This window comes from Pedobacter soli (genome assembly GCF_900101435.1).
Classification (GTDB): domain Bacteria; phylum Bacteroidota; class Bacteroidia; order Sphingobacteriales; family Sphingobacteriaceae; genus Pedobacter; species Pedobacter soli.
In genome coordinates this window covers 66937-124607 of the sequence record NZ_FMZH01000009.1, presented here as the reverse complement: position 1 = coordinate 124607, position 57671 = coordinate 66937, and the positions used below count along the sequence as shown (strand labels likewise).

At 43.2% G+C, this 57671-nt stretch carries 26 protein-coding genes (2 of these 26 only partly in view); 6 read left to right on the top strand and 20 right to left on the bottom strand.

What is annotated here, in order from left to right; translation table 11 throughout:
- The 18 genes from BLR37_RS18550 to BLR37_RS18465 all read right to left on the bottom strand — a co-directional run.
- Window positions 1–1104 carry the 5' portion of a RagB/SusD family nutrient uptake outer membrane protein gene (locus BLR37_RS18550; RefSeq protein ID WP_167356646.1) on the bottom strand. 648 nt of this gene lie to the left of the window's left edge, so 1104 of the gene's 1752 nt are visible here — the first part of the coding sequence; the start codon lies at window positions 1102–1104; its stop codon lies off the left edge, out of view.
- A 24-nt stretch (window positions 1105–1128) separates the two neighbouring features.
- Entirely contained in the window at window positions 1129–4392 is a 3264-nt protein-coding gene (locus BLR37_RS18545) for a SusC/RagA family TonB-linked outer membrane protein (protein WP_090771190.1), read from the bottom strand.
- A 25-nt stretch (window positions 4393–4417) separates the two neighbouring features.
- The gene (locus BLR37_RS18540) at window positions 4418–5842 is read right to left on the bottom strand and encodes a fasciclin domain-containing protein (RefSeq protein WP_090771188.1); all 1425 of its coding nucleotides are present in this window, start codon (window positions 5840–5842) and stop codon (window positions 4418–4420) included.
- Between the two features lie 63 nt (window positions 5843–5905).
- A complete protein-coding gene (locus BLR37_RS18535; RefSeq protein ID WP_090771186.1) occupies window positions 5906–7726 on the bottom strand; it encodes a fasciclin domain-containing protein in 1821 nt (606 codons plus the stop codon).
- Between the two features lie 9 nt (window positions 7727–7735).
- On the bottom strand, window positions 7736–9226 hold the full coding sequence (locus BLR37_RS18530; RefSeq protein WP_090771184.1) for a RagB/SusD family nutrient uptake outer membrane protein: 1491 nt from the start codon (window positions 9224–9226) through the stop codon (window positions 7736–7738).
- 11 nt (window positions 9227–9237) lie between these two features.
- On the bottom strand, window positions 9238–12489 hold the full coding sequence (locus BLR37_RS18525) for a SusC/RagA family TonB-linked outer membrane protein (RefSeq protein ID WP_090771182.1): 3252 nt from the start codon (window positions 12487–12489) through the stop codon (window positions 9238–9240).
- Window positions 12490–12495: 6 nt separating this feature from the next.
- Entirely contained in the window at window positions 12496–14688 is a 2193-nt protein-coding gene (locus BLR37_RS18520; RefSeq protein ID WP_167356645.1) for a fasciclin domain-containing protein, read from the bottom strand.
- Window positions 14689–15419: 731 nt separating this feature from the next.
- Window positions 15420–18188 carry a glycosyl hydrolase gene (locus BLR37_RS18515; RefSeq protein WP_090771179.1) on the bottom strand — a complete coding sequence of 923 codons (2769 nt, stop codon included), beginning with the start codon at window positions 18186–18188 and terminating at the stop codon, window positions 15420–15422.
- A 4-nt stretch (window positions 18189–18192) separates the two neighbouring features.
- A complete protein-coding gene (gene rhaM, locus BLR37_RS18510) occupies window positions 18193–18501 on the bottom strand; it encodes an L-rhamnose mutarotase (protein WP_090771177.1) in 309 nt (102 codons plus the stop codon).
- Window positions 18502–18851: 350 nt separating this feature from the next.
- Window positions 18852–21305 carry a glycoside hydrolase family 31 protein gene (locus BLR37_RS18505; RefSeq protein ID WP_244154695.1) on the bottom strand — a complete coding sequence of 818 codons (2454 nt, stop codon included), beginning with the start codon at window positions 21303–21305 and terminating at the stop codon, window positions 18852–18854.
- Between the two features lie 2 nt (window positions 21306–21307).
- Window positions 21308–23809, bottom strand: coding sequence for a glycosyl hydrolase 115 family protein (locus BLR37_RS18500; RefSeq protein ID WP_090771175.1), 2502 nt, complete (start codon window positions 23807–23809; stop codon window positions 21308–21310).
- Between the two features lie 3 nt (window positions 23810–23812).
- A complete protein-coding gene (locus tag BLR37_RS18495) occupies window positions 23813–24937 on the bottom strand; it encodes a glycoside hydrolase family 88/105 protein (RefSeq protein WP_090771174.1) in 1125 nt (374 codons plus the stop codon).
- 21 nt (window positions 24938–24958) lie between these two features.
- Window positions 24959–27862 carry an exo-beta-1,4-galactosidase gene (locus tag BLR37_RS18490; protein WP_090771378.1) on the bottom strand — a complete coding sequence of 968 codons (2904 nt, stop codon included), beginning with the start codon at window positions 27860–27862 and terminating at the stop codon, window positions 24959–24961.
- 94 nt (window positions 27863–27956) lie between these two features.
- A complete protein-coding gene (locus BLR37_RS18485) occupies window positions 27957–28748 on the bottom strand; it encodes a rhamnogalacturonan acetylesterase (RefSeq protein WP_090771172.1) in 792 nt (263 codons plus the stop codon).
- Between the two features lie 170 nt (window positions 28749–28918).
- Window positions 28919–29686, bottom strand: coding sequence for a rhamnogalacturonan acetylesterase (locus BLR37_RS18480; protein WP_090771170.1), 768 nt, complete (start codon window positions 29684–29686; stop codon window positions 28919–28921).
- 6 nt (window positions 29687–29692) lie between these two features.
- Window positions 29693–31585 (bottom strand): rhamnogalacturonan lyase, encoded by a 1893-nt coding sequence (locus BLR37_RS18475; RefSeq protein WP_208599688.1) that lies wholly within the window; start codon window positions 31583–31585, stop codon window positions 29693–29695.
- Window position 31586: 1 nt separating this feature from the next.
- A complete protein-coding gene (locus BLR37_RS18470; protein ID WP_090771168.1) occupies window positions 31587–33437 on the bottom strand; it encodes a rhamnogalacturonan lyase in 1851 nt (616 codons plus the stop codon).
- A gap of 43 nt (window positions 33438–33480) precedes the next feature.
- A complete protein-coding gene (locus BLR37_RS18465; RefSeq protein WP_090771166.1) occupies window positions 33481–35895 on the bottom strand; it encodes an MG2 domain-containing protein in 2415 nt (804 codons plus the stop codon).
- A 476-nt stretch (window positions 35896–36371) separates the two neighbouring features.
- Between BLR37_RS18465 and BLR37_RS18460 the strand changes: the two genes are divergently transcribed.
- The 4 genes from BLR37_RS18460 to BLR37_RS18445 are packed head-to-tail and all read left to right on the top strand — an operon-like array spanning window position 36372 to window position 42809.
- A complete protein-coding gene (locus tag BLR37_RS18460) occupies window positions 36372–38372 on the top strand; it encodes an alpha-L-arabinofuranosidase C-terminal domain-containing protein (protein ID WP_244154694.1) in 2001 nt (666 codons plus the stop codon).
- A 12-nt stretch (window positions 38373–38384) separates the two neighbouring features.
- The gene (locus BLR37_RS18455) at window positions 38385–39929 is read left to right on the top strand and encodes an alpha-N-arabinofuranosidase (RefSeq protein ID WP_090771164.1); all 1545 of its coding nucleotides are present in this window, start codon (window positions 38385–38387) and stop codon (window positions 39927–39929) included.
- A 5-nt stretch (window positions 39930–39934) separates the two neighbouring features.
- Window positions 39935–41869, top strand: coding sequence for a glycoside hydrolase family 97 protein (locus BLR37_RS18450; RefSeq protein WP_090771162.1), 1935 nt, complete (start codon window positions 39935–39937; stop codon window positions 41867–41869).
- Window positions 41870–41873: 4 nt separating this feature from the next.
- A complete protein-coding gene (locus BLR37_RS18445; RefSeq protein ID WP_090771372.1) occupies window positions 41874–42809 on the top strand; it encodes a glycoside hydrolase family 43 protein in 936 nt (311 codons plus the stop codon).
- Between the two features lie 82 nt (window positions 42810–42891).
- Here BLR37_RS18445 and BLR37_RS18440 read toward each other — a convergent pair whose 3' ends face one another.
- Both BLR37_RS18440 and BLR37_RS18435 read right to left on the bottom strand, forming a co-directional pair.
- On the bottom strand, window positions 42892–45234 hold the full coding sequence (locus tag BLR37_RS18440) for a glycoside hydrolase family 127 protein (protein ID WP_090771160.1): 2343 nt from the start codon (window positions 45232–45234) through the stop codon (window positions 42892–42894).
- A 12-nt stretch (window positions 45235–45246) separates the two neighbouring features.
- Complete coding sequence (locus BLR37_RS18435) at window positions 45247–46575, bottom strand: rhamnogalacturonan acetylesterase (protein ID WP_090771158.1); 1329 nt, start codon at window positions 46573–46575, stop codon at window positions 45247–45249.
- Window positions 46576–47355: 780 nt separating this feature from the next.
- On the opposite strand from BLR37_RS18435, the gene BLR37_RS18430 reads away from it, so the two are divergent.
- A complete protein-coding gene (locus BLR37_RS18430) occupies window positions 47356–54393 on the top strand; it encodes a type I polyketide synthase (RefSeq protein ID WP_090771157.1) in 7038 nt (2345 codons plus the stop codon).
- A gap of 22 nt (window positions 54394–54415) precedes the next feature.
- Window positions 54416–57671, top strand: the 5' portion of a protein-coding gene (locus BLR37_RS18425) for a type I polyketide synthase (RefSeq protein ID WP_090771370.1). The gene runs 980 nt beyond the window's last position; the window shows 3256 of its 4236 coding nt (coding positions 1–3256); the start codon lies at window positions 54416–54418; its stop codon lies off the right edge, out of view.

Genomic DNA, 57671 nt, shown 5'->3' with positions numbered 1-57671 from the left:
ATCATAAGGGATACCGCTGTATTGCCTTTGCGCATTCCAATTATCAATGGCTACCTGAGAAGGTTTAATTAAATATTTACCATATAACGAAGAGCAAACCTCAACCATGGGATTACCCGGTTTATAGCTTGGATTGTATGGAATACCCCAGAAAAACTCCGAGTTCCAGGTTATATTATTGGTGGGCTGTATAAACATATTACGCCATCCACCATCCGTAATTAATGAGCCTTCATCCTGCCCTCTGGCGTAACGCACAGTTAAATCGTTATACGCCGAGCTGAGATAACCCACTACCTTATATACATCAAACTGGATGTTGATATTGGTATTGTTGTTTTCTACATTCATAATTTTGGCGTAGTTTTCGGCTGCCTTTAAATAATTGCCCTTCCACAAATACAAATCGCCCAATACAAAAGGTTTACAGATGAATATTTTCTGGGTATTCTGCCCATCAATACCTACGATAAGCGCGTTTCCGGCAGGATAAGCATACACCTCCTTATAAGGCAGTTTTTCGGTAAAATCAATCAGCCGGGTTAGCAAATCATCGAATGAAATACGGGGATATAAACTTAAATTTTTAACATCTTCTACATTTTCTACCGGATCGGTGATATAAGGAACGCTGCCATACTGTGCACCCAGCTGTAAATAAATCCAGCTGCGTAAAGCGCCTAAATCAGCATAATGTTTATTGTAATCGTCAACACTCATTTTATGGTTGGCCACCATAATATTGAAATTTTTAAGTGCATCGTTAATATTCAATATCACGGCATAATATGGCCTAGGATCTACATACGGGTTATCTTTCGTAGTGGTATGGTTGGATAGCTGCTTTAAATAAGCATCGGCATTACCGGTTACATCTACCAAATCGGCCCGTACTTCATTTTGCAAAATATAGAGCTTTTCTAACCCTAAAAACTGACCATATATACCAATTACCGCGGCATCAGCATCAGAAGTATTCTGATAGGCATTGGTAATATCGAGTTTATCTTCGGGTACCTCATCGGTAATTTTTTTGCACGACCATGAACCTGTTGCAAGCAGGGCTACTGCTAAAAGTGTAATAACTTTTTTATTAAAATCCATCTTCATCTTTTTATACATAATCAATTATAAACCAATTCTAACACCCAATTGAAACGACCTGAACTGTGGTTCGAGCGTGGTATCTACACCTTGTGTAAAAATGCTGCCAGTTGCGCTGAGTTCTGGATCGTAACCCAAATAATTGGTCAGCGTAAATACATTATTGGCTGTTGCATATAGCCTGGCGTATTTAATTGACCTGCCTTTAAGTGGTACATTGTAGGTTAAATTTACAGTGCGCAAACGCAGGTAAGAGCCGTCTTCGATCCAGCGATCAGAGAATTGTGCATTGCCCATCGGATCACCGTAGCTGGCTTTGGGTACATTGGTTACCTGACCTTCGCCACGCCAGCGGTTACGCATAATATCGGTTTGGTTGTAATAGCTGTTTCCCGATTCGAGTACTGAACGGGTATAGTTGTAAATATCGTTACCCGTTACAAAGGTGAATAACACATCCAGACTCCAGTTTTTGTAGCTGAAAGTATTGTTAATGCTACCGTAAAGATCGGGGTTCGGGTTACCGATTACTACGCGGTCTGCATCGTTGATAATTTTATCGCCATTGGTATCAATAAATTTAGTGTCGCCACCGGTAAATGGCACCAATACGCCCGCACTGTTGCGGATTGACAGGCCTGCAGCAGTTGCTTCGGCAGTTGAGGCATATACACCATTGGTACGCTGACCATAAAATAAATTAGCTGTTTGACCAACCCGCGTTAAATAGGTACCGTTGGCATAATTGGTTAAAATATCGGTACCACCAGGTAAGCTGTTTACTTTGTTTTTGTAAGTACCCAGGTTTACGCCGATATCCCATTTAAAGGTTTTATTTAAAATACGGCCGTTTAAGCCAAAATCCAACCCGGAAGTACGCATACCCGCCTGATTATCGATATATGAATTAATACCCCCTATGGCAGGAACGGGTACATAGGCCAGCATTTTGTTGGTGGTATGGATGTAATAATCGAGACTAAAGCTTAAACGCTCATTAAAAAATGAGGCATCAAGCCCGGTATTGAATTTGGCTATACTTTCCCACTGGATACCCGGATTGGCAATGTTTCCCCTAACCACGCCCTGTAGGCCTAAAAGATTCTGAGAAATGTAATATTGCCTGTTGTTGTAATTACCAATATCATCGTTGCCCACAAGGCCATAGCTCATCCTGAATTTCAATAAATCGATGTATTTATAATTGTGCATAAAGCTTTCTGAAGAGATTAACCAGGCACCACTTACAGCAGGCAGAATGGCCGATTTATTACCCAGAATATCTAAGCCGTAACCACCAATGTAACGTACCGAAGAGGAAATATCCCTGCGACCAAACCTCGACGACTGATCTACAGCCGCATTAAGGCTCAGGTAATACTTATCCTTGTAATTGTAATCGGCAGTTAAATAGCTGTTTAAATTGCTCCATTTGCCAATATCACCACCAAAATAGCGTAGTGCGGCATTACTGTTGCCAATACTGATCAGTACATCGGTTGCCGAGTTGTAGCCAATGGCATAATCCTGCTCACTTTTGGCCGAAGTATAGCGCGTGCCCAAAGCTGCATGTAAGGTATGGCCTTTGCCAAACCTGCGGTCGAAACTTAAATGCAGGTCGTCGAAAACACTGAAATAACGGATTACCTGTGTGCCGAGTTTACTGTCGCCGATGGTAGTTGGCAAAACTTCGTTGGTTACCCCTTTTCGCGGGATAAATAAAGTTTCTTGTGTTTTATCGTAAGTTACCCCGGTTAGGTTAGAAAGTTTAAAAGTTTTGTTAAAGGCGTAATCAAAGTTTATGTTACCAAAAAAGCGGTAGGCTTTTTTCTGATTCAGACCTTTTTCAATCAATGCACGAGGGTTACTTACGCCAAGGGTATCGGCATCAGCCAGGTTGGGCGAAACTGCCCCTGCTGAACTGATTTCATTCACGGCGAGAAACGGTGCCTTAACCAGCGAAAGAAATACGGGGTTAGAATTGGGCGATAAACCCTGATCTTTTAACCGTTGCTCGGTGTAGGTAAAGGATAAATTGGTATTACCGGTGAGCTTTTTGGTTAAATTGAGATCACTGTTAAAACGCATTGAATATTTATTGTTGCTGGTAGAATCGATTACCCCCTTATCGGCAGAGTATCCTGCAGAAAGTGCATATTTGGCAATGTTATCACCACCACTAACCTTTAAGAAATAGCTCTGATCGATACTGGTTTTAAAAACCTGATCCTGCCAGTTGGTATTTTGATGGTACATTGGATAGTTGGCGTTGTTTGCCGGGTTTGGATCATCGTTCATGTAAGGTTTTGCAGCAATGGCACTGGCACTTAAGCCCTGACTTTTCAGCACATCAGAAAGGTAGCTTCGAAAATCGTCCACCCCCATTACATTGATGTTTTTAGGCTTTAAATTCACCCCGGTGTAAGCCGAAAAATCAATTAGTGTAGCCAAATCTTTGGCATGGCTGGTGGTAATCAGCATTACCCCGTTTGCAGCCTTAGTGCCATAAACCGCAGCTGCAGAGGCATCTTTAATTAAGGTAATGTTTTCGATATCGCGCACATCGATAAACTGCAAAGGATTATTGCGGTGCCCGGTGGTAAGCGAGGTACCATACGAATTGGCATCGTAAGGCATGCCATCAACCACATATAAAGGCTGGTTGGTAGCATACAGTGAGGTAAAACCGCGCACAAATACATCGGCACCAATGCCTGGCGTGCCCGATCGCCTGATGGCATTAACACCAGCCATGCGGCCCTGCAGGTAACTATCGGGCGTCTCTGAATTCACTGCCCAGCCCCCTTGCGGGTTTAAATAGCTTAAAGCAGCCGATGAGCGTGCCAGGTTCTGGGTACTTGCCGGCAGGGTTACTTCGGTAAACAAAGAATTGTAATTGCTGGGATAAATTTTAATGGTTGCCAGTTTCCCTTTGTGTACCGGTAACAGTTTGGTGTGGTAATTGGTAAAACTAACCAGCAAAGTTGCATTATAATCGGGCACAATAATGGTAAACTTTCCGTTATTATCGGTTAAGGCTCCCGAAAAATCGGTAACCGTAAGCTTAACTCCGTTTATAGGCTTATTGGTATAGCCATCTACCACAACACCTGTTATTTTCTGGCCAACCAGTTTTTTTTGTTTCACCTTAACCGTAGTGGTATCGGTACTGTACTGGGCCGAATCTTTAGTGCTGGTATCGGTTTGCTGTGCAAATGCTACAGTCGACAGCATGAGCCCAAACAATACAAGCGAAATTCCTTTTTTTATGATGGTAAAATTATGCATAGTCTTTTTTTGAATCAGATTACGGTTAAGGAAGAATAGGTTCAAAGCGCAGGTAATCTAAAATGAGTGTATTCTGGTCTTTAGTAGCGGTATTGGCCGACATTAAGCGGAGTTGTAAGGTTCCGAATTGTTGCGGCGTATAATCGCCCAGATACACTTCTGCGTAATTTAACGGGGTAACGGTTTGGGTAGCAAATAAATCGTACACCAAAGTGGTTGGGTTATACATAAAATAACGCTGTGTAAAATTAGCCACCTGGGCATCGCCCTGTGCACCCGATATGGCACGGGCATAAACCTTGTACTTAACCAGCGCTACCGATGCCAGATAATTGATATAATATTCGGCAACACCGTGGTTATACACTTCAATATCTTTATAGGCAATGCCTTTATCATCCAGTTTTAAACGGTACAGGGTATTGCCCGATCTATCAGACCGGAAACCAAAAGGCAGCTCGCCTTCTATTTTAAAGGTTGGCACCTTATCTTTCGTGCGAAAAGGTAAAGCATTCACAACATACACAATCCCGTTACTGGCGCGGTACGATTTTACGATAGCCGATTTGTTAACCGGAATTTTTACGCCGCGGGTTGAAAGCAGTGTATCGGGCAGTTTATCTAAAGTGTATAAGCCTTTAGCTACTAAATCGCGTACCAATACAAAAGAACTACCGTTAGGATAAAAAGGCTCTAAACGGTTGCGTTCGGAAGTATAAGTCGCATCCTGCAACATAAAAAAGGTATACTGCTGGCTTTCTGTCCTTAAATCGGCTACACTGTTCCAGTAAAAGTTTCTGGAAACCATGGGTGGATTGGGTGCAAATATGGGGTTACCTAATGAGTTGTAACCAATAATTGTGGCATTAGCCGTATCGATTACCTGTGTAGATAAATTGGCAATGAAAGTACTTTGAAGTGGTGCATCGGTACTGGCCAGCATAAAATCCCAGACATTTAACTTGGTGGGTACCGGTTTATCGATAACATACAAAGCGCCGTTCTTTACGAAGGCCGGATTGCCTACAACGGCTGCTTCTTCGAAAGTTGGCCCTACCATGGTGGCGTATTTTTTATTTTGAAGCAATACTTTAACGGTATCTGTTACTCTTTTTGGCGCAGGGGTAGCAGTTAAACCAATGTGGTTGGCTACAAAATCTTTCAATTTAACCGGATCGCTTACAATGGCGGCATCGAGTGTAGCCAGGGCATCGTTGGTAGGTGCCCAAACGGTATAGGTTTGCGATGAAGTTAACAGTTTATCGTAGCCTGTACTCCTTACATATTCGGTAAACTTGCTTAAGTTAGCCTGCGCTGCTATTTTCTGAAACAGATCGGTACTAAAATCAACGTTTACAATTTCGTTATGCTCATCCACGGCATTTTTACAACCGTTTAACCCGATAACTGCGGCTAACAGGAACAGGATGTGGAATATATTTTTTTTCATTTAAAAGTTTTTAATGGTAATGACAAATTGTTTTGCCAGGCCTGGTTACCTGGCAAAATTTTGCTAAGGTTTAGGAAACTGATAGCCTTGTGTTGAAAAACGTGGATAGTTTTGATCCGCATCTACGGGGATGAAATGAATCATATCCAGCCAGGTAAAGCTGTTAGAGCCCAAACCGGTGCTAATTACCGTTAACCTGATCCAGTGCCTGTCTGTTGTTCCGATATCAACGGTACCAGCCAGCCTGCCCACATTCAAATCCCAACCGGTGGTGTTAATTTGCAATCCGCCTTTAACGGTTGTACCATTTACCACTACACTTTCTGCAGTAGTGGCCATGTAGCGTTTAAAGCCATTGGTTAACATTAACGGATCAGCAGAAGCCAAAGCTGCGGTACTACTGGTAACACCCGATGACCCCAGTGATTGTCTGAAATCGACGATATTCGGTAAAACCTGTTCTCCTGCCCTGCCCACATCTACACCAACCTGATAGGCACAGGCACTGCTGTTTGAAGCATAACAAATCCACACCTTGTATTTACCTTTAACCAGCATTGGGGTTTTTAATTCAATCCACTGTGCCCTGGCCGTGTTGGTTCCCATTGATAGGTTAAGCATATCGTTGGCATTGTATTTACGGGTGCTGCCCGGCACAATTACATAGTCGTAATTTTCAGGTGTTGTGGTTTTTGATGGATTGTTAAAAATCAATCCGCTTAAAACGCTGGCTCCGTTGGCAATTAAGGGTATTGTTGCAGCTGCAGTACCTCTCCATTTCGGGTTAGCCCTTAATTCAGGCTGATCGCATACATCGAAATAAACCGGAATCTGCAGGCGTACTTTAATGGTAAAAGGCTTTTTTGCTTCATGCAACACGCCATTAGCCGTTGTAACATCGCTGTAAGTCCTGTTAATTTCTACACCGGGTTCTACTACGCCGTTGTACTCATCTTCGTTTAATAAAATTTTCTGACCGGCAAATTTGGTGGTGATAATTTCTTTTGGTGCCAGTGTGTAAATAGCCGGACTGGTAATAATATCTGGCGTATAACTTGGTCCGGTTGAAACGTGATAAGCCATGTACAACCACAAACTATCGGCATGGCTTTTCGGATCGCCCGTTTTGGAATAGCGCGCTTTAAATGCAGCGTAATTGGCATAACCTGCTGCAACCAGGGCCGAATCAGACTCGAGAATAACGGTCTGAAATCTGCGCGTAGTATCTTTAACCGCAGCTTGCGCAACATTTAAAGAATCGTAAAAACCTGTTTCTTTTAAGGCCTGGGTAAAATATTTATAGCGACCACTGGCTTCGATCATGGCGGCGGATGTTAGCGTAACCGGAATAAGCACATGATCAATTACGTGAATAATACCATTACCCACCCTTACATTGGATTGGGTTATTTTGGCCAGCTTATTTACGATATAGTTACTTTCGCCGCCTTCATTTCTAATTCCGGTTTGCAAATACTGACCGTAAAGTGTAATCTGCGCCAGTTTACCATCGGTAAATTTGTTGGTTGCCACAGTATCGGCCAGTAAGTGGATTTTCACAATATCTTTGGCTTCTTCGACTGTTAAATCGGAAACCGAATTTTTACCCCTGGTTTTTAACCAGGCTGTTACCGCATCGTTGGTTGGGGTAAACAGGGTATATTTTCCGTAAGCGCCCAAAAAGCCTGCAGTACCTGATTGCTCCACAATCTGTTTCATCAGTGAGAATTTGGCCGGAAATTTATCCAGATAGCCGGTAATGTTTACATCATCATTAGTTGTTTGTGTATAAGATTCTCTTTTACACGCACCGATAAGCGCAATACTGAAAGCAAAAACAATTGCTCCTACGATGAGACTGCGAACATTGAAATTATTTTTCATGATGCTTAATTATTTAGTGTAAAATGGATTTTGAACTAATTTTGAATCTGCAAAAAGTTCAGTATCGTTTATTGGCAGATAGTGACTGTTAACATCTTTAAATTTGGTCATGGCAGATTGTTGTACCGCTGATGATACTGTTCTGGAAACCATATCCAATAAGATGTTAATCCTTCTGTAATTATCGCGTTTTGACATTCTGAGCACATCGTACCAGCGTTTTCCTTCAAAAGCAAACTCACGTGCACGTTCTTCGAGTATAAAATCGCAAATACCATCAGGATCGCTGGTGTTTAACGAAGGAAGTGTTACGGTACCTACATTGCGTTTGTTAACAATGGCATTTAAAATATCAATCGCTTCCTGCTCTCTACCTGGTGTTAAGGCCATGGCTTCTGCTTCCATCATCAGTACATCGGTAATGCGATAGGCCTGCCAGTTTACATACGAAGGGTTTTCTGTACCATATTTAATGATGTTCGAATCTGAGCCCCTGAAAAAAGTTCCATCGCCACGGATATCGTAATTCCGTGCCGGATCTATCGGATCGGGTACAAAAAGATCGGTTAAAAGATAGGGAGAGGCTACAAAGCGCCTTCTTGACTGAATAAGCAGATTATAAAAAATATTACTTACTGCTCCGGTTGTTTGCTGGTTATTAAATTCGAATATGGTTTCGGTAGAACTGCCATTGTAAAACACGTTGTTGTACCAGCTTGCACCAGCATTTTGCATGGCAAATTTTTGCGAGCTGATTATTTTAGTACATTCGGCAATACAGGCACTGTAATTATCCATCCATAAATACACATCGGCCAGCAAGGCATTAACCCCGAATTTGGTTATCCTGCCTTTATCCGAAACCGTATTGCCATAAGTACTTACAGCACCTGCTTCGGCTTTTTTCAAATCGGCTACAATCTGGTTTAAAATAACGGCTGCCGTTGATTTGGGTAATTCTTCTAAATCGGTATCTTTTGATGAAGAAGTTAGTTTTAAAGGCACATCGCGGTAATTGCGAACCAGGTAAAAATACATCATGCTCCTGAGCGCCAATGCTTCGCTCAGGTAGGCATTTAATTGCACATCAGTAAGCGTAGGATCGGTTTCTTTTACGCCAGGTGCAAAATCCAATACGGTATTACAGTAATTAATGGTGCGGTAAAAGGCATCCCATTTGATGGTGGTATTGCTAGAAACCAGGTTATTATCGAAAATATCTTTTTCTTCAGGGGAGCTCCCCGGCCCTAACGAAATCATATCGGCACGCATTTCGCCATACATAAACAGATACTCTGTTAAGGCCTTATCGTTAACGCCCGGAGGCGGGGCCAGCAAAGAGGTATAGCAACCGGCCACTGCCGCCTGAATATCTTCTTTGGTTTTCCAGAAGCCTTGTCGGGTAATCCCATCTCTGGGTTGTAAATCCAACCACTTTTTACATGAGCTGCTCATGATCAGCATCATAATTATGCCTGTGCTGTATATTATCTTTTTCATTTTATGGCTGATTAAAAATTTGCAGTTAAACCTAAAGTCACCGTTTTAATTGGCGGAGTGGTTGAGTTATCGATTACGGTAGAAAATGCCGTTAATTTTACCGGTACCTCAGGGTCCTGACCGGTATATCTGGTAAAGGTTAACACATTCTCCATCATCAGGTTGGCACTCAGGCTCTTCATACCGATTCTTTTCATGAAATTTTTACTGAAATCGTACTTCAGCGTAATGCTGCGCAAACGCAGGTAAGAACCATCTTCAATGTAGCGGTCAGAACCTAAATAATTGTAACCAACCGAATAAACTGCCCTTGGCATGTCGGTTACATCACCTTCAGCACGCCATCTTCTTAATACAGCTGTGCTTTGGTTACTGAAACCATTCATATTGGTAGTATTGATTTTAGTACCGTTAATAATCTGATATCCGGTGCGGTAACTAAAATTGGCGCCAAAACGAATATTGCCATTAATGGTAATCCCGGTTCCGAAACCTCCGGTTAATTTGGGGTTACCGTTTCCTAAATACACAATATCCTTATAGTCGATATTTCCATCATGGTTAATGTCTTCGTACATGGCATCGCCCGGCTGGAAAACATAATCAATTGAAGGATAAGCAAAACGCATATATACTTTCTGACCATTAGGGCCGATAATCTGATTTCCCTTTTCATCGAGCGCAACAGTCGAATTCAGGTCTTTATAAACGCCTTTAAATTTAAATCCATAAAACGAGCCAAAGGGATTATTTTCTTGAATATAAACCTTATACACATTATTAGAGGTTACTTTACCTTTGTTCTCTCTTGGATAAAGCGGCGAAATTTCGCGGATTATATTCTCATTGTGCGAGATATTGAAACTAAAATCCCATCTGAAATTTTTCTTTTTGATTATGGTACTGTTGATGTTAAACTCCCAACCCTGGTTATCCATGGTACCCACGTTCATATCTACCCCCGAATAACCATTGTAGGTTGGGATGGCAATACCCGGATAAAAAAGATCGCTCGTACGTTTGCGGTAGATGTCAAAATCCATATTGATGGCATTTTTGAACATATTTAAGGTTACCCCCAGGTTAGATTGTGCTACTTTTTCCCATCTCAGATCAGATAATTCGAGATTGCTGGAGTACACACCCGCCATCCCCAGATAACTGAAACCATAATTCTGGTAGGCGTTTAAGTAAGTATAATCGTAACGTGGGGCATTACCTACAATACCATAACTGGCCCTGAAACTCAAATCATCAATGTATTTTTGAGTGCGTTTCATAAAAGGCTCTCCCGATACCCTCCACCTTACCGAAGCAGAAGGGAATACACCATATCGGTTGTTAGGTCCAAATTTAGAGTTACCATCACCTCTTACCCCTGCATTGAGGATATAGCGGTCTAAGAACTTATATTGCGCATTTAACAATAAACCCACCGAACGGCTTTGGGCAAAAGATGAATAAACAGAACCAGCAGCATTGGTACGGCCATCAATAGATGGATCATCGAGATAAGACGAAGCGGTATTGGTGGCAAACATCCCCTGACCTGTTCTGCGGCTGTCGTTGCTGTCAAAACGTGCAAAGGCAATCAAATCATGTTTTTCTCCAAGCTTTGGTGTATAGGCCAGCGTTAAGTTGGTTGCCATGGTAAAGCCATCGCCATCAATATCGCCAGCCGAATTTACTACTGCATCGGTAAATAACCTGCCGGTTGCAATTTGCGGCAAAAAGGTCTTGGTTTTAGAGTTATTGATATCAACCTGGAAATTGGCATTAAGCCTTAAACGCTCGGGAATGATTTGATACTGTAGAGAGAATTTCGGAATTACCCTTTCACCAATTTGGTGGTTACTGGCAGCATTTGCCATAGCCAGTGGATTATAGGTGCCCGGGTATGTACCTTGTGCCGTAGCCACCGGACTAAAATAATTAGACGTTAAATTGCCATACTCATCATACTCGTATACAGCCTGGTTGGGCATTTTCTGGTAAGCAATATCCCTTAAACGGGTACTGTACAGATTCTGGTTATCAACATGGGTATAAACGATATCGGCACTGAACCTGATTTTATTCGATACCTGATAATCGAGGTTTACACGTGCACTTAAGCGGCCTAAGCTGGTTCCACGGGTGGTACCCTGCTGATCGAAATAGTTTACCGAAGCCCTGTATCTGGCTTTTTCGCCACCACCCGATATAGATAGGTTATGATCCTGAAGGTATCCAATTCTGGTAATGGCATTTAGCCAGTCGGTATTGTTGCTGTAGTTAAAAAAGTTGTACGGATCGTTAGGATCGTATTGAAACTCTTTGGCAAACTCTGAAGTAGAAAACTGACGGCCGGCATTGTAAAACTCTTCCAGAATTAAGGTAGAGTATTGGTTACCATTTAACATTGGGATAGCACTTGGTTGTTTAGAGTACGAGCCTTTAAAGTTGTAAGATATGGCCGGCGGTCCCATGGTTCCCCGTTTGGTATTGATTACCAATACTCCGTTTGCAGCCCGCGAACCCCAGATAGCGGTTGCAGCAGCATCTTTTAATACGCTAATATCCTTAATATCGGATGGAGCAATATTTAACAGCTGCCCATAATTATTTTCATCTGACGTGGCAAAGTTGAAATCGGATGGAATGGAAATATCGTAAGGCATACCATCTACCACAATGAGCGGATCTACGGCACCATTGATTGAAGATGTACCACGAATACGGATTTGCATGGGTGCTCCCGGATCGCCACTGCTTGCAGCAATATCCAAACCAGCCAAACGGCCCTGCAAGGCCTGATCGATAGAGGCCGCCTGCATGTCTTCCAGTTCTTTTGCATTAATGGTACCAATAGCCGAAGTCTGATCGCGTTTATCGATAGTCATACCGCTCCCATTATCGGTTTTAGCCTTCGAAACAATTTGAACTTCATCCATCTGGTTATCGGCCGGCTCTAACTGAAAGTTTATGATAGCCTTATCAATAGCAATAGGCGCGGTTGATTTGTATCCGATATAGGAAACTGAAATGCGGTAAGATTTATCGGCTACCGGTAAGGTATAATTTCCATCAATATCTGATGATACACCTTTGATTACCCGGCGGTCTTTATCAACAATTACCACCGAAGCACCAATAATGGGCTGTTTGTCTTTCTTGTCGATAATTTTCCCCTTCACGTAATTAATCTGCTGTGCATTGGCCATAAACGATGCCAGTAAAAAGCATAGCAAAACACTTAAGCCTAATGTATATTTTTTAGTCATATCCGGTTAGAATTGATATTTTAAGTAGTTATTGATCTGATGGATTACCGCCCGGTTAGAGAGCACATTGCTTCGGTCTGTAGCACCCAACAATACATTAACCGTACGGTTGGTTACATCTTTTACCATTAAGCTGGTGGTGGTATTAATGGTTACGGTTACTTTAGCAGCATCGCCACCATCATTTTTCAGCAGTGATTCAAACTCCCCTATTTTCTGTCCATCGCTAACAAAACTGCTTTTGTTAATAATATGGTATTGAATAAACTTGCTCACTTTGGTTACATCAAGTCCGTCGGTTGGGGCAAAATTGGGTACGCCTAATGATGCTGCACCTGTTGAAGGCAATAAACCATCTTTTACAGCTTGTACTATTGCTGCATTTGTGGGGATTAAGAAGGTGTAGAAAACACCATCCGTGATGCCGCTTATGGCACCCGTTGCCGGGGTGTACAATATGCTGCCTTTCAGGTACTGGAAAAAGTTGTAATAAGGATCGGTTGGTAAAGTACCATATTTCTCGATGTGTTTGCTGATGGGTAATACCGTATAAGTAAGGGCTTCTTTGCCGTAAACCGCTGCACCATTAACCGGTGTAGTACCTATCGAATCGACCGGGATGGTTTGTTTGGCCACTACTGTACTGTCCTGTGTACCTGCTGAAAGTAATTTTCCGGCTGCATATTTAACATATTCGCCATTCGAAGCTTCTAAAATGCCCGAACCTGTTGCAAAATTTGGAATGGTACGGTCGCCAAGCGGAATAATATGGGTTTGCAAAATACGTCGCAACGCAACCAAATCACCTCTTATTGGGGCCGATGCATAAAAAGGATCGTAATTAAATCCCATTTTTCTTAGGGTTACATCGGGGATCATAACTACAACATAGCGCAGGCTTGGTGTTTTAAGCGCTGTGGTTAAGCCAAAATAAAGGAGCGCCTGTTTCATTACGCTGTAATCAGGATCGAGGTTAATGTTACCGTAAACGGTAGAGAATACACTCGCATCCTGGGCTTTATTTATACCATATAAAAAGCCATTGCTCAATGCCTGTTTATCAACCACATCAGCAGTTGTGCGGGTAGTCATATCGTTGAGAAAGTTAGGCGTAGTAGAAAATTTACTCGGCCAAACGGTAGTGGTAAAGAGATGTGAATTCACAAAATCCTTAATCACATCAGGTGCTACCACATATAAATCGTTGAGGTTGTTTACTCCTTTTTTCTTCCAGTATTTAAGCAAAACCTTTTGTGCATAGGCGTTAACGGCATCGTTAGTAGGCGCAAATATGCTGTAAGAGCCTTGCTGGGCATCGTTGGCATCAACTTTTAAGTAATTTTCATTATTGGGCGAAAAAGCCAGTAAAGTGCTGTAGGTTTTGGCGTAAACATTAGCTGCTTTACCAGTAAGTACCTCGTAACGGTGAGAGATATCGGTATTTAAAGAATAGGTTACAAACTTATCAAGCAAACCTTTAAAAATGCTGTAATCGGCTTTTTCATTGATGTACTGATCGATACTCTGCGGAGGTGTTAGCACACGGTCGACAATATGAATTACGCCGTTTTCTGCAATGATATTTTGCTGCCCATCTACCAATCTGGCTGCACCAATATTACTGCCATTGTAGCTGCTGTTGGGATAGAAAAAATTGTAATCTGCCGCAGAAAGCGTATTAAACGTCATGTAGGGCGACAAAAAATAAGTGATACTCTTATTATTAAAATCGGTTGAGAGGTACGAACCGTTGCGGTTGGCTGCAATTACTTTAATGGCATTACCGCTATTGTCTTTACCATCGTAAACAAAATCGTAATACACGGTCCTCCTCCTGAATGCATTATTCTTAACGAATCCTTTAACAGAGAAAAAGTCGCTCAGGCGCTCTACCTTCTCGCCATCGTAAATCATCGAATAGCGCACAATTTTTGAAGCAAGGTCAGCGCTGATCTCAGTCAGGTTGTTATCCTTTAAGTAGGTAGCAAAAGCTTCATCGGTTGGTGCAAAAACGGTCCACGAACCAGCTGCACTTAACGTTTCTTTATAACCGGCCTTATCTACACAGTCTAAAAACTTAGTGAAATTACCTTTGGCCTGAAGCTGTTGATAAATCGGATCGCCCAGGTTTTCGGGACGGCCATAAAATTGATCAAATTCCTTTTTCCGGCAACTGCTCAGAAAAAAGATAACTGTCAAAAAGACGATTAAAAATCTGGGTAAAGTGATACGCATAGCAATCTTATTGGATAACGGCCATTAAAAATTCGGGCAATAAAAAGCTAGGTATCTAAATCAATTAGAAGTTGGCAGAAGTGAAAATTGACTAAAAATGATGCGTAGATTTTTATTACATAGAATGGTATTAACGTTCGTTAATTAATTTTTGGTTAAAAGGTTATCTGGTTAGAAAAATTATTTCTTAAATATAAAAACGTGCAGTAAAAATCCCATCCTGTACTATCCTGCCTTTTTATTGTAAAATATTAGCATGAATATAAAACACTCATTTATGATCAACTAAATCGATTAATGATTGCTAAAATTAATTTGTTAAATATTTTTCGACTGATTACGTATACAGATTTTTAACAAAAATTGTGGATATAGATTAATAGCTAATTAGCCCTTCCAGTGCACTGAGATTGCCATCCGATAGCAATCGAATCAAGCTGGCAATGACGGTATGTGCTAAGAGGATTGCAAGTGTGTTTACAAGGTAATTATTGCCGGTGCGCTTCGCCGGCTGAAAAAGCTGGCTATCAATGACAGATCCCAATAGAAATTTGTCCTTGCAAGAAGGAACTACAAAGCCAGCCTGCAGCAAGCAGGTCATCTTACAACATTGATCTATAGCAACCGCTTTAAGATTGCTTCGCCGGCTGAAAAAGCCGCCTCGCAATGACGGTGAAGGCTTAAATCCAGTCCTACTAATGATAAGCCGTAATAGTTACCGGCCCAATTAATCCCGAAGGCATAACCGTCCAGTTTGCGGCATCGAAATCTTTATAGTTGATGTTTACAAAATTAATTTCGTGGTAATTGCGCCATTGAATTTTCTTAATATCCATATCCCGTATGCGGTTAGCCATTAAATTAACCACTTCTATTTTAATGGTATTATTACCCGGCTTAAGGTATTTGCCAATGCGGGACTGAAAAGGAATACTCCATAAAATCCCCACCTCTTGTCCGTTAATCCACACCCTTGCACTTTCATCTACCTGATTAAGGTTAAGCAGATATTCTTTGGCCGTTTTTTCCTTTAAATCGAAGCTCGAACTGTACACACCAGTACCGGAAAAAGCCTGCAGTTTAGGGTCACTTAATGACGTCCACGATACCAGTTGAATGAGCTGCTGATCGGCAGGTATTTCTGGCCCGCCGGCTGTAAAATGTAAATTCCAGGGTTTGGTTATGGCCATTGGATTAGCGGCCTTATTCAGGTAAAGCCAGGGTTTATTTCCGGCAAAATTAGCCGCGAGCTGTAAAAACAGCGCTTCGCCTGATTTGAGCTGTACCCGTACTTTGCCGTTTTCAACGGCTGCTAAACCAACAGCAGTACTTTGCGGATCCAGAATTAATGCTGCACCAGTCTCGTTTAAAGGCACATAGGTATCGATATCATTAGCCGTATGGTTAACCAGGTAATAGTATTTTCCGGTAGTGGTTTTTCTTCTGATGAACTGCAAACCTGTATCGGTTAATGTTTCGCGGTTTACACCAATTGATTGCAATCCTTTTTGTACATCGCTAGCCAGTATAATTTCACCTTTACCGGTTTTAAAGGTTTTAATACCGTTTTTATCAGTAAAAACCAGTTTGGCTAAAATAGATTTAAATTGGCTCCGCCTTGCACTCAGATTATTTAAACCAGGTACATCTTGTGGTAAAGCCTGAAAAATTACCTTTGCACCGTTATTGGCCAGCTGTATAATGTTGTTTAAAGTTTCAATGCTCATCATTTCGCATTGCGGAACCAGCAATACCTGATAAGGAGCTGCAGCATTACTGGTGCGAATTAACTGGCCATTTACTGTCGACTTTTTCAGCAACCTGTCTGATGCAAAATCATAAGCATAACCTGATTTGGAAAGTTCTTTGGCGATTTTATAAAAGGGTGTCGGGTACAACCACTCATCAACATCGTGCACTTTCAGGGCCATATCCAAACCTTTGGCTTTATTCCAAACGTCGTAAATTGGCCAGTAAATTAAAATTTCATTATCAGCTTTCCCAGCTTGAAGAATAGACTGACAGCGCGCAATGTAATTGTTTAATCCCTGTGCTTGTGGCCACAAACTGTTATTCGGGTTCATTTCTACCGAGGCATAAAATAACCAGCCTGGCCAGGGCACATTGGCTGGCGAGTTGGTGGTACCGTGATAAAAAACATGGTTAATGCCCGATAAAAACAGTTGTTCTACCTCTGGCTTGCATTGCGAAAACGAAGTTTTAAAGTGTTCGGTAAGCCAGGTAAATGTCTCTGAAGAAATGAGTTTTTTACCTCCGGTATGACCTGCTGAGGATGCAAATTTCGACATAATCGGATCAGGATCGACATTTCTGACATCACCCGCGTCGCGCCTCAGACCGGCTATTGGAAAATAGCTCGAACCAAAAATTTCTGTCTCGGGAATATCAACTGCTCCATATAAATCGAGCAGGTTACCCGGCGAGCCGTGCGATTGGTTTTTGGTTTTAGCTTGAAGTCCGTGTGCCCAATCAGTCCAGTTTTGGGTAAAATTATGGAACAAAAGTTCATCCATCGTTTCCCGGTAATCAGATTTTAAACGGGCCAGGTTTTCGCCGGTCGAATCTTTGCTGGCTAAATCTTTAAGGTAACCAGCCAGATCATAACCGCGGTTTTTCCTAAATTCCTGAAAAAATGTGGGTGTCCAGGTAGCGCCGTAAACTTCGTAACTATCATTAAAAAACGACCTGATTCCCTGAGGTTTGTTGTTAAAGGCATCTGTAAACCTTTTCAGGTAAACATTAACTGAGTTTTTATCCAGATGATCTAAAGTAAAGCCTTCACCACCCGGGGCGGCACGTTTAACCATTTGCCTGGTTTTACCCGAAAATGCAGCATAAATATTCCAGGTACCACGCTCGGGCGACCAGCTTAATTTCCCATCGGGTTGTACCTTCGAAAACAGATCGCGTACTTCGCCATTTTCGCTGTAAGCAGTTACTGCTTGCAATAATGCAAAATCTTGCTTGGCTTCTTTAATTTTAATGGCTTCGCTTAGCTTTTCGCCTGCTTTTAAGGCATATTGTTGAATAACCAGCTTGGTTGCGGCATTTTCGGGCTTAATCTGCGGACCTCCAAAAGGCCAGCCGGTACCGGTGTTCATATCTACGCCTAAACCTAAAGCATTTGCTTTGTTAACGGTATAATGCAAAGCATTCATCCATTCAGGCGATAAAAACTGCAGGTATTGCTTTTCATAGCTTTTAGCGCCGTAAATGGGGGTAATTTCTACACCGCCTAAACCCGCATCTTTATATTTTTGCAATACAATACTCAGATTCTGTTGGTCAACTGCATTTCCCATCCACCACCAGCGGGTCCAGGGTTTCATTTCTTTTTCAATAACCGGCCAGGTAACTGATTTTTTCAATGTTTTTTGCGCGTTTGCAGTACCTAAAAATAAGGTACATCCTAACAGAACAGTAAAGTATTTATGTATTTGCATGTTTTTAAGCTAAGTGGAAAACCATTTCCAGGGGAAAAGTTTTTGGGGAATTATCTTCATTTGTTTCCATAATATCGGCCATATAAGCCCACCATTTCTGAACAATCTGCGTGCTACCCAAATCCTGAGATGAACTACCACGCTGTTGCTGTACGGCGAACAGGTTGTTGGTTTCTTCATCTAAAAAAATAGAATAATCGCTTATTCCATTCTCTTTTAGCAAGGTAGCTAACTCCGGCCAAATCTCGTCATGGCGTTTCTTATATTCTGCTTCAAAGCCTGGTTTAAGTTTCATTTTGAATGCAATTTTCATATTTAGTTTTATTTTATATTGATTCGTGTTGCCATGAATCTCTTTCACAGTACTACTTTTTTTACCACCAAGGCATGGAGTGCACAAAGTTTTTTCCTATTAAATCAACAACTTACATTTGTCAGTCTGAGCCTGTCGAAGACCTTTCATTAATCGCCATGGTTTGTGCCGCCACGAACCATTTTCCATTCACATTTTCAATCTTTTTACCACAAAGGCGCAAAGCACACCAAGCCATTCTTTTTCTGTTAAGTTAACAACTTCCGTTGTCAGTCTGAGCCTGTCGAAGACTTTTCATTAATCGCCATGGTTTGTGTCTGCACGAACCATACTTTCCTTTCTTGTTAAAATTAATTCACTCCAAAACTCAAATCTGCACCATTATCACCAGCCGATTTAATCCAAAGTAACTTCGCATTTACATCATAATACCAACCACCTGACTGATTAAGCTGAGCGGCATTTTGCAATTGTTTTACTGTCGCACCATTTTCTGTAACGTTTTTCGGCGCCTTCTGCCCCTGCCAGTGCACTTTAGCCAGGTATTGATGTTTAGCCGGCTTAAAACTTCCTGCAGGCCTGTTCACTTTAAGTGTAAACCCTGTTGATTTTAACGAAGCAGCTATCGCGGTTAAAGCAAAATCTCCCTTTTTATAGGCTGCACTTAAATTATCGTCTTCATAAAATTCATATTTCGAATCACCATAAGGAAAAATGTCGAGGGTAATCACATCAACCGGTTTTTCTCCGGCATAAGTCATTTCGGGCTGCATCGGAATAATACTTCCGGCTTTAACAAAAAGCGGAAGGGTATCTAAAGGTGCCACAACATGGTGATAACTTTTACCTTCATATTTTTCTGCTGTCCAGTAGTTAAACCAGGTGCCTTCCGGCAAATAAACAGAGCGCGTGATAGCGCCTTTGGTGGTTACGGGCGCTACCATTAACTGATCGCCAAACATGTATTGATCGGCAATTTCGTAAACATTTTCATCGTCCTGGTGATTCAACACTAATGCCCGCATCATGGGGATACCGTTTTGGTATTGCTGGTGCATGGTGGTGTACAAATACGGGAATAAACGATAGCGCAGCAAATCGTATTTTTTGAAATTCCGAAGCGCATCATCGCCATATCGCCAGGGTTCTTTATAGCCCGGGTCATCCATCCCAAAAACCAGCGCAACCGGACTAAACATGCCAAACTGCACCCAGCGGATATACAATTCTGGATCAGCTGGATGCTCGAAACCGCCCATGCAATGCGCCCAGGAGCCTACGCCAGATAAGCCCACATTTAAACCGGCTTTAATTACCGGCGCGAAATATTGCCACTCACTGGGCCAATCGCCCGCAAAAATATATGGATAACGCTGTATACCGGCATACCCTTCGCGGGTTTGGTTCAGGCCTCTGAAGCCATTTAGTTTTTCAAATTCCAAAAAAGGCGCTTTGGCATAAGCAACGGGAAAAAGGTTATGCAAACGTTCGGCATCTTTACCGGTTGGTCCAACCTTATCACTCTCATTGGCCAGGGCACCAAATGCACTCCCTTCGTCGGTTTTAAGGAATTTGGCTCCAAGCTTAGCCACACGCATTACGCCATTATCCCACCACCATTGTGCTGCCTGATCATCAAAAAAATTAACAAATTCACCGGGTTTTCCATTTTCAGGATAAGTATAACCCTTGGCCTGCGCCTGATCTAAAAGATTCAGTTTTTTAGCATTATCAAAGCGTGGGCGCAGGTGTAAGCCTACCATTTTGTAGTTCAGGGCATAAATACTGTCGAACATGGCTTTTGGATCTTTAAAAGTTTCGCGCCACTCGAAAGAGGTTGCTCCCTTCCCTCCTTTTTCGCCAAACAAACGCCAGGTCGAATCTAACCAAAGCAGATCGACCGGAATACCCAGTTCCCTGTACTTTTTGGCCAGTTCTACTACATAGCGATCGGAAGTTTTTTCTTCATGGCCCCAGGTGCCACCGCTGTAGGTACCTGCATGCAGGCCTAAAGCAAACTGCGGCAACATAGGCGACTTACCAGTGATGTTGGTATAATGGTTTAAAATGGACAGGAAATTTGGTCCGTAAATAAAATAATAATCCAGTTCGCCATCGGCTGCCTTAAAACTGTACTGATCTTTTTTACCTGCCCCCATATCCCATTCGGTAGCAAAGGAGTTGTGCAGGAAAATGCCATAACCTTTTGTGCTCATGAAAAACGGAACCGGGCAATAATTGGCTTCGAGAATGTTATAAGCACCAATAGCATGAGGCAAACCTTTACCGCGACCTACATTTAGCGTCACTTTTTTAAAGCGGCGATCCATAAAATCCATGCGTTCACCAAAGCCAAAAAAATGTTCATCGGCCTGTAGTTTTTTGGTAACACTTACTGCAGTATTTTCTTTGCGCATAGCTTCACCAGATTCGCCGCTCAACAATTTGCCGTTAGCATCAAATACATCCAGCCTGAAAGGGCTTTTGTAAAGTTTAATACTCAGCTTTGAAGTATTGAGCAAAAAAAAGTCTTTCTGGTCCTGTACCTTAACCTGCACATCAGGCCACTGGTAATTAATGACCATCAGGTTTTCGTTTGCTTCGAATTTGCCGTTCCAGCTGGTTCTGATCCTGAAAACTTCAGGACTGCAAAATTCAAACCTCACTTCTCCATTGGTTGTGAGGAAGGAAATGAGGTTACCCGTTTTTTTAAAACCACTTTTATAATTGCCAATACTTTGTGCATGGGCAGCAGCACAGGTCAAAATCAAAACGAAGGCCAAAGCCCAGATTCTTTTCATCATATTTATTTTATTTCCAACTGGTTAATCACCAAACCCGGATCGAGCAGGTAAATTTTAACCGTTGATTTTCCGGTTTTAGTAATCTCATGCCGGGTTAAACCCGTAGCATAACCCTGCAATACATTCTGTTTCCAGATGTTATTTTCTGAAGCAGGAGAAAGGTTTACAACCTGAGGTTTATCATCGTTTATACTGATGGCATATCTTACTTTTACATCCTCATTTACACCCTGCGTGGGCAGACATTTCACTGTAACCAGATGTTGCCCTGTTGCCTTAAAATCGACCTGATATACCGCGTAGGCTGCATTTTGCAATGCGTTGTCTGCAACAGGTTTAAAGGTAAAAGGATAGCAGGAAATACCATCACCACCTATGCCCAGGCCTTTAATGCTTTGCAATGTTAGCCCTTTGGGCGCCGATTTTTCAAGGTACTGGCTGGCGCGAATAATGGTTTTATTTTCGGTCTCCACAGTAGCTTTTGTGGTACCCACAGGAGCTACTGACTCTGCTACCTTAGGCATTTTAAATACTGCCAGATCCCGGGGTTTCCAGCTCATCATGCCGTTCCATTTACCACCGGCAATTTCTTGATTGTATTTTTTGGTAATCAGCTGAATTTCTTCGAACGCTGCTTTAGCTTTTTGGGCGTAATCCAAAGCCGCCTGATCACCGTTTATGGCTAAAGCCAGGCTTTTCTGCGCATATAAAATCTTCTGGTTCATGAGCATGGCACCCTGAACCGGATAAAGGATCAATTCAAAATAAGCATCTTTTAAGCGCGCAGGTATTTTATCGTTTAAAGCGCTGGCTTCTGCATAAATCTTAGCATAAGCAGCTAAGCGTTCCTCAGCTTGTTCGCTGGTAAAATTTACACTGCCCATGTGTTCGGGCTTGGCCTCGTGCCCCAGGCGGTAATAAACAGCCTTAATGTTGGCAATTGGTTTGGCAAATTCAGTTCCGAACGTTTCTGCCGCCCAGCTTTCTGCATATTGCCAGGCTTTTTCGGGTTTCCATTGGTCGATATCCCAGGCCAGATCCATCGCAAACTGGGTTTCCATTTCGGCGGGTTTAATATCGCCTACATTAATTACCCATAAGCGGTTGGCTTTATACTGATATGCTTTAGTTAGCTCATAAGAAATGAGTGATGGCGAAATGGACGAAAGCCACAGGTAATCCTGCGGTGCTCCCCAATACGAAATGTGGTAATATACCCCGCTTCCACCCGGTCTTTTTTGCTCTTCGGGATCAGAGAGCTGGCGGATATAGCCATGATTATCATCAGCCCAAACAATGGTTACATCATCAGGCAATTTTAATCCAGCCTGGTATAAGGACAAAACTTCTTTGTAAGGGCAAAAAATCTGCGGAATGCTACTTATGGGTTGTGTGATGTTTTTACTTAAAATGGTTCTTTGATCGGCAATTACTTCACCGAGTAATTTTACCTTTTCATTTTTATCCTTTGGTCCCGGCATGCTGCCATCGTGAATGCCGCGCATACCAACGGTATAAACCGATTCGTAATTTTTAGCCTGTACTACCCGGTCGGTCCAGTATTTTTCAATTTCATTTTTGTTCAAATCGTACCGCCATTCTCCTGGCTTTTTACCATACTCTTGCTCAAAATTTTCGGCCCATTCAAATACGTTGTTGCGCAACATGGGCTCACAGTGACTTGAACCTAAAACAATAGCATATTTATCGGCCATTACCGGATTATTGGCATAATGGTAAAAGGCTTTGGTAGAGGGGTGCATGCCCGGCCAAATGTAATTGGCCTTTAGCCTGAGTAGCAATTCGAATATTTTGGTATAGGTTTTAGGGCCAATATCTTTTACATCGGCATCCATCATTTTGGCCGCCCAGGGCTGGATTCCCCAGTCTTCGTCATTGATAAATATGCCTCGGTATTTAACCGAAGGCGATTGCACCAGACTTTGACCAGCCTGTAAATAAAGGTTTTTCTTTCTGGCGGGCTTTACATCGGCCCACCAGCATAATGGCGAAACACCAAACCTTCTGGATAGTTCGAAAACGCCAAAGGCTGTGCCACGCCTATCGCTACCGGCAATAACCAAGGCTCTTTTTACACCTTTAACCGGATTTTCGATGACTGAAATGCAGAAAGTTTCCCATTTGCCTCGCAGCACGGATTCATTTATTTTGCCCGCCTTAACCAGCTGATCGATATAAGCTGATTGGCCCAATGTGCCAATAATAATGGGATAGGTACTTAATGATGAACTGTTTTTCAATACTTCAGGGCTCAATCCCGTAAGCAAATTGATATCTCCTTTAAAAGCTTCGGCGGCGATGGCCACCACGTCAGCATCTTTTCCATCTATATAAATTGAAGTAGCTTTACCCGCATCAACAACGGGAAAAGCCAGCTGACTGTTCGTTTCAGTAACAGTGAGGACACTTTTTTGCGCCCAGGTTTGTCCGGAGATCAAAAACAAGATCAATCCAGCTAAAAGAAACAGTTTCGACCACTTCATATGCTATCTTTTGAGCTTGTACACTTCGGTTCCGGCCAGTAAAAAGCAACCTAAACCATAATCTTCGAAATCGGGTACACTGGTATAGCTTACCGGCTGACCATCTTTTGGCTCCTTACCAGTACCTTGCAGATAGCCAATAAAGCCATTCTTCTGAACTGCATCGCTGGTCATGGCATTCCAGGATTTGGCGATAATGGGTAGGTAAGTTGCTTTATCTAAAATACCATGATTTACGCCCCAGGCCATACCATAAACAAACAATGCCGTACCCGAGGTTTCTTTACCTCCAAAATGAGTAGCATCGTGTAAACTCACATTCCAAAAACCATCGGTACGCTGAATGGGTACCAGCGCTTTAATCATTTCGTTAAAGGTTTTTAAATATTCGTCCCGGTGGGCTTCATTTTCGGGGATAGTTTCCAATACCCTGGCCAGGGCAGCGACCACCCAACCATTACCCCTGCTCCAATAGCAATCTTCGCCATTGGGTTCTTTATAAGGCGGTACAAAATCTTTATCGCGCCACCAAAGGCCATCCTTCGCATTGTACAAACCACCGCCTTCGGCATTTTTAGTGTGCATGTACATTTTATACATGTAACCGTAATAAGCAGTATCGTTGTAAAGCTTGCCCAGTTTGGCAAAAACCGGCATCCCCATCTGGATGGCATCAATCCAGGTCCAGTCGTTTACCTTCCCCGATTGCATCACCAGGTCTATCGATGCCTTAATATCTTTGATGCGTTGGGGCTGCTTATCGAGCAGATAAAGATCAATGTAGGTTTGCCCGCAGGCCTGATCGTCGGCATTTTTGGTTGCAATGCCATTTCTTAATCCCCAGTTGTGCTTTTCACCCCATTGTACAGCATAATCGTAATATTCCTTTTTCGCATCAATCTGGTACAAACTCATCAATCCTTCGTAATAAACGGCCCTGGTCCAGATATTACTTGGTCTTTCCTTGTTGGTGATGATCGATTTTCCGGCATCGGGCCACTTGTTCATAAAATAGGCATTGGTTTGCTGCAAAACCTTTAAAACCTTTGCTTTTGAAGGGATTTTTTGTGCGTACAACAAATTGCTTGCGGTTAGGACTAATGCTAAAATAGTGATGCTTCTTCTCATGATCTGTCGGGTGAAATTCGGTTAATTGGTTTTAGATTTTACTTTTAACTCGTCGGGGCTATCCTTGGTAAAGGTTTCGAACTGGAGTTTAGAGGGCGTTTCAAGAATATCCTGCACGGTGCTAAGGGGAACATCGAATTTCGGATTAAACTTATCTGAGCCCATATATTGCTGTAAACTGTAGTACAACTGCTGCGCGGCAGGCATACCCGTTAAACCTGGACCAAGATTGGCACTCGAAACCAACAGCTTTCCTTTGCCAACTTTAGCTTCGAAAACCATGGCCAAACGGCGGTTTAAAAACCAGGTATCTATGGGTTGCACCAGCGGCTTAAAGCCCAAAGGAAAATCTTCTAGATTCATCACCTGCGATTTATTTACAATTTCCCACCACTGCATGTCGCTGTGATCATCAGTCGGGAAGCTGGCAAAAGCAGCCTGTTTAGGATCGCAAAGGATCCCCAAAGTATGTGGCGGGCGCATTTTAAACCAGGAAGTATTCCAGAAAACCGGTAAAAATGTTTGTACTACTTCTTTGCCCTTTACTACCTTGCCTGCAGCGTTAAAAAACACACTTCCACCTGAGGCTAAAACTGCTTTGGCTTTGTCATCCAAACTGGTGCAATAATAAACCTCGTTTTTAACTTCCAGGATTTTGGCCGGGTAAACCCAGATGTTCCAGTCGTTGGCAAATTCAGTACCATTAATGAGCACTTCCAGGTTTAATTTAGTAGCTACCTTAATGGTATTCAATGGCACGTTAAGCTCACCCATAGCAATGCAATTGGTAACGGGCAAGGTTTTAGGAGTGAAATCACCTTTAGCGACTAATGTACCGTTATCCGTTTTTAATGTCCATGAGAGTTTTGCATTTTCAATGGGTGCTTTGCCAAAATGGGCCACTTCTACCGCAGCATTTAAGGTTTCATCATTGGTAAAAACAAATTTCGAAACTTTTAACAAAGGCACTGTGCTATTAGAAAAACGTTTGAATTCTTTAGCACTGATATATCCTTTTTCATCCCAAAAGGCATCTAAAACACCTACCAGGGCAGTTCCCTGACCAGGATAATCATTAAGCGATAATAACTGGTAACCATTGTAGTTTGGCGTTCTTAAGGCCTTTTCGATTTCATTTTTATAACACAAGGCCTGTAATTTACCCGATGCCATTAAGAAAGCATGTGCCTGATCGGCCATGTCGTGGTCTTTTAAATCTTCCTGAAACAGCTCGAAGTTTTTTGCCCGGTACACGCCGGTATATTTTTTAATTTCGTCGAAATTCGGAAACGCGCAGTATTGTCCCATTTCGTGGGCTACAAAAGGCACGTTAAATTGTTCGATCTGTTTAGCATAAGTTGATATACTTTCTGGTTTGCGTCCCCAGTCTAAACCTCTTGCACCTGCACGCACCATAAATTCGTTATTGGGAATAACCGGCCAGCTGCCACCTACCGAAGCCCCGGTGTACAAACGTCTCGAATCTTTAGCTTTCCAGTAATCGTTAAATTTGGTGAGGTATTCTACCTGACGCCCGCGCGGCTCGTTACCATAAGCCATCATGCAAAAAGAAGCATAATTGCCGTAGTTTTTGGCCATGCGGTTGGTTTCATCGTAAATAAACTGATCGATAGGTTTGCCATCGCCGATAGATGAACCATGATTGGCCCAGCTAGGCCCTTCGGGCTGCAGGTAAAACCCAATCTGATCGGCAGCAATAAAGGCTGCCTCGGGCGGGCAAAACGAATGGAAACGCATGTGATTTAAGCCATGAGCCTTCGATATTTTAAAAATCCGTAACCAAGCAGCAACATCCATTGAAGGATAACCGGTTAACGGAAACTCGCAGTTGTTTACCGTTCCGCGTAAAAACACCGGACGGCCATTAATTTCGAAACTTTGGCCAACAGCCTTAAATTCGCGCATCCCAAACTGAACATTTTTTACCTCCTTTTTGCCGTCTTTGGAAATTAAAGTAGCAGTTAAACGATACAGGGCAGGATCAAATTCATCCCAGGTGACAATTTTATCGCCCATGGGCAAATTGATTTCCAAACTGCCTTCACCATTTGTAATTTGATAGGGAACTGTTACCGGCTTAACCTGAAGTATACTTTGGGTATTAAAACTGCTGGCATTGAGCGTAATTTTTCCGGTAGCAGACTGGTTTGCAGCTGCTTTAAGCTGAATTTTAACTTTTGCCGATTTATTTTTAAGGTTAGGATAAACCTGAATATCATCAAAATACACCGGCGAACCCGCTGTAAGCGTCATTTTACCCACCACCCCGTTCCAGTTGCCCTGGGTATGGTCGGTTAAGCTGTGCGAATCTTGTCCAACATTGATGGCTTTAATGCGGTTATCGATCAATAAGGTGATGGTATGTTTACCCGCCTTTAAGTTTGCCGGCAGCTCAAATTGTTGTGCCACCACAAAGGTAAAAGCTGTGCCAATTTCAACATCATCAATCCATACATGGGTTTCGGAATGTGGATATTCGAGCGACAAAACCATACGCTTATCTTTCCAGCTGGCTGGAATTTCTACATCTTTCTGGTACCAGGCAGCACCGGTGTAATGTTTGGCAGGGGTTAGCCAAAAAGGTATTTTAATATTGCCGGGCTTGCGGTATTTCTCCAAACGGGGATGAAAAAAGTAGGAACTATCGTAAATACTGCCTGTCCATTTGGTTTTCAGGGTAATTTCATCACCCTTTAAATTTTCAGCCATTGATCCCGGCAATGAAATCCTATCCGGAAGAACGCTATTGTACCATTTTCCTTTCAGCCCTTCATCTTTGGCATCTGTTTTAAAACGCCACTGTCCGGCAAGCGAAATGCTTTGTGCACGGGTTTGGGCATTGCTCAACACAATAAAAGCAAGGGCAATAAGTACTTTGAATATCCGGCGAAGTTGTATCTGCATAACAATCGGCGGTTGTAACCGCCCGTATTTGGTTAGGGTGTTAAAATAAGACAATAATTGCGGCTAAGCGTCCTGTAGTATCCTGCTTCAAGGCCTATTTCAGGTAATTATTCAGTTTATTCTGCTTTAATTTTTTCAATCCCTCCACTACGGCAGCTGCATTTAATTTTGCACCGGCCTCGTTGGTGTGGGTATGGTCTTTCTCTGTGAAAAAAGTTTTCACCTCAACCGCACTTAACGCAGCATATTTATCTTTAATAATCTGATTTAAAGGGATAAAATCAATTTTTTCGGCTTTGGCTACTTCTTCTGCCCAGTTTGCATAGCTATCGTTAGCCAAAACCACTTTATCGTTGTTTACCGGATTGCGTGGGATGGGCGAACAAATAATGGGTGTTGCACCTTTCGCTTTAACATCATTGATAAATTTACGCATGTACCAGCCATAGGTATAAACGGTTTCCTGCTTTTTCTTTATGGGATTATAAGTGTCTTTACTTTCCATGCCAATTCCTTTTATAGTACCACGGGCGCGGGCGGTATCATCTAAAGGACTGCTGTCATTATGCCCGAACTGCATCATCACAAAATCGCCTTTTTTAATTTTCACCAGAACAGCATCCCACAGGCCATTGGTTTGGAAAGTACGGCTGCTGGTACCACCCAAGGCATCATTTTCGACTGTTATTTTTTCTTCGTCGAATAAATTACCGATGAAACTGCCCCAGCCCCATAATGAACCATCGCCCTTGCCTTTTCCGTTTTTCACGGTCGAATCGCCAATAAGAAACAGCGTCGGTTTGGAAGATTGTTTAAGGATTACGCAGGAAGAAAAGATGAAGAATGCGGTTAAAAGAAGAAGATTCAGGTATTTGGTTAATTTCATATTTGGTTTGTTTAAGTATCAAGTAATGGGTAGCAGGTATCAAGTAGCAAGTAATGAGTATCAAGTAGCAAGTATTAAGTAGCGAGTAACGAGTATTAAGTAGCGAGTATCAATATCAGGAGGTTAGGATGGTGCTTAACTTCTTGTCTTTGGTCTTTCAGCTTTGGTCTTTAGTCTTTTAAATACTTTTTCAAATCACAATCCTTTAGCATTTTAATCCCTTCTACTACCGATTGAGCGTTCACTTTTGCGCCTTCCAGGTTAGTGTGGGTATGATCGCCAGGAAAATATGACTTGACTTTATCAGGCCCTAATGCATCATATTTATCGGCTGTAATTTGATTGAGATCGATAAAACAGGCTTGTTCTTCTTTGGCTACCTCGGCTGCCCATTTGCCAAAATCGTTATTGGCACGCAGTACTTTGCCGTTTTTAAAGATATTTCGCGGAATCATCGATACCACAATTGGCGTAGCACCTTTGGCCTTGGTTTCGCGTACAAATTTGCGGATATACCAGCCATAAGTATGTACGGTTTCCACTTTACCATCAGGCCAGGTGAGCACTTTGGTTTCTTCGCCTGTTCCTTTTAAGACGCCCCTTCGCCCTGCTTTTGTAGTATCAGGAGCGCTTCCATCGTTATGACCAAACTGCATGGTTACAAAATCGCCTGGTTTTAAAGTTTCCAAGACCTTATCCCAGCGGCCTTCCGAAAGGTAAGTGCGGGTACTCCGGCCAGCCATAGCATTGTTTTCGACATGGATTTTTGTCGTATCGAAAAGCTCAGCAATAGGTGTTCCCCAGCCCCAGGTTTCTTTATTGGAATTGCGAACGGTAGAATCGCCGATAGTGTGCAGTGCCGGTTTGTGCGGTGCAACAAAAGCCAGGCCGGCTATGGCAATGATTAGTGCAGTTAAAATATGACTGTATTTTTTCATGATGTTTTACTGAGAATTAGCATGGTATTGAATGGTTTTAATATTGGGTTTAGGCGGCTGGTTCATATCATCGCCTATGTAAAAACTGGTATGTGGGGGCTGGTTGTAACCTACATTTTGCCAGGCAATGCTTAAACGGTACTGCGGATCGTGCATAAAAGTATAAAAGCGGTGTTGGGTTGGAATGGTCGTGGTAAATATCCTCAGTTCACTGGCATCGGCAGTGCGGTAAATCACTTCTTCGCGCCAGTCGCCTAAAATATCGGCACTTAATGCCGGAGTAGATTTGGTGCCATTGTTGGACAAACAATTGTATGCCCTGGCATTGAGCAGGCGAACGGTTTTCGCATTTTCATAATCCCATTTATCAATTGAGGTACCATTTAAAAGCTCGCTCTGGCAGTCGCCATCCCAAAAAATACCGAAGTTAACGCTTGGGGTAACAGCCGAAATCTTATTGCCTTTGGCATCAAACATTCCCGTTATTCCTGCTCCGGCCACCCAGCATTCAGATCCCCGGTATCTGGGGTCAATGTTAATTGCGAGACCCCTTCCCGGTCCTTCTCCATCAGCTCCGGCGCTTACCGAGGCCTTTTTCCACAACACTTCTCCTGTCCTGGCATCCCTGAAGTTTGCCCCGGCATCCGAAAATCTTTCCTGAATATCAAAAACTTCCAACCCAGGGCGGTCAGGATCTAAATCGCCCACATGCAAGGCATCACCATGCCCTAAACCCGTGCTGTAAAGCCCTTTTCCATTATCATCGAGGGTCATGGCACCATAAATAATTTCATCTTTGCCATCACCATCCACATCAGCAATGCTTAAGTTGTGATTTCCTTGCCCTCCATATCGCTTATTGCCAGGTTCAGCGCTATCGAAGCTCCATTTTTGCTGTAATTTCTTTGCCTTAAAATCCCAGGCAGTAATAACGGTACGGGTGTAATATCCTCTGCTCATAATTAAACTGGGATGTTTACCATCCAGGTAAGCAATAGCCGCCAGAAAACGATCCATACGGTTTCCATAGCTGTCGCCCCAGGTCTTTTTTAGTTCTTCGGGTGAGGGATTGAGCTCAGCAGAACGCGCAGGGATAAAATTGGTGGTGGTTATCTCGGCTCCTGTTAGGCCGTCAAAAACCGTCAGAAATTCAGGGCCGGCTAAAATATATCCGTTTTTATTTCTCCAGTCTTTTGTCGAATCGCCAATTACTTTTCCTTTCCCATCAATTGTTCCATCAGCCGTTTTACAAGCGATCTCTGCCCTGCCATCGCCATCCAGATCGTACACCATAAACTGCGTATAATGCGCGCCTTCGCGAATATTTTTGCCCAAATTAATGCGCCACAAGAAGGTGCCATCCAGTTTATAAGCCTCAAGCAATGGCTCGGTGGTAAGGCCGGCATGCGAATTATCATGACTAATACCCGCCTGATGTAATACAATTTCGTAAGTTCCATCGCCATCCAAATCGCCAACAGAAATATCATTAGGGGTATAACCAGGTAAGGTTTTTAAAGGAACTGACAAATAAGGCTGAGCTACCGTATTTTTCTGCAGCGTAAAAGCGGTACTTTCAGCTTGTTCTTTGCCATGCACTACAGGTTTTACCAACCAGGCATTGTCGGTCGTAAAATCTACTTTTTTATCCGTAAAAATGGTTGCGCCGGTAATAGGCGTCTGATTCAATTTTACCGTCTGGTGCTGATTACTTTTGCGGTATAGATTAAATGAAATATCATCCGGATCGGTTCCCAACATCCGCCAACTGATAAAAACACTATCGCCGGGTAGGTGTACTGCTACCACACCCCTATCCAGCGCTTCCATCTGGCGTTGCGCCATTAGCGTTGCAGGTAAAAACAAGCAAAAAAGTAAAGCTATTTTTAAGGTACGCATACTATTTTTTGGGTTCTACAAGTACAATATTGGGTTTAGGGGCTTTTTGCATACCGTAACCGAAATAGAAACCGGTGTGAGGTGGCTGGTTGTAGCCATCATTTTGCCAGGCAATACTTAAACGGTACTGCGGATCGTGCATCAGGGTATAGTTGCGGTATTCGGTTGGAATAACGGTGGTGTAGATGCGCAGGCTCTGGTTATCATAAGCCCTTAAAATCAGTTCCTCGCGCCAATCGCCAAAAATATCGGCACTTAATGCAGGGGTAGATTTGGTCCCATTGTTAGACACGCAGCCTTCGGCAGTAAAAAGCCGGCCGCCGTTGTATTTGTCAATGTGGTTGGCATCTAAAAGCTCGCGCGACAAATCATCGTCCCAATAAATGAGGAAATTAGTAGACCGGGGCTGATTGCCTATGCGGTTACCTTTTATATCATACAAACCGTTTGCTCCCGACCACCACATTTGTGCACCTACTCGTGTAGGATCAATATTATCTGCCACACCCCTGCCTACATCCTCGTCTTCAGAACCTTTCCACAATATTTTACCGGTACGGGCATCATATACTGCTGTTCCCGGACCTTTGGTACCTTCTTCTATTTCATGTACACCAAAAACTTCCAAGCCTGGGTGTTCCAGATCGAGATCCGAAACATGAAGGGCATCGCCATGCCTCAAGCCTGTGCTGTATAATTCTTTCCCATTATCATCTACACACATCGAACCGTAAATAATCTCATCTTTACCGTCGCCATCTACATCAGCAACGGTTAAATTGTGGTTTCCCTGGCCAGAGAATGGGTTTTGGCCATTTTTACTGTCGAACACCCAACGCAGATTTAGCCGGCCATTGCGCCAGTCCCAGGCGGCCAGCACAGTGCGTCCGTAATAGCCCCTGCACATCACCACACTCGGGTGTACCCCATCCAGATAGGCTATGCAGGCATTAAAACGATCGACGCGGTTACCGGTATTGTCGTTTTTACCATTGCCACCAGGCCCACCCCAGGCACCAATATCGCCACGCGCAGGCAGGTAATCGGTAGTGACCAGGGCCTCGCCTGTTCTGCCACTAAAAACCGTTAAAAATTCAGGGCCATCCAATATCTTTCCGTTACTGTTGCGGTAATCTTTTGTGGAATCGCCAATTACTTTCCCCTTGCCGTCAATGGCTCCATCGGCGGTTTTACATACCATTTCGGCAATGCCATCGCCATCCAGATCATAAACCATAAACTGAGTATAATGCGCGCCTTCGCGGATATTTTTACCCAGGTTAATTTCCCACAAAAATGTACCATCGAGCTTATAGGCCTGAAAAATGGGTGGATCAGTTAGTCCGTTGGATGAATTATCGCGACTACGGCCGGTTTGATGCAAAATAATTTCGTATTCGCCGTCTCCGTCCAAATCGCCAACTGAGGCATCATTTGGCGTATAGCCGGCCGGTGTGCGCAAAGGAATGCCTAGATATTGCTGAACAGGTTGTTTGGCTACCAGCGTAAAAGCTGCACTGGCTGCTTGCTCCTGGTTTTTAAGGAGTGGTTTTACAAAGTAGCTGTTCGGCAGATTAAAATCAGCACCTGCATCTATAAAGTTGGTTCCTTTGCTTAACGGTTGGCTGTTGAGTTTTTGTGGTGTTCGGTTTCCGCTTCTGCGGTAAAGGTTAAAACTGATATCATCCGGATCGGTGCCCAGTATACGCCAGCTTACATAAACCGAATCTTTATTCTGGCGCATGGCAATTACCCCACGACCCAGTTTTTCCATCTGGCGTTGGGCATTTACCTGTCTGCTGTTAAATAAACAGGTTAGCAGTAAAATAATGGATATAGATTTAATGTGCATGCTTCGTGTTCAAATAGAGGTCAAGGCTTTTCATCGGTTCTGTTTATTGTACTTTATATCCGGTTTTAGCCACTACGGCTACACCTTTATCTGTAATTCCATCGGCCTTAATGCGAATATTTCCTTTATTATCGCTGTTGTAATAGGTGATGGTAGCCTCTCCGTTTTCGTTTGTTTTTACGGCGGGATTCCAGAATAAGGTTGTCCTTAAATCTTTGCTTTGGGTGGATGGATTGGCGTAATTAGGTGAATAAAACGTACGGGCATTGTAGTATCCATTTAAATTTACGTTAAGCAGGTTTAAATTCGCTCCCCGTAAGGCCTCATCTTTTAAGACCAGACTAATGAGGTACACCTCGTTGTTAGAACGGCCTATTAGATGCTGTACTTTTACCTGACTAATCTGATCCATGGTTAAACTGTAATAATCAAGCCTTTCGGTTAGCAATTCTTCACGGTTATTTACTTTAATCCGTGGTCTCACTTTTTTTCCTTCAACAATAAAGGCAACCCCTTCATTTCCGATACTATCATTGTCATCAACGGGCATCGCACCATTGGCTTTGGTTAATAGAAAATGTTCCAGCCCTTTGTACGAGTAATCTGCTGCTGTGATATTAAAAACCTGTTCGGGGTAACCAAAGCTGGTTAAGGTCTCATCAAAAAGGTTAACCTGTTTGTTCTTTGCCGCTTTAATCTCCACTTCGCTCAGGGTAATTGAATCGCCAAATTTGTAGGTGCGGTTGTAATCCATCCGTTTGCCCAATTCAACATTTAGCGGATTAGGGATACCGGTTTCAGGCATTTTTAACGAAGCCAGACTTAAAGGCCTGATTAAAGTATCAATCTGTAACCAACCACCTTTTCTGTTTTTATCATCTTTGGAAGAAATTTTAACGGCCTGATTGCCATACCATTTTAAACCATCAAAGAAATAACGCCCCTCCTGATCGGTTTTGGTGGTAAAAAGTTTATCGCCCGTAAAATTAGCGCCAAACAAAGTAATGTTCATATTGGCAAGCGGTTTATTGGCCAGTTTTTCCCTTACCGTACCCTTTATGGTAAGGCCAGGTTCAGGCATGTAGCTGATTTTAATACTCGAATCGGCGAGTTTTTTCCAGAGGTAATCGCGCCAACCCTGGGTAAGCAACAGCAAATCGAGCTGTTTCAATCGCGATGGGTTGCCTGCATCAAAATATTGAGCGGCATTTTTAACTTCTCCCCTTATTTCTGATTGCAATAGCAAATAAGCAAGGATATTTTGTCCATCATCAGGCACCATTTCATCAACCGCAGCCAGCGAAAGTGAAGTTTTAACCGGCTGCCCCTGTGTATTGCTGGCTTTTACCTTTAATGTTACTTTCTCGCGCGATTTATAAATGGCCTTATCTGCTGTAATGGCCAGATTAATGTTTTCATCCCCCTGAATATAGACCAGCCTTTCGCAATTTGGCCTGCCCTGATCATCGAGCAGTGTAAGTGCCGAAATCCCTCTGGCAAAACCTTTGGTTGGAATAGTAACCGAAACGGTAGGCTTACTGAGTTTAATGGCACCCGAATAAATCACATCACCTGCGTGTTTAATCAGGATGGAAATATTTTTATCTTTTATTCCTTCAAAAATGGGCGCATTTGCGCTGATTACGGTTTTGATATTGGCCGAATCGGTAGTAACATGCAGCGAGAAACCTTTGCCTAATATAGCGGGTAAGGTAGCCGAAAACTGCTCCTCCCCGTAACGCCCGGTAACACGGTATTTTTCGCCCGGTTGAGGCGTAAAGGCAAAAATACCCATCCCTGCCGCAGTGCTGGTAAAGGTAGCTACCGTATCGCCTTTTGAGGAAATTACGCTTCCGGTTGCTTTTAAGCCGTTGCCCTGTTCATCATTGGTTTTAAAAGCGACTATACTCGTTAAGCCCTCTACCAGCGAACCTCCTTCGGGAAAAAAGGCAATAGATTTTGCTTTGGGAGATGCAACTGTTTCGTTCTTTTTTGCTGCATTGCGGGTAAAATAAGAAGCATTTTCTACTATATTGTTGCTTACATATATCCTTTTCTGGAAAACGAAATCATTGCCAAAATTCCGCATCCAATTGGTGTAGGCCCTGATATTATACCAGCCCGATGGAATTGAGTCTTTTAATTCGAAATCGCCTTTACCCAAACCACCATCCATCCGGATCGTTTTACTATCGAGCAGCACTGACTGGGAAGAAACCAGCTCGACATATAAATTATTACTGGTACCCGTTAAACTGGTACTTTTACCATTAACCAGGTAAGCACTGAACCAAACTGTTTCGCCCGTGCTGTAATAAGTCCGGTCTGTTTGCAGATAAGCCTTTTCGAAAAAGAGCTTAATTGTTTTCGGATCGTTGGCAGCATTGCTTTTTTGTTGCGACCAGGCCAGCAAACCAAACGTGTTTAATAAAATGAGTAGCAAATATTTTTTGAGCATCGTGTTCTATATTAATCTTTTGAAAAGACATTTATCAGCGTACCGGGTTTAATAACCTTTGGGAAATAAATAACCTCATACAGAAAAAACCGTATGGCTGTAAACCAATATTAAAATGGAACCTCATAAAGTTGAAATTTGGTTAGTGTAGCCCGACAAAGCCGCCCGGCTCTGCTAATGCTACATCCGAATGTAGAAAGTATATTTTTAACCTGCATCCTGTGGTATCCTGCCTTTTTGCTGTGATAATATGTTACAGTAATAATTTCGATGTATTTCGTATTAATTATTTCTGATTATCAGCTAAAAAGTTACCAAAATCAGCGATTTAGCCCTTCCTGATCCTGCTAAGTCTGATAATACCTGAATGTTAACATTGTAGAATTTTATAAATCAAAAAAAATAATCGTACAAATAACGTTTATTATTTTAAATATTATACTTTTACGATCAGAATCTTCCAAATATTAAACCGTATGAAATTAAATTCTCCGCTAAAGGGTGCAGTATGTGCATGCGTGATGTATAGCTTAACCAGCTTTGGCTTAGCCAATAACACATTTGCCCAAACGCCCAAAATCATTAAAGTAAGCACCGACCAATCTATTGCTAAGGTGCAACCCAATATGTGGGGTGTATTTTTCGAAGACATTAATTTTGGTGCAGATGGTGGTATTTACGCCGAATTAATCAAAAACCGTTCATTCGAGTTTGCCAAACCTTTAATGGGCTGGAGTATTCAGCGGCAAAAACCGAGAGAAGGCGAAATACTGGTTGTAAACCGCAAAGAGGTTAATACGGCCAATCCACGATATTTACAGGTAAAAAAAGAAACCGACGATTTTGAACTGGTTAACGAGGGTTTTAAAGGCATTGGTGTTAAAAAAGGATTGCGATACGATTTCTCAGTCATGTACCGCCAGGCTGCTAAAGGCGTTAAACTGGTATTATTATTAAAAGATGCCAACAATAAAATTATTGGTCAGGGCAGCTTAAATCCGGAACAAACCGGCGAAGGCTGGAACAAACAATCGGCCAGTTTTGTGGCCACCGAAACAGATCCGAAAGCCAAATTCTCACTGCTTTTTCAGGGGCAGGGAAATATAGACCTGGATATGATTTCATTATTCCCGGGCGATACCTGGAAAAACCGTCCGCAGGGATTGAGGGCCGATATGGTGCAGTGGCTGGCCGATATGAAACCTGGTTTTATCCGTTTCCCGGGCGGGTGTATTGTTGAAGGCACAGACCTGGCCAACCGTTACCAATGGAAAAAAACCATTGGCCCGATAGAAAACAGGCAACTGATTATGAACCGCTGGAATACTGAATTTGCCCACAGGGCGGCACCTGATTATTACCAGAGTTTCGGTTTGGGCTTTTTCGAATATTTCCAGCTGGCCGAAGATATCGGCTCTGAAGCTTTACCTATCCTGAACTGCGGTATGGCTTGTCAGTTTAATTCTGCCGAAGTAGCTGCGCTCGATGAACTCGATCCTTATGTGCAGGATGCCTTAGACCTGATTGAATTTGCCAATGGCGATGTTACGACCAAGTGGGGCAAAATGAGGGCCGATTTGGGTCACCCGAAACCTTTCAACCTTAAAATGATGGGCGTAGGAAACGAAAACTGGGGACCGCAATATTTGGAAAGAGTAGCCATTTTTACCAAAGCCATTAAAGACAAATATCCGGATTTTAAACTCATCAACAGCTCAGGTACTGACCCGGAAGGCGACCGTTTTAACCTGCTAAATACAACATTAAGGGGCAATAATGCCGATTTTATAGATGAACATTACTATCGCCCGGCCGATTGGTTCCTAAAAAATGCTGGCCGATATGATAACTATCCACGCAATGGCTCGAAGGTTTTTGTGGGTGAATATGCCGTACATGCGGCAGGCAATATTACCGGCAGCAATAAAAACAACTGGCAAAGCGCACTGGCTTCGGCTTCGCTCATGACAGGTTTGGAGCGCAATGCCGATGTGGTACAAATGGCCTCTTACGCACCGCTTTTTGCACATATAGATGCCTGGCAGTGGGCGCCTGATATGATTTGGGTAGATAACCTGAAATCATATGGAACGCCAGATTATTATGTACAGAAACTTTTCTCAACCAATAAAGGTACCGATGTGATAGCGATAACCCTTGGCGACAAAAATATAACCGGCCAGGATGGACTTTACGCTTCTGCAGTAACCGACAAAGGCAAAAAAGAATTGATTATTAAAATTGCCAATAATTCTGATCAGCCTCAAAACATTGATTTTAACCTGGATGGAAAACTAAAATTGAAAAGCAAAGGCACCAGCGAAGAACTGGCCAATGCAAACTTAAACCAGATCAATTCTTTTGATAATCCACTGGCTGTAAGTCCGCAAAGCAAAACAGTATTCCTAAAAGGCAAAAACCTGAACCTAACTCTAAAGCCTTATTCGTTTAACGTGATTAAGCTTCCATTTAATTAAAAAACGCTACAAATGACAATCAAGAAATTATTTGCCTGTTTAGCCTTTTTAGGCACCTCCATGCTGGCACAGGCACAAACCGAAACACAGCTTACCATCAAACCTGGTGGCGATCAGTTGGTAAGTAAACACATTTACGGGCATTTTTCCGAGCACCTGGGCCGCTGCATTTACGATGGTTTCTGGGTAGATGAAAACTCAACCATACCGAATAAAGGTCGCATCAGACTGGACATTGTTGATGCTTTAAAAAAGATAAAAGTACCCAATCTGCGCTGGCCAGGCGGCTGCTTTGCCGATGAATACCACTGGCGTGATGGTATAGGCCCAAGAAACCAGCGCCCAAAAATGGTGAATACCAACTGGGGCGGGGTAACCGAAGACAATAGCTTTGGTACCCACGAGTTTTTAGACCTTTGCCAGATGCTGGATTGCGAACCTTACATTGCCGGCAATGTGGGCAGTGGCACCGTTGAAGAAATGGCCAAATGGGTTGAATATTTAAACTTTGACGGCGTAAGCCCCATGACCGCCATCCGCAGCCAGAACGGTAGAGAAAAACCCTGGAAAGTGTCTTTTTGGGGTGTAGGTAACGAAAGCTGGGGTTGCGGCGGCAATATGACTCCTGCTTACTATTCCGATTTATACCGCAGATATGCTACTTATGCGCGCAACTATCCGGGAGCACCATTAAAAAAGATTGCCAGCGGCGCCAATGCCGGCGACTACAACTGGACCGAAACCTGTATGAAAAATATCGGCAACCAGATGTGGGGCTTAACCTTACATTATTATACCCTGCCAACAGGCAACTGGGGCAAAAAAGGATCAGCTACCGATTTTGATGAAGCACAGTATTTTTCGACCATGAAAAACTGTTTAAAAATGGAAGAGCTGGTAACCAAACATTCGGCAATTATGGATAAATACGACCCTAAAAAGAAAGTAGCCCTGGTGGTTGATGAATGGGGAATCTGGACGGATGTAGAGCCCGGCACCAATCCCGGCTTTCTATATCAGCAAAACAGCTTGCGCGATGCCCTTATTGCAGGAACTACCCTAAACATTTTCAACAACCACTCCGATCGCGTTAAAATGGCCAATCTGGCACAAACCGTTAACGTTTTGCAGGCCTTAATCTTAACCGAAAAGGATAAAATGGTGCTTACCCCTACTTATCATGTTTTCGATTTGTACAAAGTACACCAGGATGCCAAATACCTGCCCATTTCTTTCACCAGCCCTGATTATGCAGTGGGCGACCAAAAAATACCAGCACTCAACGTATCTGCTTCGCAAGATGCCAGCGGTGCCATCCATATTTCGCTGGTTAATTTAGATCCCAATAAAAAAATTGCACTAAGCACTGCCTTAGAAGGGCTGAAATGGAGTTCGGTAAGTGGGCAGATTTTAACTTCGGCCAAACTAACTGATGTAAACACCTTTAAGGATGCCAATAAAGTGCACAACGCCAAATTTACCGGTGCTAAAAAATCAGGAAACAGCTTAAAAGTAGAATTACCGGCACAATCAGTTGTCGTTCTGGAATTAAAATAATCAACATGAAAAATATCTTAAAGGCTGTTGTTCTATTACTTGCTGTAACACAAACGGCCAGTGCACAAAGCCAATATCAGGTAAACAGTCCCGATAAGTCCCTATCGGTTTCGGTTTACCTTAAAAACAAAGCTTTGTTTTATACCATCAGCAGAAATGCAGAAAAGGTACTCGATCAGTCTGCTTTGGGTTTGGTTAGGGCTGATCAGGATTTCAGCAAAAATCTTTCCCTGCTTTCAGTATCTAAAAACGAACAGGTTAAAGACAGCTATGTTTTACAAAACAGCAAGCGGTTAAACCATGAATATCTGGCCCAAAAAAGGATTTTCCACCTGCAAAACGCAGCTTCAAAAAAAATAGATGTTATTTTTCAGGTATCGAATGATGGCGTTGCTTTCCGCTATTATTTTCCTGATCGCGATACCGACACCAAACAACTTATTGAAGAGAAAACAAGCTTTCACTTTTTCGCCAATGCCAAAGCCTGGATGCAACCCATGTCGGTAGCTAAAACAGGCTGGGAAGCTACAAATCCTTCTTACGAAGAATATTACCACAAAGATATCGCTGTGGGCACTGCTGCACCAACAGCGGCAGGCTGGGTTTACCCGGCGCTTTTCAACTATAAAAATACCTGGTTACTGGTTTCAGAAACGGGTTTGGACAGCAACTATTGCGCCACACGTTTACAGCAAAATTCGGCTGGTGGAAACTATCAGATTGGCTTACCCGATAAAAGGGAAGCCTATACCGGGCAAAATGTAAATCCCGAATCTACCCTACCCTGGTACACCCCATGGCGCATTATTGCCATCGGCAGCTTAAAAACAGTTACCGAATCTACGCTGGGTACCGATCTGGCCTATCCGGCAAAAAGCAATATTAATCCGGCCAATTTCCAGATGGGTAAAGCTTCCTGGAGCTGGATTGTATTAAAAGACAACTCAATCACTTACGATATCCAAAAGAAATATATCGATTTTGCTGCCGATATGCATTGGGAATACTGCCTGATTGATGTAAACTGGGACCGCAATATCGGTTACGAAAAAATGAAAGAGCTGGCCGATTATGCCAAACAAAAAAATGTAGGTTTACTGCTTTGGTACAACTCTGCCGGCGAATGGAATACCGTAAAATATACGCCCAAAAATAAACTCAACAACCGTGAGGAAAGGCTGAAAGAGTTTGCCCGTTTACAGGAAATGGGCATTAAAGGTGTTAAAATAGATTTTTTTGGTGGTGATGGTCAGTCAATGATCCGCTATTACCTCGAAATATTTGAAGATGCAGCCAAATATAACCTTAGCGTAAACTGCCATGGGGCAACTCTGCCAAGGGGTTGGCAAAGAACCTACCCGAACCTGATGACCATGGAATCGATCAAGGGCATGGAGTTTATCACTTTTGAGCAGGTGAATGCTAACGAAGAACCTTTGCATGCCACGACCATTCCTTTTACGCGAAATGTCTTCGATCCGATGGATTTTACGCCAATGAACCTGTCTAAAATCCCAAATATTAACCGCAAAACCACCAATGCTTTCGAGCTGGCTTTACCCGTTATTTTCCAATCTGGCGTGCAGCACCTGGCCGAATCGCCGGAAGGGATGGCCACTGTACCCGCTTATGTAAAATCGTTTCTGCAAACTTTCCCGGCAAGCTGGCAAGATACCAGATTAATTGATGGTTACCCGGGCAAATTTGTGGTAATGGCCCGTAAAGCAGGATCGAAATGGTACATCGCAGGTATAAATGGTGAAGCAAATGCAAAAACCATAAATTTTGACCTTGCCCAATATCAGGGTAAAAAAGCAACGCTCATAACCGATGGAAACGAAGGATTGTCGTTTACCAAAACCGAATTGAGTGCTAATGCTGATTTCAAAATAAGCATGAAACCTTATGGTGGTTTTGTAATTGTTGTTGAGCAAAAATAAAATCATGAAAAAACTATTCTACATCGTCTCACTGCTCATCGCTACTGTTTTAAATGTGCAGGCGCAGGCTAAAAAAGATATTTACCTGTTTGCTTATTTTAAGGGTAATGGCGAAGATGGGCTGCATCTGGCCTACAGTGCCGATGCTTACACCTGGAAAGCTTTAAAAAACGATCAATCTTTCCTCACTCCTACCGTGAGCAACGATAAGCTGATGCGCGATCCTTGCATCATCCGGGGCGCCGATGATTTGTTCCATATGGTTTGGACTGTGAGTTGGAAAGATAAGGGGATTGGCTATGCCAGTTCGAAAGACCTGATTAACTGGAGCCCGCAGCAATTTATACCTGTTATGGCCAATGAAGCCGGTGCACGCAACACCTGGGCACCAGAAATTACTTATGATGAGCAGACCAAAACCTATATGATTTATTGGGCAACAACGATTACCGGTAAATTTAACGAAACAGCTTCGAGTGAAGAAAGTGGCTACAACCACCGTATGTATTACGTAACCACTAAAGATTTCAAAACCTTTTCGGAGACCAAACTGCTTTATGATCCTGGTTTTAATGTAATTGATGCTACTATTGTGAAAGACGGCAAACGCTTTATCATGTTCTTAAAAGATGAAACCCGCCAGCCTCCCCAGAAAAATATCAAAATTGCTTATGCTGATCAATTGGAGGGGCCTTATAGCACAGCTAGCGCCCCTATTACCGGTAATTACTGGGCTGAAGGTCCCACAACCTTAAAAACTGGCAACGATTGGATGGTATATTTTGATAAATACCGAGATCATCAGTATGGCGCTATTGTATCTGCCGATTTAAAAAACTGGACAGATGTTTCGGATAAGATTAGTTTACCCAAAGGCTTAAGACACGGCACTATTTTATCCATCAAAGCAAAAGAACTGAAGGCTTTGTTAAAACAATAATTTAAATCCGTAGCGTTTTTTATTGAGTTAAAAACTCATTAATCTAGTGGTCTGTGTCCGCACAGACCACCTTAACCAATTCCTACTTCACCAATCTCACTTCATACACATTCGCTATAGCTGAGCCAGCATCTGCCACAAACTTCACTTCCAGCTCGGTTTTTAACAATTCCTTCGGAATGCGATACTCCTGCGCATAAAAAACATTTCCCTTATCACCACTCAGCTTCACCTGTTCAACAACGATACCGTTAACCAAAATAGAAAAACTTCTGTTTTTTTCTTTTCCGTAGTAGGTCAGGCTTAGCTTGTTAGCCTGCAGGTTTTTATTTTTAAGCGTATAACTGAACCAGCCTTTTCCGTTTCTAAAATGGCGTTCTTCAAAAGTGCCGTTATCGGTCTGTTCTCCTTTAAAGTTATGATCAGATTCAGGCTGCTGCTCGCCGGTATTCACCAAATCAACTGTTTCCTGTTCAATTTTCATTTTCGCCTCTTCAGCTGCTTTAATTGCTTTTGCCCTTTCAGGTAAATCCTTGGTGGTGCTATATGGGAAATAAACTACATAACGTTTTTCGGCCAGCGTGTAAAAAGGTACCAATTTTAAATTTTGATAACGGGGCTGATAAATAGCATGCTTAGCGCTAAAAGTTAAACTTTGGGGTTCAGTTGAAGTAATTTCCTTAGCCAGCGATTCCTTATCACCCGTAACCAGGGGCGCATCGCTCATCGGGAATAAGGCACCGGAAGCAATGTGTCCCATCCGGCTTCCATCAGCGGTTAAATTGGGTTGTGAAAGGCTATCGAGCGCAGCACCCAATACAACCGGACCACGCAGAAAAGCGACCCAATCCGAGCCATCAGGCATAAATTCGGTACTGGTGTGCATAGGTAATACCAGTTTAACCACATCACCGTTGGCCCAGCTCCTGTCGATACCCGCATAACCATTTGTATCGCTTTTAACAGTTACTTTTTTGCCATTTATCCAAACTTCTATTTTACCTTTATTTACCCACGATGGGTAGCGAAAATGCATGGCAAACCTTTGTTTCTTTTTTAACTGAAGTTTAAGGGTAGTATTTTCTGCATTGGGGAAAAGCGTTTGCTGTGTAAGCTGTATCCCCTTTTCTTTCCAGTTTAAAACCGAAGGGATAAAAAGGTTAACATAGATATCGTTCGCCTTGTGGGCATAAATCAGTTCGCCATATTTACCATGATTCTCCAGTCCGGAGCCTACACAGCACCAGAAACTTTCCTGCGCACTCGAATAAGTTCGGTAATGCCCCGGGCGCATCGGCGTAAAATACACAAAGCCGCCTTCAGGCCTTTGAGAAGAAAGGATATGGTTGTAAAGCGTACGCTCATAATAATCGAGATAAGTATTTGATGGATTAGCCAGAAACAACTGTTTGGTGAGCTTTAGCATATTGTACGAATTACAGGTTTCCGGACCTTCGCGCGATTCTGTCATAGATGAAAAATCATTTGCCGGGTGAAAATGTTCGCGAACACTGTTTCCGCCAATGGCCACAGTACGGTGTTCGGTAACCGTTTTCCAGAAGAAATTAGCAGCATTGGCCCAGGCCGTATCCTTATCGAGTAACGCAATCTGCTCAAACCCGATTACTTTAGGAATTTGTGTATTGGCATGCAGGCCATTTAAAGCGTCGGTATTTTTTAAAAGCGGTTGCAGAATCTTCTGGTCAGAAAAGCGCCGCGCAAGTTTTAGGTACCTGATCTCGCCCGTAATTGCATACACATGGGCAAAAGTTTCATTTAACCCACCATGCTCGCTCTTAAGCAATTCCTGCACCTGCTGATCGGATAAACCCGCTACTAAATTAACACACCAATCGGTTAATTTAATCAACATTTGTTTGGCCTGTGCATTTCCGGCAACGGCGTAAGTATCGTACAATCCAGCGTAAATTTTGTGGATATTGTACAAAGGAACCCATTTGCCATTAAGCGAGAAACTCGAAGATTGGATATTTCCGGCTTTTATCTGCTTCCAGATTTCTTTTCCGCCGGGAATGCCTGCCAGATAACCATCACCGTTTTGGTTCTGGCATTTGGCCAGCTCTGCAATCATGTAATTTAACCTTTCCTTTAAACGTACATCGCCGGTAGCGGCATACATTAAAGAAATGGCCGATAAATAATGACCACCAATATGGCCATCCAAGCCTGTATTTTCCCAATTACCATAGGATTGTGCCTTAGGCGTCAAGCCAGCCTCCCTTAAATAAGGAGCCAGCAAACGATCGGCATTCAGCGACAACATATATTTTAGATCGGTTTGCTGAGCCTGCTTAAAGGGGCTTGCTAACAGTTTAACTTCGTTTAAAGCAAAAGGCTGCAAAGCAGTTTGCCCAAAAACAGTAACCGACGAAGAAAAAAGCAAAAATGCAAGTATTGTTTTCATCCTGCTAATCTCTTAGTTACCATCAGGTTTAACCACACTACTTTTCGGACTTTCAGGCCAATGCCAGTTGTTTACATCATCTGGCTTTGCCGGATCAAATTTCGGGAGATCATTAACCAGATATTTCGCAATGCTCAGTTTCTGCTCTTTAATGCCTAAAATAATGCATTGTGCAATTTCGTAAGCCCCATAAGGATTAAAATGGGTATTATCAGCCAGCGCTTTATCCTGACCAGGATAGCTGTTGGCCGGATAATGTACAAAAGCCTTTTTTGAAGGTTCTTCGCCCAGGGCATTAAATAATGTAGTAGTCATGGCATTTAAATCAATTAAAGCCACTTTTTCTTCAGCAGCCACTTTACGCGCCGCTTCAGGGAAATCGCCTAAAGAATTTACAATTTTACCATCAGGTCCAAAAGAACGGCGGCTGGTAGAAGTCACCACAACCGGAATACCACCTTTTTTCCTCGTCTCACGAATAAAGTTCTTTAACCTTTCGGTGTAAGATTTGTATGCTCCATCATCAGGCCCTTTTTCTTTCTGATCATTATGGCCAAATTCGACAAACAGGTAATCGCCCGGTTTCATAATACTCAGTATCTTCGTTAAGCGCTTGCTACCAGCGAAAGAGCCTAATGTTAAGCCCGATTCGGCATGATTGGCTATGGCTACACCAGGTTTAAAAAACCTCGGAATCATTTGTCCCCATGATGCCCATGGCTCATCGTCCTGGTTTACCACAGTCGAATTTCCTGCAAGAAAAACCGTCACCTGGTCTTCTGCCTTAGTAATTTCGATGGCCTGCAAAGCCGTTTGCTGATCGAACTCTAAAGTCAGTTTATCATCCCAATCGAGTTTTGTCAATTCGCGGGGTTTTAGGCCGACAACCTGCCCACCGATAATATTTTTATCCTTAATGTTTACCACGAAGGTTTTGCTTAACGATTGACCAGCTGTGGTTTTAATATTCTCGAGCATGAGCCTGCGCGACTCGGCTTTTACCGTTGTGAGCGCTGCATTTTTAGGGTCGCCAAGGGTAACCGTAACTTTATAATTGCCTTCTGGTAAGGATACAGAGAAATAAAAGGGCTTATCGCTTTTAACCAGATCGCTAGTCAGGTAATTTTTCCCACCATTATCTTCAGCATTAACTTTCGAATCAAAATCAAATCCCCATCCTTTTTCTTTACTATAGGTATCTGTAGGTAAAACCTGTGTGTAGCCCTGAGCCACCTTACCTGGCCCGAAATCAAATTTGTAATTGGTTTTCTGCTGGGCCTGCGACAAATTAGTCAATAACCCTAACACAACAAATGATTTTAAAAATTGCTGAATGCTCATAATTTAAATTGATGCCGGCCGCAATGATAACACTTTGCCGGAGCGACTTTTTGAATCTGGTTAAATTAAACGTCATTTAGACGATTATAACACGAATATATAAAAACATTTCCCAATTAAACCACTAATGTTCAGATCTTTTAATTACAGATGTTTTAATACACTTAGTGCTAACCATGCTGCTAAAAAAACGATAAAACCAGCCTAACCAACGCTTATGAAAAACAATATTATGTAGTATTAAAACTACTCGTTGTTTTTTCACCATTTTTTTAATAAAGATTTCAGACTAACCATTAACACCAAAAAATGACAAAGAAAACAGAATTTACACCGGTAAATCTTCAAAAAGGGAGTATGATTAGTAATAACCATTTCCATAAACAGTGAGTATAACGATTAAACAGGCTAATCGATCGCCAAATAAACCTAATAAATTAACCAATTGATAATATTAAATCAATAACGGTTTAATTTCTGCCTTCCAAAGCTTAATAAAACCAAAAAACATTCCATATTAACTTAAACAACATCATTCCTGTTCAGAAAATTCATTTTACCTATAACGAATCCTTTAGTCTTTCTCAATTATTCAGTTCATTCATTCGGTTGCATTTTCAGCAATCTGAATCGGCCAATTTGTACCTTAGTCTAATTAATACTACACAGTAAATTCATTGCTAAAAAGCTGTAATACTGCGTATTAAAGCCAGCATAAAGAACCATTATGCCGCACATAAGTCATCCACCAAACAAAGTAGAAGATTCAAATCTAAAGCCATGAACAAACACGCCATCATTGGAGTAACGCCTTTCGAAATCCCCGATAGTAGACTGGTTTACGATTTACAAAAAGCAGGCAGCTTTCCGGTACTTAGTCTGGGGCATTGCCTTGAAGAAGCCGAACTAGCCCTTCAATCAACCATACAATCCGGGGTATCCGACTTTGGGGTCTGCATCCATTCGCAGGCATTAGCAGGTATTCCTTTACCCCAGCAGGTAAGCCTGATTATTGCACCTTATGGCCTAACAATTCCCGCTCAAGCACATGCTAAAATACTTTACCAGGTTTTTGATCTCGAAACGGCCTTAGCAGCCCAGCAAAGTTGTGCAGCGGGCATTATTGTAAAAGGAAATGAAGCTGCCGGCCGCGTGGCTTACGAATCATCCTTCATCCTTTTTCAGCGGGTAATTCAGGCCGTAAATTTGCCGGTTTGGGTTCAGGGCGGCATAGGCACCCATACAGCGGCTTCGGTAATGGCGCAGGGTGCAGCCGGTATTGTTCTCGATAGCCAATTGGCCATGTTTCCTGAATGCCAGGCGCCTGCAGCACTTAAAAACATCTTCGGAAAATTAAGTGGCACCGAAACCAAATTAATCGATGGTTGCCGTGTACTGGTACGACCAAATTCGCCTGCACTTGAGGATGACGTCAATTACCCAACCTTACAACACTATTTTAAAGGTTATGATCTGGAAAAGCATTATCTCCCAATGGGACAGGATATTGCTTTATCTATTGACCTGGTAAACAAATATAAAAAGCTTAACAAGTTGGTTTTTGGGCTTCAGGAGGCCATTTACGGACACCTGAAACAAGCGAAAGCCATTAATATCATCAAAGCCAACAATGCATTAGCCCAGGATTTAAACATCACCTACCCCATTGCCCAAGGACCAATGACCCGGGTAAGCGATGTTGCTCCTTTTGCCCATGCAGTTACTGAAGCAGGTGCACTATCCTTTATTGCCCTTTCTTTGTTAAAAGGCAATCCGGCTAAAAACCTGATCGAAGAAACCAAAAAACTGGCCGGCGAAAAAACCTGGGGCGTAGGTATTTTAGGTTTTGCTCCTCAGGAGCTCCGCGATGAACAACAGGAATATATCTTAAATGCCAAACCTCCCGTTTTATTAATTGCTGGCGGACGCCCTTCGCAGGCCAAACCTTTTGAAAAAGCCGGCATAAAAACCTTTTTACATGTGCCGTCAGCTTCGCTGTTGGATATGTTTTTGAAGGAAGGAGCCAAACGCTTTGTATTTGAAGGCCGCGAGTGTGGTGGTCACGTTGGCCCCCTTTCAAGCATGGTATTGTGGGAAAAACAGATTGAACGCTTATTAAAAGAAGAAAATCCCGAAAGCATCAGCGTTTTCTTTGCCGGTGGTATTCATGATGCCTTTTCTACCACTTTTATTTCGGTGATGGCCGCTCCATTGGCAGCAAAAGGTATGAAAATCGGTGTATTGATGGGTACAGCCTATCTCTACACTAAAGAAGCGGTAAGCACAGGCGCTATTTTAGACCAGTTTCAGCAGGAAGCCTTAAATGCCAGCGAAACGGTGCTTTTAGAAACCGCTCCAGGGCATGAAACCCGCTGTTTAAACTCTGCTTTTGCTGGTTTCTTTAATGAAGAAAAACAAAAAATGCAGGCCTCCGGACTGGATAAGAAAGAAATCTGGTCGAAGCTCGAAACCCTGAATGTGGGCCGTTTGCGTATTGCAGCTAAAGGAATAGAAAGACGCGGAGATGAACTGGTTAAAATTGATCAGGCCGGACAAACCGATTTGGGCATGTACATGATCGGTCAGGTTGCACCAATGCACAAGAAAGTCATATCACTGCTGGAGCTTCACCAGGATGTTGCCGATCAGAACTACGCCCATATTTTAAACGCGGCTATGCCAGCTCCTCCGGAAAATAAATCGCAGGCCCTTGATGTGGCCATTGTGGGCATGGCCTGTATTTTCCCTGGGGCTAAAAACCTCGAAGAATACTGGCGAAACATTATTCTGGGCAAAGATTCGGTAACTGAAGTGCCCGATGAGAGATGGAACAAAGCACTTTATTATAACCCCGATTCAACCGCTGGCGATATGTCGCACTCCAAATGGGGTGGTTTTATCCCAACTATTGATTTTGATCCGCTCGAGTTTGGTATTCCGCCACAATCCTTAGCAGCTATCGAACCTACCCAGCTACTCAGCTTACTGGTAGCCAAACAGGCTTTACAACATGCGGGTTATGCTGATGGAGGCATGGATAATGAAAATGTTTCGGTTATTATCGGGGCTGAAGGTGGAAACGACCTGGCCAACAGCTATAGTTTCAGGGGCTATTACAAACAGGTTTTTGGCGAAATGCCGGCTGAAGTGGATGCCGTTTTACCTAAAACAACTGAAGATTCTTTCCCAGGCATTTTGGCAAATGTAATTTCAGGTAGGATCACCAACAGGCTTAATCTTGGCGGTAGAAATTACACTGTAGATGCAGCCTGTGCTTCCTCACTTGCAGCAATTGATCTTGCCTGCCAGGAGCTGTTTTTAGAGAAATCAGACATGGTTTTGGCTGGAGGTGCAGACCTGCACAATGGCATTAACGATTACCTGATGTTCTCGAGCACGCACGCGCTTTCTAAAAAAGGCCGTTGCGCCACTTTTGATACCGAAGCCGATGGCATTGCACTGGGTGAAGGTATTGCCATGGTGGTATTAAAACGATATGAAGACGCACTAAAAGATGGCGATACCATTTATTCGATCATTAAAGGTGTAGGCGGATCAAGCGATGGAAAAAGCCTTGGTTTAACCGCGCCGCGTAAAAACGGACAGGTAAATGCGCTCGAAAGGGCTTATAGTCAGGCCGGAATTACGCCATCGTTACTGGGTTTGGTAGAAGCCCATGGCACCGGAACGGTAGTTGGCGATAAAACAGAAATCAGCGCGTTAACCGATATGCTGAACCAATCGGGCGCCACGGCTGGCCAAACACACCTGGGTTCAGTTAAAACGCAAATTGGTCACACCAAATGTGCTGCTGGTATTGCAGGTTTGATTAAAACTTCACTATCGGTTTACCACGGGATAAAACCGCCAACCATTAACCTCAAAACCCCAAATAGCATCTATAATGCAGCAACCAGTCCTTTTGCATTTCATACCGAAGCCGGCTTATGGATGGATGACAAACGTTATGCAGGTGTAAGTGCCTTTGGTTTTGGTGGCACTAACTTCCATGCGGTACTCGAAAGTGGAAAAAATAACACAAACGGGCATTCCATCTTAAAATCGTGGCCTTCTGAGCTTTTTGTTTTCAGGGGTGATACTTACGAAGAAGCCAAAAACCGCATCATTCAGGTTAAAAATATATTGGAGCTGAACGATCAGATCGAGCTGAAAGATATTGCCTTTAGTTTGGCCACTTCCGATAACAAGCCTGTTCAACTGAGTATTGTAGCCAACCATGCCGAAGACCTGGTGATGAAAATCGACCTTGTTTTATCGGGTGTAGAAAGCAAAGACACTTACCTCACCAAAAAACAGGATGGTAAAGTAGCTTTTATGTTCCCGGGACAAGGCAGTCAGCGTATAAACATGGCCAGAGATCTTTTTGTGGTTTTTCCGCAAATGAGAAAGTTGTTAAAAGATCATCCTGAATATGAAAAAATACTATTCCCGAATACCGTTTTTACAGAGGCTGAAGGAAAAGCGCAGAAAGAACGCATTAAAGATACCCGCATGGCACAACCCCTGCTGGGTATTGTCGACCTGGCCATTGCCAATTTCTTAAAATCGCTGGGCATTGTACCCGATATGGTTGCCGGCCACAGTTATGGCGAATTGCCTGCGCTTTGCTTTGCTGGTGCTTTTGATGAGAAAGAACTGGTGCATTTAAGTGCCCAAAGGGCGCTGGCTATTTTAAATGCGGTAGAAAATGGCGATCCGGGCACCATGCTGGCCGTAAGCGCCAAACCCGAAGATTTAAAACAACTGATTGGCGATATCAAAGAAATTTATCCGGTAAACTTCAATGCCCCTACCCAGTGCGTTATTGCAGGCAGCACAGCGGCTATCGGGCAACTATCTGCAGCGCTAAAAGAAGCCAAAGTTTCTTTCCGCCCTTTAGAAGTAGCTTGCGCATTTCATAGTCCGCTGGTGGCTAAGTCAAAAGCCCTTTATCAGGATGTGCTCGCACAGGTAAGTTTCAATAACCTGCAAACCCCGGTATGGTCTAACACTACCGCAAAAGCTTACCCAACCCAAGCTGCAGCCATTAAAGAACGTTTAACCGACCACCTGATCCAGCCTGTCCTTTTTGTAGATGAATTGAAAGATATGTATGCCGAAGGTGCGCGCATTTTTATTGAGGTTGGCCCTGGCAAAGTGTTAAGCGGCTTAACCAAAGCCTGCATTGGCCAGGATGAAGTGATTTTACACGCCGAAGATCAGGGGCAAAACAAATTAAGTCATCTTCTGGGTATGCTGGCTGGCTACATGGCTACAGGGCGCGAAATATTAATTGAAAAACTTTTTGTGGGCCGTGATGCTAAACTGATAAAAATCGATAAGCCCGAATTATACAAAAAAAGCCCGGCCATCTGGCAGATAAATGGCCAGCATGCTGTCCCATCAACCGGCAAGCTCCCTGCTTATGGCGCAGCTCCCATTACTAAACCTATTATGCTTATGAATAACACTACTACCCCAATAGAAAATCAACAGGTATCTGGCTCAGCCAAGGACCTGATGATGCAGGAATACCTGCAAAGCATGAAAGCGCTGATCCAGGCGCAACGCGATGTAATGCTTTCCTTTTTAGGCCAGGCTCCTGCCCAGCCACAAATCCAGTATCAGCAACCTTTAAATACCTATCAGGCACCGCAACCTATCCGTATAGAAACAATTCCGGTAGCGCAGCAAATAACCCAACAAGTTCAAAATCTGCAGGCGGTTGCCCCGGTAAAGGAGCAAAAAGACCTGAAACTGGTGCTTTTGCAGATAGTGAGCGATAAAACCGGTTATCCACAGGAAATGCTCGGCATGGAAATGGATCTTGAAGCCGATTTAAGTATCGATTCGATTAAAAGAGTAGAAATTATTGGTGCTTTGCGTGCCGAACTGGGTGGTTTTGCACAGCTCAACCTACCCGAAGATAAAATTATGGAGCAACTGGCAGGACTGAAAACCTTAAACAGTCTGGTGAATTGGATTACAGAAAATTCGCAGGCTAAAACAGCTACGCCAGCAGCCCCACAACCAGTACAGGCAGTTAACTCAACTGAATCGGCTAAGCTTTCCTTAAATCAGCTAACCTCAGTTATTTTAGACGTGGTGAGCGAAAAAACCGGCTATCCGAAAGAAATGCTCGGTATGGATTTAGACCTTGAAGCCGATTTAAGTATCGATTCAATCAAAAGGATGGAGATTATTGCCTCGCTAAAAGAAAAAATTGGTTTCGGTAGTGCAGGTGAACAAGCTGATGATTTAACCGAAAAACTGGCTGCTATTAAAACCTTAAACAGCCTGGTAAACTGGATTGCCGATGTAGAAGCCGAAAGCTCGGAGGTGCTTATCGAAGCAAAAAAGCTTATTGAGGAGAGCATTGACGATCAAGCCGTTAAAGAAAAATTATCGCGTTTGAGATTTGAGCTTACTCCTGCAGCCTTAACCGTTACCGAAGCTGCCATTTTAAAAGGGCAACGTTTTGCCTTAACCGATGATGGTGGCGGACAGGCCCTCAAAATCAAAAAGCTTCTGGAAAAACATGGCGCTATTGCCGATGTAGTGAATTTCGAGGATCCGCTTGAAGGCTATCAGGGACTTATCATCATGAACATGTTCGAGGCGCAAAATAAATCGGGCATTCTTGATCATTTTGCAACCATTAAGAAGCTCAATTTCGAGACCGTTAAATGGGTGTACCTGATTGCTGATACCAAACGCTATTTTAACGATCAGTCTGATATTTCTTTCCTGAGAAATTACCAGGGCTACTCAGGTTTCTTCAAAAGCCTCGACCGTGAATATGAGCATACCAAATGTCGTTTCATTAGCCTGGAAACCAAAATGTCGGCCGATGAAATTGCAAACATGGCGTTGAATGAAATCTTAAATCCGGATAAACCTTCGGAGATTATCTACAACGACCACAAACGCCACATTATGGAGCTAATCCCTACGCAGTTAAGTACCGAAACCGATGCACATATCCATCTGGATAAAGACGCTGTAGTATTGGTATTGGGTGGCGCACAAGGCATTACCGCCGAACTGATGATCCACTTTGCTAAAGATTATCCTTGTAAATACATTTTGGTTGGCCGCTCGGCAAGCCCGGTAGGTTTAAACAACGATGCTACTGCTGGCTTTAAAACCAAAGATGAAATCAAAAAATACCTGATTGCGCAAGGTGAAATTAAAAAACCAGCCGAAATTGAACAGGAAACTAATCGTTTATATAAAAACAACCAGATTTTACGCTGCATTGCAATGCTGGAAGAAGGTGGTTCGACAGTAGTTTACGAATCGTTAGACCTGAAAGATGAAGATGCCCTAACCCGCTTAATCAATCAGGTTTACGAAGAACATGGCCGCATAGATGGCGTGGTACATGGCGCAGGTTTACTGGAAGATAAGCTCTTCCACAGCAAAACGCCTGAGTCATTTGGTCGTGTTTTCGATACCAAAGTAACTCCATTGCGTGTTCTGGCCGAAAAACTGCGCCCCGAAACCCAATTCGTAATCCTTTTCTCAAGCATTGCTTCTGTTTACGGAAACCGCGGTCAAACCGATTATGCGGCCGCCAATAGTGTGATGGATAAATACGCCTGGGCCCTGAAGCAAAAAATACAGGGCAAGGTAATGGCCATCAACTGGGGACCATGGAAAGGTGCCGGCATGGTTTCGCCAACGCTTGAAAAGGAATACCAGCGTAGAGGCATTGCCCTTATTCCTTTGCAGGATGGCATGGAAACGTTCCTGAACGAACTGAAATACGGTAAAGAAAGTCAGGTATTAATTATGGCTGGCAACACCTGGACTTAAAATGGCTCAACTCCACAGCAATATGAAAAAAAGTGACGTAGCCATTATTGGAATGTCGTGCATTTTTCCCGGTGCAAAAGATCTGCAAACTTTTTGGGAAAACATTCTCCATAAAGTAGATTCGACACAGGAGGTACCTGCCGACCGCATTGATCCAATCCATTTTGGAAAACCGGAAACCGGTGTCGACCGTTTTTACTGTAACCGTGGTGGTTTTATTCCCGATTACCGGTTCGACCCGCAACGCTTTGGCATTTTGCCGCTGGCCGTTGAAGGTACCGAACCCGACCACCTGCTTACGCTAGACCTGGTTCATCAGGCGCTGGAAGATGCAGGAGTATTCGAAAAAAAGTATACACTCGATAAAACCGGAATCATTATCGGAAAGGGCAATTATGTGGGCCCCGGGGCTACCCGTGCGATAGAAATTGTACGCACCGGCGAACAGATTTCGAGCATTTTGAAAGACCTGATGCCCCAGCTTACTGAAACAGAGCTTGAAAAGGTAAAACACGAATTTCAATTGCGTAAAGGCCGTTTCAGTGCCGATACCGCCATGGGGTTAATCCCAAATCTGGTAGCTTCATTAGTTGCCAACCGGCTCAATCTGGGCGGTTTGGCCTTTACTTTAGATGCAGCCTGTGCCAGCTCGCTCATTGCAGTAGATCATGCCGTGCAGGAACTTAACAGTGGCCGTTGCAACATGGTAATTGCAGGTGGCGTGCACCTGGGCCAAAACGCGGCATTCTGGAGTATATTTTCACAACTCGGTGCTTTGTCCAAACAGGCTAAAATAAAACCTTTTGATCAAAGTGCAGATGGATTAATTATTGGCGAAGGTGCGGGATTTGTGGTATTGAAACGCCTCGAAGATGCCATCCGCGATCAGGATAAAATTTATTCGGTTATTAAAGGTGTTGGTGTTAGCAGCGATGGCAGTGGCACCAGCGTGATGAGCCCTTCGGTTAAAGGCCAGTTAAAAGCCGTTAGCGAGGCCTGGGAAAACGCCGGGCTCGAATACCGCAACATTGGCTACCTGGAAGCCCACGGCACCGGAACACCGCTGGGCGATAAAACCGAAGTAGAAACGCTTAAACAGTTTTTTGGTGCAGATGCTGATCTTCCAAAAGCCGGCATCGGCTCTGTTAAATCAAATATTGGCCATGCCATGCCGGCCGCAGGAATTGCAGGGTTAATAAAATCGAGCTTAGCCTTATATCATGGCATTATTCCACCAACTCTACATTGCGATGAACCTTTAGCTCAACTCGCCGAAACACGCTTTTCTGCCGTTCAAAATGCAACCGACTGGGATCAATCGGGATTGCCCAAACTAGCCGCTGTTAATGCTTTTGGCTTTGGTGGCATCAATGCCCATGTGGTTTTAAGTGCTTTCGATACACCCAAAAAAGACGAAGTTTTGATCCTGGCCAGGCCGAGTCACGAAGCTTTAATCGCTTCACTCGAAAATCAGGATTTCAGTATCGGCTCCGGAAATTTCCGTTTGGCCGTATTTAACCCAAGTCCCGAGCGTTTGGCCAAGGCCTTAAAAATAGTGATCAAAAACTCCCCCTGGCGCAACAAACAAGATATCTGGTACACCAATGCGCCTTTGCTGACCAATAACGGTAAAATCGCTTTCGTATTTCCGGGTTTAGATGGCCTTGCCGGAGGAGAATTTAAATCGGTGGCCCAATATTTTAATATCACAACCGACGAAAATGAAACAAGCGACGGCCTGCTGAGCGAAGCGCTAAAAATACTGAACAAAAGCAGTGTACTCGATCAGGCGTTAAAACAACTCGGCGTTAAACCCGATATGAATGCCGGGCACAGCCTTGGCGAATGGCTGGCTGCACGTTCGTCAGAACTGGCCGAAGAAAGCTCGGTGATGCATTTACTCAGTGTGCTCAACCCCGAGACTTTCGAGCTCAAAGATTCGCGTTTTATTGCAGTAGGCTGTGGTTTAGATACCTTGCAACCTATCTTAAATACGATTGACAATTTATACCTCTCTAACGATAACTGCCTGCAACAGGTTATTTTATGCGGGAGCAAAACCGCACTCGAAGAGCTGGTTCCGATTTTAAAGGCTAAACAAATCTTTCACCAGATTTTGCCTTTTCAGTCGGGTTTCCACTCTCCTTTTGTGGCCGATAAGCTGGAACTGATTTTAGCAGGTATGCAGGATATGCAATTCCGCAAAACCACTACCCCGCTATGGTCGGCAACTACACTCGAAACCTATCCCGAAGGTTTTGAAGCCATCCGCCAGCTGAGCGCCGAACACCTCATTAAGCCGGTCCGTTTCCGCGAGCTTACCGAAAAACTGTACAAAGAAGGTGCACGCGTTTTTATTCAGGTAGGCTCTGGTGGCTTGGTAGGTTTTATTGATGATACACTAAAAGGAAAAGATTTCAGCACCATTAGTGCCAATGTACCCATCCGTTCGGGTATTACGCAATTGCAACGTGTATTGGCTGCTCTTTTTATTGAAGGAAAAACCATTGAATCGGCCTTTCTAGGGCAAATTAAATCTGCCCAGCCACAAAAAAACAAAGGCATTAAACTCAAACTGGGCTCGCCCATTATTCACAACCTGCAAACGCTGAAAGGATTAACCCTAAAACAGCCGCAGGCAGCTCCACCTCAACCTGCAATCGCGGCTAAACATCCGGTTTTGCAGGCCTTTAATGACAACGTGCTCGAAATGATCAGCATGCAAAACGAAATGCTCGGGCTTTTCGAAAATGCAGCCTTACAAACCGATCAACCCAGCCAATGGTTACCACCTGCACCGCAGCTACCAGAAAGGAAAGCTTTTAGCCAAACGCTTGATGTGAGCCTGGATAACTCCCCTTACCTGATCGATCACTCGCTTTTGCGGCAACCCAAAGGATGGCCAACGGTAGAAGATATGGACCCGGTAATTCCGATGACGATGATTTTTGAAGTCTTTGCCGAAATCGCCAATGCCCAATCGCCGGCAGAAAAAGTGCAGAAAATCATGAACATGCGCGTTTTTCAGTGGATGAATGTGGTTAAACCTTTCCGCGAAACCGTAACCGGCGAATGGAGAGATACACAGCGGGTTTACCTGAACCTCGAACGTTTTGCCAACGCTGAAGTTCAACTGGCCACTCAGCTCAACCACGCGCCTAACCGCCATTTCGATATTGGCCAAAAACTGGATATCGACCGCACAACAGAGCAGATTTACGATGCACACATGTTCCATGGCCCCCTTTATCAGGGCATCAAAAAACTGGTGGCTGTTG

Excerpts from the sequence above, each read along its gene's own strand:
- BLR37_RS18460 (WP_244154694.1), top strand. The coding sequence starts at position 36,372 with ATGAAATTAAATTCTCCGCTAAAGGGTGCAGTATGTGCATGCGTGATG.
- BLR37_RS18540 (WP_090771188.1), bottom strand. The coding sequence starts at position 5,842 with ATGAAAAAAAATATATTCCACATCCTGTTCCTGTTAGCCGCAGTTATC.
- BLR37_RS18545 (WP_090771190.1), bottom strand. The coding sequence starts at position 4,392 with ATGCATAATTTTACCATCATAAAAAAAGGAATTTCGCTTGTATTGTTT.
- BLR37_RS18440 (WP_090771160.1), bottom strand. The coding sequence starts at position 45,234 with ATGAAAACAATACTTGCATTTTTGCTTTTTTCTTCGTCGGTTACTGTT.
- BLR37_RS18435 (WP_090771158.1), bottom strand. The coding sequence starts at position 46,575 with ATGAGCATTCAGCAATTTTTAAAATCATTTGTTGTGTTAGGGTTATTG.
- BLR37_RS18470 (WP_090771168.1), bottom strand. The coding sequence starts at position 33,437 with ATGCACATTAAATCTATATCCATTATTTTACTGCTAACCTGTTTATTT.
- BLR37_RS18525 (WP_090771182.1), bottom strand. The coding sequence starts at position 12,489 with ATGACTAAAAAATATACATTAGGCTTAAGTGTTTTGCTATGCTTTTTA.
- BLR37_RS18500 (WP_090771175.1), bottom strand. The coding sequence starts at position 23,809 with ATGAAGTGGTCGAAACTGTTTCTTTTAGCTGGATTGATCTTGTTTTTG.
- BLR37_RS18445 (WP_090771372.1), top strand. The coding sequence starts at position 41,874 with ATGAAAAAACTATTCTACATCGTCTCACTGCTCATCGCTACTGTTTTA.
- BLR37_RS18485 (WP_090771172.1), bottom strand. The coding sequence starts at position 28,748 with ATGAAATTAACCAAATACCTGAATCTTCTTCTTTTAACCGCATTCTTC.
- BLR37_RS18455 (WP_090771164.1), top strand. The coding sequence starts at position 38,385 with ATGACAATCAAGAAATTATTTGCCTGTTTAGCCTTTTTAGGCACCTCC.
- BLR37_RS18530 (WP_090771184.1), bottom strand. The coding sequence starts at position 9,226 with ATGAAAAAGATAATATACAGCACAGGCATAATTATGATGCTGATCATG.
- BLR37_RS18505 (WP_244154695.1), bottom strand. The coding sequence starts at position 21,305 with ATGATGAAAAGAATCTGGGCTTTGGCCTTCGTTTTGATTTTGACCTGT.
- BLR37_RS18490 (WP_090771378.1), bottom strand. The coding sequence starts at position 27,862 with ATGCAGATACAACTTCGCCGGATATTCAAAGTACTTATTGCCCTTGCT.
- BLR37_RS18475 (WP_208599688.1), bottom strand. The coding sequence starts at position 31,585 with ATGCGTACCTTAAAAATAGCTTTACTTTTTTGCTTGTTTTTACCTGCA.
- BLR37_RS18495 (WP_090771174.1), bottom strand. The coding sequence starts at position 24,937 with ATGAGAAGAAGCATCACTATTTTAGCATTAGTCCTAACCGCAAGCAAT.
- BLR37_RS18430 (WP_090771157.1), top strand. The coding sequence starts at position 47,356 with ATGAACAAACACGCCATCATTGGAGTAACGCCTTTCGAAATCCCCGAT.
- rhaM (WP_090771177.1), bottom strand. The coding sequence starts at position 18,501 with ATGAAAATTGCATTCAAAATGAAACTTAAACCAGGCTTTGAAGCAGAA.
- BLR37_RS18465 (WP_090771166.1), bottom strand. The coding sequence starts at position 35,895 with ATGCTCAAAAAATATTTGCTACTCATTTTATTAAACACGTTTGGTTTG.
- BLR37_RS18450 (WP_090771162.1), top strand. The coding sequence starts at position 39,935 with ATGAAAAATATCTTAAAGGCTGTTGTTCTATTACTTGCTGTAACACAA.
- BLR37_RS18480 (WP_090771170.1), bottom strand. The coding sequence starts at position 29,686 with ATGAAAAAATACAGTCATATTTTAACTGCACTAATCATTGCCATAGCC.
- BLR37_RS18535 (WP_090771186.1), bottom strand. The coding sequence starts at position 7,726 with ATGAAAAATAATTTCAATGTTCGCAGTCTCATCGTAGGAGCAATTGTT.
- BLR37_RS18515 (WP_090771179.1), bottom strand. The coding sequence starts at position 18,188 with ATGCAAATACATAAATACTTTACTGTTCTGTTAGGATGTACCTTATTT.